Origin of the sequence: Pseudomonas proteolytica, assembly GCF_007858275.1 — a bacterium.
In the GTDB taxonomy this organism is placed as follows: domain Bacteria; phylum Pseudomonadota; class Gammaproteobacteria; order Pseudomonadales; family Pseudomonadaceae; genus Aquipseudomonas; species Aquipseudomonas proteolytica.
This window is the reverse complement of the sequence record NZ_VFEV01000007.1, coordinates 114,074-171,744: the sequence shown is the minus strand read 5'-3', so window position 1 is coordinate 171,744 and position 57,671 is coordinate 114,074. Positions and strand designations below refer to the sequence as shown.

49 protein-coding genes (2 of these 49 running past the window's edge) are annotated in these 57,671 nt (G+C 59.5%); 21 read left to right on the top strand and 28 right to left on the bottom strand.

What is annotated here, in order from left to right:
- Both FIV38_RS07475 and FIV38_RS07470 read right to left on the bottom strand, forming a co-directional pair.
- Positions 1 to 1,563, bottom strand: partial view of a hypothetical protein gene (locus FIV38_RS07475; RefSeq protein ID WP_092231894.1) — the 5' portion only. The gene continues 534 nt to the left of window position 1, outside the view; only the first 1,563 of its 2,097 coding nucleotides appear in the window; the start codon lies at positions 1,561 to 1,563; its stop codon lies off the left edge, out of view.
- Between the two features lie 684 nt (positions 1,564 to 2,247).
- On the bottom strand, positions 2,248 to 2,463 hold the full coding sequence (locus FIV38_RS07470; RefSeq protein WP_038451147.1) for a hypothetical protein: 216 nt from the start codon (positions 2,461 to 2,463) through the stop codon (positions 2,248 to 2,250).
- 1,964 nt (positions 2,464 to 4,427) lie between these two features.
- On the opposite strand from FIV38_RS07470, the gene FIV38_RS07465 reads away from it, so the two are divergent.
- The gene (locus FIV38_RS07465; RefSeq protein WP_092231888.1) at positions 4,428 to 5,066 is read left to right on the top strand and encodes a hypothetical protein; all 639 of its coding nucleotides are present in this window, start codon (positions 4,428 to 4,430) and stop codon (positions 5,064 to 5,066) included.
- A gap of 93 nt (positions 5,067 to 5,159) precedes the next feature.
- Here FIV38_RS07465 and FIV38_RS07460 read toward each other — a convergent pair whose 3' ends face one another.
- Positions 5,160 to 5,534 carry a c-type cytochrome gene (locus tag FIV38_RS07460; protein WP_071610032.1) on the bottom strand — a complete coding sequence of 125 codons (375 nt, stop codon included), beginning with the start codon at positions 5,532 to 5,534 and terminating at the stop codon, positions 5,160 to 5,162.
- 235 nt (positions 5,535 to 5,769) lie between these two features.
- Between FIV38_RS07460 and FIV38_RS07455 the strand changes: the two genes are divergently transcribed.
- The gene (locus FIV38_RS07455; protein WP_092231886.1) at positions 5,770 to 6,816 is read left to right on the top strand and encodes an alpha/beta hydrolase family protein; all 1,047 of its coding nucleotides are present in this window, start codon (positions 5,770 to 5,772) and stop codon (positions 6,814 to 6,816) included.
- A 28-nt stretch (positions 6,817 to 6,844) separates the two neighbouring features.
- On the opposite strand, the gene FIV38_RS07450 is transcribed toward FIV38_RS07455, so the two are convergent.
- A complete protein-coding gene (locus tag FIV38_RS07450) occupies positions 6,845 to 7,201 on the bottom strand; it encodes a DUF2784 domain-containing protein (protein ID WP_029298317.1) in 357 nt (118 codons plus the stop codon).
- Between the two features lie 115 nt (positions 7,202 to 7,316).
- Here FIV38_RS07450 and FIV38_RS07445 point away from each other — a divergent pair, with 115 nt between their 5' ends.
- Positions 7,317 to 8,006 (top strand): HAD-IA family hydrolase, encoded by a 690-nt coding sequence (locus FIV38_RS07445; RefSeq protein ID WP_029298315.1) that lies wholly within the window; start codon positions 7,317 to 7,319, stop codon positions 8,004 to 8,006.
- Positions 8,007 to 8,040: 34 nt separating this feature from the next.
- Here FIV38_RS07445 and FIV38_RS07440 read toward each other — a convergent pair whose 3' ends face one another.
- Entirely contained in the window at positions 8,041 to 8,787 is a 747-nt protein-coding gene (locus tag FIV38_RS07440; protein WP_092231883.1) for a 3-oxoacyl-ACP reductase family protein, read from the bottom strand.
- Between the two features lie 127 nt (positions 8,788 to 8,914).
- On the opposite strand from FIV38_RS07440, the gene FIV38_RS07435 reads away from it, so the two are divergent.
- Both FIV38_RS07435 and FIV38_RS07430 read left to right on the top strand, forming a co-directional pair.
- A complete protein-coding gene (locus FIV38_RS07435) occupies positions 8,915 to 9,838 on the top strand; it encodes a LysR family transcriptional regulator (protein ID WP_029298312.1) in 924 nt (307 codons plus the stop codon).
- Positions 9,839 to 9,914: 76 nt separating this feature from the next.
- Entirely contained in the window at positions 9,915 to 10,397 is a 483-nt protein-coding gene (locus tag FIV38_RS07430) for an anti-virulence regulator CigR family protein (RefSeq protein ID WP_420874890.1), read from the top strand.
- A 14-nt stretch (positions 10,398 to 10,411) separates the two neighbouring features.
- Here the strand turns inward: FIV38_RS07430 and FIV38_RS07425 are convergent, their stop codons facing one another.
- The 3 genes from FIV38_RS07425 to FIV38_RS07415 form a co-directional block, all read right to left on the bottom strand.
- A complete protein-coding gene (locus FIV38_RS07425; protein WP_092231877.1) occupies positions 10,412 to 11,140 on the bottom strand; it encodes an aspartate/glutamate racemase family protein in 729 nt (242 codons plus the stop codon).
- Positions 11,141 to 11,154: 14 nt separating this feature from the next.
- Positions 11,155 to 12,684, bottom strand: coding sequence for an NCS1 family nucleobase:cation symporter-1 (locus tag FIV38_RS07420; protein WP_092231874.1), 1,530 nt, complete (start codon positions 12,682 to 12,684; stop codon positions 11,155 to 11,157).
- Between the two features lie 441 nt (positions 12,685 to 13,125).
- Positions 13,126 to 13,860, bottom strand: a complete 735-nt coding sequence (locus FIV38_RS07415) for a phosphoadenylyl-sulfate reductase (RefSeq protein WP_092231871.1) — start codon at positions 13,858 to 13,860, stop codon at positions 13,126 to 13,128.
- A gap of 154 nt (positions 13,861 to 14,014) precedes the next feature.
- Between FIV38_RS07415 and thrH the strand changes: the two genes are divergently transcribed.
- Positions 14,015 to 14,632 (top strand): bifunctional phosphoserine phosphatase/homoserine phosphotransferase ThrH, encoded by a 618-nt coding sequence (gene thrH / locus FIV38_RS07410; RefSeq protein WP_029298307.1) that lies wholly within the window; start codon positions 14,015 to 14,017, stop codon positions 14,630 to 14,632.
- A gap of 360 nt (positions 14,633 to 14,992) precedes the next feature.
- Here thrH and FIV38_RS07405 read toward each other — a convergent pair whose 3' ends face one another.
- The 6 genes from FIV38_RS07405 to rloA form a co-directional block, all read right to left on the bottom strand.
- A complete protein-coding gene (locus FIV38_RS07405; RefSeq protein WP_029298306.1) occupies positions 14,993 to 15,349 on the bottom strand; it encodes a helix-turn-helix domain-containing protein in 357 nt (118 codons plus the stop codon).
- Complete coding sequence (locus tag FIV38_RS07400; protein ID WP_029298305.1) at positions 15,349 to 15,651, bottom strand: type II toxin-antitoxin system HigB family toxin; 303 nt, start codon at positions 15,649 to 15,651, stop codon at positions 15,349 to 15,351. Before FIV38_RS07400 ends, FIV38_RS07405 begins: the two co-directional genes overlap by 1 nt.
- Positions 15,652 to 15,900: 249 nt before the next feature.
- Entirely contained in the window at positions 15,901 to 17,244 is a 1,344-nt protein-coding gene (pabB, locus tag FIV38_RS07395) for an aminodeoxychorismate synthase component I (RefSeq protein ID WP_070995161.1), read from the bottom strand.
- A 112-nt stretch (positions 17,245 to 17,356) separates the two neighbouring features.
- The gene (locus tag FIV38_RS07390; RefSeq protein ID WP_029298303.1) at positions 17,357 to 18,343 is read right to left on the bottom strand and encodes an alpha-L-glutamate ligase-like protein; all 987 of its coding nucleotides are present in this window, start codon (positions 18,341 to 18,343) and stop codon (positions 17,357 to 17,359) included.
- Positions 18,343 to 19,875, bottom strand: a complete 1,533-nt coding sequence (gene rloB / locus FIV38_RS07385) for an osmotic stress tolerance membrane protein RloB (RefSeq protein ID WP_029298302.1) — start codon at positions 19,873 to 19,875, stop codon at positions 18,343 to 18,345. Before rloB ends, FIV38_RS07390 begins: the two co-directional genes overlap by 1 nt.
- 5 nt (positions 19,876 to 19,880) lie before the next feature.
- The gene (rloA, locus tag FIV38_RS07380; RefSeq protein WP_092231868.1) at positions 19,881 to 20,417 is read right to left on the bottom strand and encodes a retropepsin-like aspartic peptidase RloA; all 537 of its coding nucleotides are present in this window, start codon (positions 20,415 to 20,417) and stop codon (positions 19,881 to 19,883) included.
- Between the two features lie 273 nt (positions 20,418 to 20,690).
- Between rloA and FIV38_RS07375 the strand changes: the two genes are divergently transcribed.
- The 6 genes from FIV38_RS07375 to prpD all read left to right on the top strand — a co-directional run bounded on the left by FIV38_RS07375 (position 20,691) and on the right by prpD (position 29,183).
- On the top strand, positions 20,691 to 21,401 hold the full coding sequence (locus FIV38_RS07375) for a GntR family transcriptional regulator (RefSeq protein WP_092231866.1): 711 nt from the start codon (positions 20,691 to 20,693) through the stop codon (positions 21,399 to 21,401).
- Complete coding sequence (prpB, locus tag FIV38_RS07370; RefSeq protein WP_029298299.1) at positions 21,398 to 22,291, top strand: methylisocitrate lyase; 894 nt, start codon at positions 21,398 to 21,400, stop codon at positions 22,289 to 22,291. Before FIV38_RS07375 ends, prpB begins: the two co-directional genes overlap by 4 nt.
- A 41-nt stretch (positions 22,292 to 22,332) precedes the next feature.
- Positions 22,333 to 23,460, top strand: coding sequence for a bifunctional 2-methylcitrate synthase/citrate synthase (gene prpC / locus FIV38_RS07365; RefSeq protein WP_029298298.1), 1,128 nt, complete (start codon positions 22,333 to 22,335; stop codon positions 23,458 to 23,460).
- Between the two features lie 202 nt (positions 23,461 to 23,662).
- Positions 23,663 to 26,257: a Fe/S-dependent 2-methylisocitrate dehydratase AcnD gene (gene acnD / locus FIV38_RS07355; RefSeq protein WP_070995164.1), complete on the top strand. Its 2,595-nt coding sequence runs from the start codon at positions 23,663 to 23,665 to the stop codon at positions 26,255 to 26,257.
- Between the two features lie 11 nt (positions 26,258 to 26,268).
- Positions 26,269 to 27,459: a 2-methylaconitate cis-trans isomerase PrpF gene (gene prpF, locus FIV38_RS07350; RefSeq protein WP_070995176.1), complete on the top strand. Its 1,191-nt coding sequence runs from the start codon at positions 26,269 to 26,271 to the stop codon at positions 27,457 to 27,459.
- Between the two features lie 239 nt (positions 27,460 to 27,698).
- Entirely contained in the window at positions 27,699 to 29,183 is a 1,485-nt protein-coding gene (gene prpD / locus FIV38_RS07345; RefSeq protein WP_092231863.1) for a 2-methylcitrate dehydratase, read from the top strand.
- A gap of 356 nt (positions 29,184 to 29,539) precedes the next feature.
- Here the strand turns inward: prpD and FIV38_RS07340 are convergent, their stop codons facing one another.
- Genes FIV38_RS07340 through FIV38_RS07320 form a run of 5 tightly spaced genes read right to left on the bottom strand, consistent with a single transcriptional unit; the run spans position 29,540 to position 35,009 of the window.
- Positions 29,540 to 30,271 (bottom strand): alanyl-tRNA editing protein, encoded by a 732-nt coding sequence (locus FIV38_RS07340; protein ID WP_092231859.1) that lies wholly within the window; start codon positions 30,269 to 30,271, stop codon positions 29,540 to 29,542.
- A gap of 2 nt (positions 30,272 to 30,273) precedes the next feature.
- Positions 30,274 to 31,266, bottom strand: a complete 993-nt coding sequence (locus FIV38_RS07335) for a serine O-acetyltransferase (protein ID WP_029298293.1) — start codon at positions 31,264 to 31,266, stop codon at positions 30,274 to 30,276.
- Between the two features lie 23 nt (positions 31,267 to 31,289).
- Positions 31,290 to 32,204, bottom strand: a complete 915-nt coding sequence (locus tag FIV38_RS07330; RefSeq protein ID WP_029298292.1) for a PLP-dependent cysteine synthase family protein — start codon at positions 32,202 to 32,204, stop codon at positions 31,290 to 31,292.
- 25 nt (positions 32,205 to 32,229) lie between these two features.
- Entirely contained in the window at positions 32,230 to 34,089 is a 1,860-nt protein-coding gene (moeB, locus tag FIV38_RS07325) for a molybdopterin-synthase adenylyltransferase MoeB (protein WP_092231856.1), read from the bottom strand.
- A 26-nt stretch (positions 34,090 to 34,115) separates the two neighbouring features.
- The gene (locus FIV38_RS07320; protein WP_166647876.1) at positions 34,116 to 35,009 is read right to left on the bottom strand and encodes a DMT family transporter; all 894 of its coding nucleotides are present in this window, start codon (positions 35,007 to 35,009) and stop codon (positions 34,116 to 34,118) included.
- Positions 35,010 to 35,169: 160 nt separating this feature from the next.
- Between FIV38_RS07320 and FIV38_RS07315 the strand changes: the two genes are divergently transcribed.
- Positions 35,170 to 36,594 carry an aminotransferase-like domain-containing protein gene (locus FIV38_RS07315; protein WP_029298288.1) on the top strand — a complete coding sequence of 475 codons (1,425 nt, stop codon included), beginning with the start codon at positions 35,170 to 35,172 and terminating at the stop codon, positions 36,592 to 36,594.
- Between the two features lie 460 nt (positions 36,595 to 37,054).
- Here the strand turns inward: FIV38_RS07315 and ppsR are convergent, their stop codons facing one another.
- Entirely contained in the window at positions 37,055 to 37,873 is an 819-nt protein-coding gene (gene ppsR / locus FIV38_RS07310; RefSeq protein ID WP_029298286.1) for a posphoenolpyruvate synthetase regulatory kinase/phosphorylase PpsR, read from the bottom strand.
- A 178-nt stretch (positions 37,874 to 38,051) separates the two neighbouring features.
- Here ppsR and ppsA point away from each other — a divergent pair, with 178 nt between their 5' ends.
- From ppsA to FIV38_RS07270, 8 genes are all read left to right on the top strand, one after another.
- The gene (gene ppsA, locus FIV38_RS07305; protein WP_029298284.1) at positions 38,052 to 40,427 is read left to right on the top strand and encodes a phosphoenolpyruvate synthase; all 2,376 of its coding nucleotides are present in this window, start codon (positions 38,052 to 38,054) and stop codon (positions 40,425 to 40,427) included.
- 99 nt (positions 40,428 to 40,526) lie between these two features.
- Positions 40,527 to 41,516: an alpha/beta fold hydrolase gene (locus tag FIV38_RS07300; protein WP_092231846.1), complete on the top strand. Its 990-nt coding sequence runs from the start codon at positions 40,527 to 40,529 to the stop codon at positions 41,514 to 41,516.
- Between the two features lie 229 nt (positions 41,517 to 41,745).
- The gene (gene rraA / locus FIV38_RS07295) at positions 41,746 to 42,237 is read left to right on the top strand and encodes a ribonuclease E activity regulator RraA (protein ID WP_029298280.1); all 492 of its coding nucleotides are present in this window, start codon (positions 41,746 to 41,748) and stop codon (positions 42,235 to 42,237) included.
- A 24-nt stretch (positions 42,238 to 42,261) separates the two neighbouring features.
- A complete protein-coding gene (locus FIV38_RS07290) occupies positions 42,262 to 43,257 on the top strand; it encodes a zinc transporter ZntB (RefSeq protein ID WP_029298277.1) in 996 nt (331 codons plus the stop codon).
- Between the two features lie 85 nt (positions 43,258 to 43,342).
- Complete coding sequence (locus FIV38_RS07285; protein ID WP_038442312.1) at positions 43,343 to 43,588, top strand: hypothetical protein; 246 nt, start codon at positions 43,343 to 43,345, stop codon at positions 43,586 to 43,588.
- A gap of 2 nt (positions 43,589 to 43,590) precedes the next feature.
- Positions 43,591 to 44,415, top strand: a complete 825-nt coding sequence (locus FIV38_RS07280; protein WP_029298273.1) for a mechanosensitive ion channel family protein — start codon at positions 43,591 to 43,593, stop codon at positions 44,413 to 44,415.
- A gap of 87 nt (positions 44,416 to 44,502) precedes the next feature.
- Positions 44,503 to 45,093, top strand: a complete 591-nt coding sequence (gene sigX / locus FIV38_RS07275; RefSeq protein WP_029298270.1) for an RNA polymerase sigma factor SigX — start codon at positions 44,503 to 44,505, stop codon at positions 45,091 to 45,093.
- 107 nt (positions 45,094 to 45,200) lie between these two features.
- Positions 45,201 to 46,181: an OmpA family protein gene (locus FIV38_RS07270; protein WP_029298268.1), complete on the top strand. Its 981-nt coding sequence runs from the start codon at positions 45,201 to 45,203 to the stop codon at positions 46,179 to 46,181.
- Positions 46,182 to 46,243: 62 nt separating this feature from the next.
- Here the strand turns inward: FIV38_RS07270 and cobA are convergent, their stop codons facing one another.
- The 8 genes from cobA to FIV38_RS07230 form a co-directional block, all read right to left on the bottom strand.
- Complete coding sequence (gene cobA / locus FIV38_RS07265) at positions 46,244 to 46,981, bottom strand: uroporphyrinogen-III C-methyltransferase (RefSeq protein WP_092231843.1); 738 nt, start codon at positions 46,979 to 46,981, stop codon at positions 46,244 to 46,246.
- 11 nt (positions 46,982 to 46,992) lie between these two features.
- Entirely contained in the window at positions 46,993 to 49,701 is a 2,709-nt protein-coding gene (locus tag FIV38_RS07260) for a nitrate reductase (RefSeq protein ID WP_092231840.1), read from the bottom strand.
- Complete coding sequence (gene nirD, locus FIV38_RS07255) at positions 49,701 to 50,018, bottom strand: nitrite reductase small subunit NirD (RefSeq protein WP_029298262.1); 318 nt, start codon at positions 50,016 to 50,018, stop codon at positions 49,701 to 49,703. Before nirD ends, FIV38_RS07260 begins: the two co-directional genes overlap by 1 nt.
- Positions 50,015 to 52,468, bottom strand: coding sequence for a nitrite reductase large subunit NirB (gene nirB / locus FIV38_RS07250; protein ID WP_092231837.1), 2,454 nt, complete (start codon positions 52,466 to 52,468; stop codon positions 50,015 to 50,017). The genes nirD and nirB overlap by 4 nt, the downstream gene beginning before the upstream one ends.
- Before the next feature lie 272 nt (positions 52,469 to 52,740).
- Entirely contained in the window at positions 52,741 to 54,408 is a 1,668-nt protein-coding gene (locus FIV38_RS07245; RefSeq protein ID WP_029298258.1) for a bifunctional protein-serine/threonine kinase/phosphatase, read from the bottom strand.
- A complete protein-coding gene (locus tag FIV38_RS07240) occupies positions 54,408 to 55,619 on the bottom strand; it encodes a nitrate/nitrite transporter (RefSeq protein WP_070995172.1) in 1,212 nt (403 codons plus the stop codon). The genes FIV38_RS07245 and FIV38_RS07240 overlap by 1 nt, the downstream gene beginning before the upstream one ends.
- A gap of 423 nt (positions 55,620 to 56,042) precedes the next feature.
- Positions 56,043 to 56,618, bottom strand: coding sequence for an ANTAR domain-containing response regulator (locus FIV38_RS07235; RefSeq protein ID WP_029298254.1), 576 nt, complete (start codon positions 56,616 to 56,618; stop codon positions 56,043 to 56,045).
- 13 nt (positions 56,619 to 56,631) lie between these two features.
- A protein-coding gene (locus FIV38_RS07230; protein ID WP_092231834.1) for a CmpA/NrtA family ABC transporter substrate-binding protein crosses the window boundary here: on the bottom strand, positions 56,632 to 57,671 show its 3' portion. It continues 187 nt past the right edge of the window; the window shows 1,040 of its 1,227 coding nt (coding positions 188-1,227); the start codon falls outside the window, past its right edge — the gene reads right to left on this strand; the stop codon is at positions 56,632 to 56,634.

Here is a 57,671-nt window from a genome sequence, read left to right as displayed (position 1 = left end):
ACCATATTTTTCAGCTATGTTGGATATTGCACGGCATGCTCTATCTCTTAGTTTATAAAAAGTACCATCAGACATCTGATGAGATACGCTTGAAAGCTTCACGCCTAAGGCATCGACGTAGTCAGAAAATGTCAGGCCATTACCTTGTGGGCTTTTGATGTAGTGCGAATAATGACTGACAAATGCATTTCCTGAACGTGTCAAATCTATCTGTTCATCAAGTAGGATGTTTGTGTAGTCACGGCACGCCTCAATGAGGTGTGCACCTACCTCCTCAATATAGTCGGCCGGAATTACAGATGAGAACTCGTGAGACGCCATCAAAGAATATAATGTTTTGCCAGATCGGCTATATCTATCTTCGACCGTATCATACAAAAGACCACAAATAATTGGGATCGCTACCGAGGAGTCAAGATACACATTGATGCTTTGATGTCCGCCTAGCGCACTTATGAGTCGTGAAGAGTCAGCGTTCATCATGCAATCATAAAGTTTTGCTGAAGCTACAAGCTTCGCAAATTCAGAGTTGGCGACTAAAGTTGATAGGTCTGAAAAAGCTTGATTTGTTGCCTTTTCGCCCTCAGTCGACTCAAGCAGGTTACGAATATTAAAATACGCTTCGTTCTCTTTTTTTGAATCTTCACTTAACGTAAAGTTCTTGTCAAGTAAAGCAGCAGATAGTAATAAAAAGTTATCAATCAGCAAGTCAAAACTTTCAAGTTTGGTGAAGTGTTTTTTGTTGGTGAAGTATTCGATAATTTTATCTTTCAAAACGTTTGATTCTACTTCGGCAGCGGCCCTTAGCCCTGCATAAGTATCGTGCTCTGTCTCATGTAGTTTTAGCTTCCCCTGCTCCGATAGGATTTCACTTCGCTGCAACAACCTGTCTACATGGGAGTTTATCAACACACCTTGTGTGTCATCCATTTCGTAAGTGCTAAGAACAGCGGCTATAAGTTCTGCTCGACTGGTTTCAGGGTCTTGTCGTGCGAGTACTGACTTCACTATTGAATCATAAAGGCCTACCCGAAAATCTTGCGCGTCAGTATCGAACATAAGTAATGAAGAAATAGCTTCATTTTTCGCGCCTAAGTATTTCTTTATAGTGTCGGTTGGTGCAGGTATTTCTATATTTAAGGCTTTTAAAAGAATTGATACTTTGTTCGCTTGAATAAACTTGGTCGCTATCGCTTGGCAATCATATTTGATAACGGTTACTCCAAGCTTGCTCAATATGTTAGTGCGCTCTTTTTCGAAACTGCCATCAGGAATTCGTCTGCTTGAAAAAAAGTACATTAAGTTCGTGTTGTAATTGTTTTTTGTCTTGGATGCATCGGCATGAACCTTCTTTTTCCATTTCGTTTCAACGCTCAACTGAATTCCTATTTTAACTCCTTTTATAGGGTCGTCATAGATAGCATAGTCCTTTCCTCCGTCGTAAGGTCCATCGGAAAATACTGCGGAGGGAAGGCCGATCTCTGGTAGAAAGTGAGCGCATAAAGTTCTTAAATCGGTCACGTTTACGCTTTCAATTAACCTGGTTAGTGACTCGATATTCATATTGGCTCCTTGATTTAAAGCTTGTTTTTTTGAAAATCAACTATATCCGTAATTAAGTTTGCGGCGTATTTGAATTTCCTAATTTAAATTTTTTATTCTTTCTTTTTCAGCTAAAGCTTGCAATATCACTCTGTCAGAAGATTTTCTCAAGCTGTTTCAATAGCTATAGTTCATATAGCGCTGGAATGGATCGCAGGACAGCGTTCTGAATTGGACGTTGCGCTCGTGGCGGGTGAACCATTCTCGTCCACGAGCGCTCAGCGAACAATACATGGAAAATTTCTGGCATAAGAAAAAAACGGTGAAAAAAGCACTTATCCCCCTCCCGCCGACGGGGTCTGCGTTCTTTTTTTGTGCAAACCCAGATGTAGTGCAAACGAACCGGCAGCCCAGGCGGGCCGGGCCGCTCTGCGGGCGAGCGGCAATTTCACAGATTGCAAAGTTTCGAAGAGAAATGCAGAGCGGTTGCACAGCGATGTAGCAAGCGATTACGAACAGGGCAGGGCTGTAGGCCTGGATTCATTGCTCAAGAAAGAGAAAAATGTAGGAGTACGGGTATTTTCCGAAACGCGATAGATCTATTTCCTACCCTAACCATTACCTTCGATTTCATCGAAAAGCTGCCCTAGGCCGCCAGGTGTAAGGGGGCAGCGAGGAAAGGGGATTTCAAAACCTGTCTTGACCCTAACTGGTTTCTTGCCGTTTGAGGCGGGCCAAACCTTGCTTGATATGGCCGGCGTTTTCACCAATCGTCTCTAAGGCGCCACGCACGTTTCCACCGGCTTCGACTGAGCCTTGTTCTTCTAGGCGAAGCGTTAGCTCCATCAAGGCCGCTTCAAGGGCCAACTGATTTTCATACATCCTTCCAAGCACATCCGAAAGCGGATATTCATGCGTCATACGAACGTTCCTCTCGTGAAATCTCAGGCTAGCCCAAAGCAGCAGAATTCGCCTAACAGATGGCTATTTTGGAACCAGGGCTGGGAAAAAGGTAATTTTGGTTAGGAAAGGCATTACACCTGCTGAAGCCCTTGTAATCCGTGGGTTTGACGCATTACCTGGAAGGGTAATATTGGGTAATGGCAAAGGTAATATTCGCCGAAGTGCCCGGTTTTGCTGGGGATTGAGCCTGTCGATAATTACCCGATAAAAAGGTAATGACCTAACCTATAAATTACCTAATTATTACCTTTCTGAAAAGCCAGCAATTCATTGAAAATAAAGGGTTTTATTCATTTTTATCAAGCTTATTACCAATATTACCTTTTTCCCATGCCTCAACATAAAACGGCCCGCGTGCCGTTTTTCACCCCATCTCAACTCTAGCGCACCAATGTGGTGCAAAACTCATGGGACCGCCATGGGACTAAACGAGTCGATTTTTTAGAGCGCTCGCACCTCTACAGCCCGCGTAATACGGGCACTTGCATAATGAAAGTTACTTTGCGGGTAGTTTCGAATCTCTCCTTCACCGCCACATTCTACAAACACGAACCCCCGGTTTTCTTCAAGAAAGCCGGGGGTTTGTGGTTTCTGGCGTTCGAAAAATGACCATATGGGACAAGTCTGGGACAGATGGGGAGGCTTCACTACGAACATACCCCTCCGCGCCGGCCGGTCTGCCATTCACTGGGTCAATGATGGGCGTTAGACAGAAAATAAATCTGTCCCCTTACCCTCTTATCATCTTTGGGGGTTGATAATCGCCCTGGGTAAAAAACCATAAATAAAATAGCTTGAAAGGAAGACTATGTAGTATATGTACATTAGGCCGGATGAATAGATGGCGTATAAAAACTTGTATCTCCCAAAAGCTGCTAGCTTTCTAGAGTTCGCAAGATCAGTAGAGTCTATATATAAAATGTAAATAATGAAAAGTATGATGGTGGTTAAGCCGGCAACATAAAAGAAAGCCTTAGATCTGGAGATGTTATCGAAGCTTAAGATTTCCAGCGTCGAGCGATACAAAGTTAAATAGCAGAAAATGATAGCGAAAACAGGTGCAAAAAAACAGATGTAGTTAATGATTAATTTTGAAGTGAAAGGGAAATTGGAAGACCATGTGCCAGCATTGGAAATCATATAGCTGTCGATGAATTTGTCAATGAGTGAATAATAAGTTCCATCTATATCGTCTGGCACAAAAAAAATAATCAAAAATAGTGGAGTCCATGTAAGGAGCATAAAATAATACGGAGTTACCATTTTTTTGAACTTAACACCTTGTCGAATCATGTAGCTCTCCCTATAAAATATAAAGCCTCCACCGCAAGCGACGGAGGGTTAAAAAATTATCTACTAAAAAACGTTGGGGGTAGCCTTAACCTTCTCAAATGTTGCCATCGCTTCTGCATAGCTTTGGATCTTAATTTGAATCGGTTGATCGTAAAAAACGGTCAAGATTACTTATGTTACTCTTTTTTCTTTCCCCCTCTAGATCTTGAATTTCAGGCCCCTCTACATGTGATGCGCACGCGTACAGAGATGCATGCTGATGCGCGTGGGAATGGCGTGGGACTGCTTTCGCGCAACTGGCACCGCTGGAGCCCTTGTATTCTGGAGCCTCGGCTGAGCAATCGAGGGTGCGGTTACTTTCGAATCTCTCCTTCACCGCCACATTCTACAAACACGAACCCCCGGTTTTCCTAGAGAAAGCCGGGGGTTTGTGGTTTCTGGCATCTGGAAAAAGGTGACACGGGGCAGATGACTGGTTTTCCATGTCTGCGAACGGTTCCCCACCCCATTGGCCAGCCGGTCTTTTTGAGCGAAGCAGCATTTCTGCGTGGCCGGGTGGCAAGTGGGCAACTGCGTGTCCTTATAGTATCGTCGCGGCCACCAACCCTCACAGGATATGAAGGTTACCCATGCGTTTACTCTTCCCGCTGGCTATCAGCTTGGCTCTTATTGGCTGCGCCACGACTAAAACCGATGTTCGCAACGAAGTACAGATCAGCCAATATGACCCGGCCAACACTGCTCGTATTCGCCTGATCACGGGTGATACCACCAACGCGGGCTTTATCAGTGGTCAGACCTGCGAGATGTTTTACAACGAGTCTCTGCTGACCAAAACACCTGAAGAAGCTGGGTGGCAACCTGCGCATGTCGACTCGCCGGGTCTGTACCCTTTTCGGGCGACCGACAGCCAGAACAGTGTGATTGGCATGCCTGCCAGCAAGGCGAGCAAAGCCATCAATCAGTCGCCCAAGGTGTTTGATGAGCATGTTATTGCGGCCGGTAAACCCTTTATTGCGGGGTTTGCCATGGGCGGATCGCAAATCTCCTGCTTTCCAGCGCCCGTCACGCTCATCCCCGAGCCTGGCAAAGACTATGAGATGGAACTTCAAGTTATAAAGCTGAGCACGTTCAAGGCCGGCTGCGTAATTGCCGTTCGCCAACTATCCACTCAGGCCAATACCACAGTGGAGACGCCGCTAAGACCGCGGGTGTGTGCCAAGACCCCGTCGGGTTGGTACACCGTCAATGCTGCGCCTTTGCCTTGAAGTGCAGGACGCAGGTGCAGTGTTGATCGCCGCTTAGGTAAACCTTGAAGCCCGGTGCGCAGCCTTTTTGAGGCTGCTCTTTTCTAAGCGTTATCAGCTTTTTGAAATCACCCGGCTCATGTATTGGTTTAAATCGCGTAAGTCCTGAATGCTCCAAGCGTGTGGCGACAACTTCACACCATTCTCTTTTAGGGTTCTTGGAATCAAGTCTCCATTTGGCCTAAGTATTATCGAGGAGACAATAACGCCCGGATAATCATGCAGCCGTTTCTTGAAGGCGGTTGTTGTGAGGTTCGGCGTAGGGGGATTGCTCTTATTTGCCAAGGGCCCTGTTCCCTTGATATCTGTTCCGTGGCACATGGCACATCGTTGCAAAAAGAGGTTTTTTCCATTGGCATTATCCGCAATGGATAGTGAAGTTTGAATGAGCGATAGCAATCCCAGCGAAGCGATGAGCAGTATTTTCATTTTTATAGGGTCTTGTTGTTTGAGCCGGATCTGAGTCGAGGGCACAGCGCATAGGTAATGCGCTCGCGCACGTTATTACCGTGGGATTTCTACAACACAACCCCATGATTCGGCTAGATAAAGTCGGTGGTTTTTGATTTTTCGGCGCCTGAAAGCGCGTGATATGGGCATACGCAGCGAATCTGTTCCGTTATATTCCAACGCTCTCGCAGTTGGCCCAATCAAGGAAGATCCATTGAAAGCATCCCTCGGCGCTCTGCTTCTGATCTGTGCAACCACCCCCGCACTTGCCAGCAATAACTCCATCGGCTTCCAGGCCTCCACGCTGGCAGACCCAAGCAACGACCGCCCATTGGAGATGGTCGTCTGGTACCCCAGCGCCACCACCACCACGCCCGAGTTGATCGCCGATAACGCCGTATTCATCGGCGCCCCAGCCGTGCGCGATGCGCCGCCGTCGATCGGCAAGCATCCACTGGTGGTGCTTTCCCATGGCTTTGGTGGCAATTGGGGCAACCAGGCGTGGTTGGCCAGTGCCCTGGCGCATCAGGGGTTTATCGTGGCGGCGGTCAATCACCCTGGTACGACCAGCAAGGACCGCAGTGCTCAAGCCGCTGCGCAGTTATGGCAGCGGCCGGTGGATATCCGCCGCGCTATCGACGCGGTACTGGCGCAGCCAGATCAATTCGGCAACGTGCAGCCGAGCCGCATAGCGGTAGTGGGTCATTCACTCGGCGGTTGGACGGCGCTGGAAGTCGCCGGCGCACGTTTCGACCCCGCGCGGTTTGCCCAGGACTGCAAGGTTCACTCGCAGCTAGCCCCTTGCGCGGTCTACCAGCAGATGAACCCCGCCAGTACCCCGGCAGCCCAGGCGCAGTTGGCGGCGGATTTGAGCGACAAGCGGGTCAGCGCCATCGTGTCGCTGGACCTGGGCCTGTCCCGTGGGTTTACCGATCAAAGCCTGGCGGCGGTGTCGGTGCCGACGTTGGTGATTGCGGCGGGCGTGCCCTCGACCGAGCTTCCCGCCGAGCTGGAGTCCGCTGATCTGGCCAAGCGCCTGCCACCGGCAGCGACCCGTTATGTCGAAATCAGCGACGCCACTCACTTCAGCTTCATGGCGGTGTGCAAGCCGGGCGGGGAGGCGTTGATCGAAGAGAGTTCGCCGGGCGATGGCATGATCTGCCGGGATGGCGCGGGCGCCCGACCGCGTGAGGTGATCCAGCAGCAGACCACCTCATTGATCGTTGAATTTCTGGCGCGATGGTCAGGCGAAGAGTTGTGACCGGGCTACCCATGCCTGCAACGAATCGCTACCAGCGCCTGACCAGGCGCGTATACACCGCAATGTTAATCACCAGCACCAGCGCGCCCAGGCCCAGTTGGATCTGTGGTGTCAGCCCCGCGGGGTAGATCAGGGCAATGATGTAATGCTCGATAAAACCTGCGCCATACCCCTCCTGCCCGGCGAGGTGGCGCAGCAGGTTTTCCCAGCGGGTCAGGGGGCAGGGCAGGTGGAAGAACTCGACGGCCATGCCCCAGGCTGCGGCGGGCAAATGCAGCCAGATGACCCGGCGCCAGCGCAGGGCGAGCAGGCCTCCGAACAGCACAAACAAGATAAAACACAGGTGAAACAGCACCAGGCTGTCGGCAGCAATGCGCAAAAGCATATCGGGTTCGCTTGAACGGGTAGGCCGCCAGTCTAAGGGATAATGAGTTGCTTGCAGGCTGGCAGGGCCGTTATTGTGCTGAATCCTTTTAGTCCTTTGCCACGGATCTTTTGTGATGAGCGCATCGCGTACTGCTGTCGGCCCGATCAAGGCCGTGATTTTCGATATGGACGGGTTGTTGCTGGACACCGAAGGCATCTACACCGAAGTCACGCAGATTATCGCCGAGCGCTATGGCCGCACCTACGACTGGGGTATCAAGCAGCACATCATCGGCCGTGGCGCCCAGGACCTGGCCGAATATGTGGTCGAGGCCCTGGACTTGCCGATCACGCCTGCAGAATTCCTGCGCATCCGCGAGCCGTTGATGAGCGAGCGTTTTCCCAAGGCGTTGGGCATGCCGGGCGCCGAGGCGTTGGTGCGGCATTTGAAGGCGCATAACATCCCCATCGCCGTGGGCACCAGTTCGTCGCGCAATTCGTTTGGCCACAAGACCACGCTGCACCGGGAGTGGTTTGGCCTGTTCGGCACCATCGTCACCGCTGACGATCCGGAAGTTGGCGCTGCCAAGCCTGCGCCGGACATCTTCCTCACCGCCGCCCGCCGCTTGGGCGTTGCGCCCGAGGATTGCCTGGTGTTTGAAGACTCACCGTTTGGCGTGACCGCTGCCAAGGCCGCGAACATGACTGCCATCGCGGTGCCTGATGAAGCCATGGCCGACAGCAAGTACGCTCACGCCGACCAGATCATCCGCAAACTCGCGGACTTCGATCTGGCTGCCTACGGCCTGCCGCCGCTGCGCTGAAGTGTAGGAGCCGGCTTGCCGGCTCCTACAAGGGTCAGGCGCTGAAGCCACCATCGATGGTCAAGCTGGCACCGGTGATGTATCCGGCCTCTGGCCCTGCCAGGTAAGCCACAAAGCTGGCGATCTCTTCCACCTGGCCATAACGGCCAACCGCCATAAACCCGATCAAGCTCTCGGCAAACTCACTGTTGGCCGGGTTCATGTCGGTGTCCACCGGGCCTGGCTGCACGTTGTTAATGGTAATCCCCCGTGGCCCCAGGTCGCGCGCCAGGCCTTTGGTCAGGCCCACCAGCGCGGCTTTGCTCATGGCATATGGCCCGCCACCGGCGAAGGGCATGCGCTCAGCGTTGGTACTGCCGATATTGATGATGCGACCCCCTTCGCCCATGTGCCGGGCCGCTTCCTGGGTGGCGATAAACACGCTGCGCACGTTGATGGCCAGGGTCTGGTCAAAGTCTTCCAGTGTGAAATCCTCCAGTGGGCCGACCGCCAGCACACCGGCGTTGTTCACCAGGATATCCAGGCGCCCGAACGCTTCGACAGTGGCACTGACTGCATTGCGGATGGCGCTCGCATCGGCACTGTCGGCGTGAATCGCCAGGGCCTTGCCGCCAGCGCGGATGACGCTGTTTTGCAAGTCTTCGGCCTTCGCGGCAGAGCTGACATAGGTAAAGGCAACAGCTGCGCCCTGGGCCGCCAAGCGCTGGACGATGGCGGCACCGATGCCGCGGGAGCCGCCCTGGATCAAGGCAACTTTGCCGCTGAGGTTTTGTGTGGTCATGTCGATCTCCAGATCATTCGAGGCAGGGTTGCCGCGTTGTTGCAGGCGAGTATCGACCGCACTGGCCGGTCCCGGTAGGCCGTGATTGCTATAGTCTGTGTAAACCAAAAGTTTAGAGTGAGGTGGTATGGAGAGCTTCGGCAGTATCGAATGCTTCGTGCGCAGCGCCGAAGGCGGTAGCTTTGCCGAAGCGGCCCGGCACCTGAGCCTGACGCCGGCGGCTGTCGGCAAGAGCGTCGCCAAGCTGGAGGCACGCCTGGGCGTGCGGCTGTTCCAGCGCAGCACCCGGCGCCTGACATTGACCGAAGCCGGCAAGTTGTTCCTGCAAGAGGTCAGCGCCAGTCTCACCACTATCCAGAATGCCGTGGCCAACCTAGCCAGCGCTGAAGGCCGGCCCGTGGGCACGCTCAAAGTCAGTATGGGTACGGTATTCGGCAACCGCTATGTGGTACCGCTGCTGGCAGAGTTCCTGCGGCGGTTTCCCGATATCAGCCCTGACTGGCATTTTGATAATCGCCAGGTCGACCTGATCGGCCAGGGTTTTGACGCGGCCATCGGCGGCGGGTTCGAGCTGCCCCAGGGCGTGGTCGCACGCAAGTTGACCCCCGCTCACCGGATTCTGGTGGCCTCGCCCGATTACCTGGCGCAACGCCTGCCCGTGCGTGCTCCCGAAGACCTGGCGCTGTGCAACGGCATCCTGATCCGTTCGCCGCAAACCGGCCGCGTGCGGACCTGGCAATTGAGCAACCGCGCCCGCGAACAGCGGCCGTTGATGCTCAAGCCACGCATGACCATGGGCGACTCCGAAGCCGCGTGCTGTGCCTGCACCCAAGGCCTGGGCATTGCCCTGGTCAGCATGCCGATGGCCGTGCCGTTTCTGGACAGTGGCGCCGTGGTGCGGGTGTTGCCCGACTGGTACGTGGATGACGGCAACATCTCCCTGTATTACGCCGAGCACAAACTGCTGCCGGGCAAGACCCGAGTGTTTGTTGATTTCATCCTCGAGCAGTTTGCCCAGCAGCAGTTAGCGCAGCGCTTCAGTGCGGTTTAGCGCTCGCCACTGAACGTGTTACCCACTACTGTTCTAAGCTGATACGAGCCAATGGGGCTTGCGACTGTCGAGACGGATCATGTCCATATCACGCGCTTTACTCGTATTTACCAGCTTGGCGATGATTGCAGGCTCCCCGACGCTGTTGGCCGATCCCGATCCCGATCCCGATCCCGGCAACGGCAACGGCAACGGCAAGGACAAAGGCAGTGCCCATGGCAATAAGGGCGGCCAGGGTAATCAGGGCCAGGGTGGAGGCAAGAAGGGCGCGGGAGCCCATTACAATGGCCCGCAAATTGACATCGGGGGCGTGCGGGTAATCCTCGGTGACAACCGCGACTACTGGCGCGGTGGTTCGTCCCTGCCGCCGGGCATCCAGAAAAACCTCGCCCGGGGCAAACCCCTGCCACCGGGGATTGCCAAGAAGCTCGATGGACGCCTGTTGGGGCGGTTGCCCCATTACGACGGCTACGAATGGCAGCAGGCGGGCACCGACCTGATCCTGGTGACGATTGCCACCGGGATCATTTATGAAGTGCTCAATGACGTCTTGAACTGACCGAAATCGGCGATTCAGCGTGCGAACCTGCCCGGCCAACCGATGATGCTCTTTGGCCGGGGGGGCGCATAGGTGCGCACCTTCGAAGTCGACAACCCCAGCCTCACCAGTGCTTCGGCCAGGGTTACGGCGGCGGTCACGCCATCCACCACTGGCACCCCGGTGCGCTGGCGGATCTGTTCATCCAGCCCGGCCATGCCGCCGCAACCCAGGCAGATCACTTCGGCCTTGTCTTCGCTGATGGCCAGCTCGGCCTGGCGCACGATGGCTTCCATGGCTCGCAACGGGTGTTCCTCCAGTTCCAGCACCGCCATACCGCTGGCCCGCACCGAGGCGCAGCGCTCATACAGCCCGGAAAGCTTGAGCCGGTCTTCGATCAACGGCACCGTGCGGTCCAGGGTGGTAACCACTGAGTAAGCATGGCCGAGAAACATGGCGGTGCTGGCGGCGGCATCGGTGATATCTACTACCGGCACGTTCAACAATTCTTGCAGGCCTTCGCGGCCATGTTCGCCATAACCGGCCTGGATGACCGCATCGAATGGCTGATCGTAGGCCATCACCCGGTCCATCACCGCGATGGCCGCCAGGTAGCTTTCGAAATTGCCTTCTACCGATTCGGCGCCGAAAAACGGCGTCAGCCCGACAATTTCGGTGCCCGCCGCCGCCACGCTGCGGGCCTGCTGGGCGATGGCTTCGGTGATGGATTCGGTGGTGTTGACGTTGACGACGAGAATGCGCATGGAATGCTCCTTGATCAATGGCTGACGTTGTCGACAGCGATGCTCTCGCCGCTGATATCGGCATAGAACGGCTGGCGCTTGGCGATCAGCCAATACAGCATCCCGGCAATGCCGGCGCCAAACAGCCACGAGAACGGTGAGACGCTGGCAAAACCCGGTAGCAGGGCCAGCACAATGGCAATCACCGCGGCCGGGACAAACGCAGCCACCGCCCGCAGGTTGACCCCGCGGCTGTAGTAATACGCGCCGTTGGGATCTTCGCTGTGCAACTGCGGCACGTCGATCCGGCCCTTACGGACCAACCAGTAATCCACCATGATCACCCCATACAGCGGGCCCAGCAGGGCGCCCAGGCCGGAGAGGAAGTACACAATCACCAGCGGGCTGTTGTAGAGGTTCCACGGCAGGATGAGCACGGCGAGAAACGCGCTGATCAGCCCGGCGCGGCGGAAGTTCAGGTATTTGGGCGCCAGGTTGCTCAATACAAAGGCCGGGGCAACGAAGTTGGCCATGATGTTCACCGCCACGGTGACGATCAGGAATGCCAGGCATCCCAGCACCAGGAAGAAGGTATTGGGAATGGCCGCGATGATCTGGGTCGGGCTTTCGATCACCTGGCCATTGAGTTGGAACTGCCCGCCGCACAACAGCACGGTGATGATCGCGAACACCAGGATGTTCACCGGCAGGCCCCAGAAGTTGCCGACCTGGATGGTCTTGCGGCAGGGCGATGAACGGGCGAAGTCGCAGAAGTTGAGGATCAGGGTGCCGTATATCGCCAACCACAAGGCGCCACCGGCAAAGATATTGCGCCACATCTCGCCACCGCTCAGGGGCTCGCGGATTGACCAGGCGATATTGCCGCCAGCCTGGAAGTACATCCAACCGGCCAGCGCCGCAACAGTCAGCAGGATCACCGGGCCGGCAAAGCCTTCGTAGCGGCGGACCATTTCCATGCCGTAGGCCAGGATCACCAGTTGCACGAACCAGATGATCACAAAACACGCCCAGCCCAGGGTTGAGAGGCCGAGGATCGCGTTGTGGTCGTAGTCGGCGAATCCTGGATGAATCGCCACCAACAGTACCCGGAATACCACCGAGGCCAGGTAGGTCTGGATACCAAACCAGGCGATGGCAATGACTGCGCGGATCAGCGCGGGAATCTGTGCGCCATGAATGCCGAAACTGATACGGCTGATCACCGGAAACGGCACACCGGTTTTCTGGCCCATGTAACCCGACAAGTTCATGAAGAAATACACCAGCGCCGCGCCGATCCCCAGTGACAACAGAATCTGCCAGCCACCCAGGCCCAGGGCGTACAAGCCGATGGCGAAGGAATAGTTGGCGATGTTGTGCACATCGTTGGTCCACAAGGCAAAGATGCTATAGCCACCCCAGCGCCGGCCTTCGACCTTGGTGGGCGCCAGGTCCTTGTTGTGCAGGCGTGGGCTGAGCACCAGCGGGCCGGGGTTTGCGGCCGTGGGGCTGGCTGTGGAGGAGGGCAGATCCAGTGCGAGATTATTGGAGAGAGTGGTGCGCATTCCGGCAGGCTCCTGGCATCTGCAGCAGGCGCTGGGTTGCAGGGCGCCTGGCATGCGGACACAAAGTGTATGAAGGTTGTTGTTGAAGTTGTATACAAAGACTTCAACTCCCTTAGCCACTTGTGTGCCAGGTTTTTATCTATCAAAAGCTGGGCTAATTTCGTTTTTGCAAGTTCTATTAATAAATAGCTGAATTTAAACAACTATAAATTGACCATTTGAACAGGTATTTATTTTATTGCGGGAATGTAGGTGTGGAGGATGTAGGAAGTTGGCCGAAGTGGGGTGTAACTTTTCGGTGCGAAATAATTGAAGTGCACACAAAAATGGCACTGTTAGTGACAATATTGTGTACGGGATTTTTCGGCGGGGTGAATGAAATGTGCGGCTTGTTGTGGCGAGCGGGCTCGCCACACAGCGCTATATCGGAGGGAGCCGGTTTCAGGCCTTGCTGATGATATTCCCCGCATGCAGCCCGCATTCCTTCTGGGTTGCTTCTTCCCACCACCAACGGCCTTCGCGCTCATGCTGGTTCGGCAACACCGGGCGAGTGCACGGCTCGCAGCCGATGCTGATAAAGCCGCGCTCGTGCAGGCTGTTGTAGGGCAGCTCCAGCATGCGGATATAGCCCCAGATCTCTTCACTGGTCATTTGTGCCAGCGGGTTGAATTTGTAGAGGGGGCGTTCCGGCGTGGAGAACGCCGTGTCGACTTCCAGGGCCGCCACCTGGCTGCGGGTGCCGGGGCTCTGGTCGCGGCGCTGGCCGGTGGCCCAGGCGCTGACGCCGGAGAGTTTGCGGCGCAGCGGTTCGATCTTGCGCACGCCGCAGCATTCGCCATGGCCGTCCTTGTAGAAGCTGAACAGGCCCTTCTCCTTGACGAAGGGTTCCAGCTTGCTCTGGTCCGGCGAGATCAACTCGATATCGATTTTGTAGAAGTCGCGCACCTGCTCGATAAACCGGTAGGTCTCCGGATGCAGGCGGCCGGTGTCGAGGCTGAAGACCTTGACGTTTTTATTCAGCTTCCAGGCCATATCCACCAGCACCACGTCCTCGGCACCGCTGAAGGAAATCCACAGGTCATCGCCGAACTGGCTGAACGCCAGCTTGAGGATGTCCTGGGCGGACTTGTTGGCATAGGTCGCGGCGAGTTCAGCGACGTCGAAGGCTTGGTTCATCAGGACGGTTCCTACAGGTCAGTGGCGCTGAGCGCTCTATAGGAGTGGGATGTTAACAAAATCCGCTCTGCGTTGCGGCGGCCAGCGCGAATCGCTAGAGTTCGGCAGTCCTTTTACTCGCTCAACTGAAAAAAAATCAAAATGGGAGTGTCTTGTGGAAATTGCCTGTCTCGACCTGGAAGGGGTGCTGGTTCCGGAAATCTGGATCGCCTTCGCTGAAAAAACCGGTATTGAATCCTTGCGGGCTACCACCCGGGACATTCCTGACTACGACGTATTGATGAAGCAGCGCCTGCGGATTCTCGACGAGCACGGCTTGAAACTGTCGGATATCCAGGAAGTGATCGCCACCCTCAAGCCGCTGGAAGGTGCCATCGAGTTCGTCGATTGGCTGCGCGAGCGCTTCCAGGTGGTGATCCTGTCGGACACCTTCTATGAGTTCTCCCAGCCGTTGATGCGTCAACTGGGCTTCCCGACCCTGCTTTGCCATCGCTTGATTACCGATGAAAACGATCGGGTGGTGAGCTATCAACTGCGCCAGAAAGACCCCAAGCGCCAGTCGGTGCTGGCCTTCAAGACCCTGTACTACCGGGTCATTGCTGCGGGTGATTCGTACAACGACACCACCATGCTGGGTGAGGCCGATCGTGGGATTCTGTTCCATGCGCCGGAGAATGTGATTCGCGAGTTCCCGCAATTCCCGGCGGTGCATACCTTTGAGGACTTGAAGCGGGAGTTCATCAAGGCGTCGAATCGTTCGTTGAGCCTGTAAGTGATTTAGCGAGGCTCATTGCCTCATCGCGAGCAAGCTCGCTCCCACATTTTCGACTGTGTTTGCAGGGCAAAAATGTGGGAGCGGGCTTGCCCGCGATAAGCATAGGTATCTACACAACTTTGCCGCAACACCTAGATCCAGGCAGATAGCGCAGTTGTGGCGAGCGGGCTTGTCGGAACGCCGCATCGCCGCGCTGGGCTGCGAAGCAGCCCCAAAACCAGCCGCTGCGGTGTATCTGGTACAATGCATTCGGCTTATTGGGGCTGCTTCGCAGCCCAGCGCGGGCAAGCCCGCTCGCCACAGGGAAGATCGCCAGTTTCTGAAAGTTGTGTAGATACCTATGCCGCGATAAGGCCCTCAAGCCCCTTCAAACAACCGCTCATAAGGAATGCGCAAACCTTCATGCAGGCGCTTGATCATGGCCAGGCTCAGCTTGCGCTTGTGGTTCAGCACTTCGGAGACGCGACCGCTGGAGCCGATAAAGGGCTCCAGGTCGCGCGCCGTCAGGCCCATCTGGTCCATGCGAAACTTGATCGCCTCCACCGGATCGGAAGGCGGCATGGGGAAGTGTTCGTCTTCGTATTTTTCGATCAGCAGCGCGAGAATTTCCAGCTCATCACCTGCCGGCGAGCCGATCTCTGCCCCCCACAGCTGATCCACCCGCGCCAGCGCAGCGGCCAGGTCTTCTGGGGTACGAATAGGTTTGATGTTCATCACACAGTCTCCGCGTTGATCTGGTCGTACTGGGCATGGGTGCCGACAAACCGTATGAAACCCAGCTGCCGCAAATAGTCGATCGCCACAACCACCCGATACTTATTGCCACCAATATTGAACACGACCCTTGCTCCTTTGAGCGTGCTTGCGGTTCGAAGCACCCTCTTCAGGTCCTGTGGCGTGTGATAAGTGGATTTCTCTAGATGGCGATACCATTCAACCAGTGGTGTTTTTGAGTCGGTATAAGCCGGGCTGCTTTCCCAGAACTCCCTTAAGGCGGCTCTTGCGATTATTCGCATCTATCGAACCTCCCAATTTGGGAGATGTTAGGCGTCACTTCCGGGGTTTTCAAGTCCTGGTAGGGAGCGCGATGTGTAGGAAATGGGCTTTGTTTCAACGCGGCAAGCGATACAACGACAAAGGCAACAAGCAGTCGATCCATGTGATCCCTCACAGACGGCCAAGTAATATCGAAGCGAGACGCTATCCCTGCGCCCCGATGCTGTCCACGGCCGTTCTGATTCAGGTTTTTTCCCTGGGAGGTGCGCTTACAGTCCTTCCAGCGTCTCCAGCAACACCCGCACCTTGGTCATCGATTCCTGATATTCCGCCTGCCACTCGGAGTCCGCGACGATCCCGCCGCCGCCCCAGCAACAGACCTGGCCATCCTTGACCAGCAGGCTACGAATGGCGATGGAGCTGTCCATCTCGCCGCGCACATCCAGGTAGAGCAACGAGCCGCAGTACAGCCCGCGCCGGGTCGGTTCCAGTTCGTCGATGATCTGCATCGCGCGGATCTTCGGTGCGCCGGTGATCGAGCCGCCCGGGAAACTGCCGGCGATCAGGTCCAGGGCGTCTTTGTCGTCGGCCAGTTCACCGGTGACGCTGCTGACCAGGTGATGCACATTCGGGTAGCTTTCCAGGCTGAACAGCTCCGGCACCTTGACCGATCCGGTGCGGCAGGTGCGGCCCAGGTCATTGCGCAGCAGATCGACGATCATCAGGTTCTCTGCGCGGTCCTTGGGGCTGGCCAGGAGTTCGGCCGCATTGGCGGCATCTTCTTGAGGCGTCAGCCCCCGGGGGCGGGTGCCCTTGATCGGGCGGGTTTCCACCTGGCGCTGGCTGACCCGCACGAAACGCTCCGGTGAAAGGCTCACCACCGCGCCGTCGTCCGGCAGGCTCTGGAAGCCGGAGAACGGCGTTGGGCACGCTGCGCGCAGGGCGCAATAGGCGACCCACGGATCACCGTTGCACGCTGCGCGAAAGCGTTGGGCGAAGTTGACCTGATAGCAGTCACCGGCCTGGATATAGGCCTGGATACGAGCCAGGGCCTGTTCATAGGCTACGGCGCTGAGGTCCGGAGCCATCCGGGTGTGCAGCTTGAAACTGGCAGGGGTGTGCACGGCAGGCTGGCTGAACAGGGTCAGCAGCCGCTGCCGTTCGCTTTCCAGCAGTTTGGGGTGGAACACCAGTTGACTGGTGCGCGCCTGGTGGTCGCTGACCAACGCCCAGGCGTACAGGCCAAAACGGGCATCGGGCAAGCCGATGTCGTCGATAGCCTGATGCGGCAGTCGTTCCAGGTGGCGGCCAAAGTCGTAGCTCAGGTAGCCGATCAACCCGCCGGCAAACGGCAGTTCATAGGGGGCCGGCAGACTGGCCTTGCCCAGCAGCGTCAGATTTTCCCGCAGCCGTTGTAAAAAATCGCTACCGCTTTCGTCCGGCCACACCGCCAGTGTTACTTCTGGCCAGGCGCTGAGCAGGTCATAACGACCACGCTCGGCGGCCGGTCGGCCGCTGTCCAGCAGCACGGCGCCGGGTGCATGGCGGATCGCCGCAAAATACTCGGCGGGGTTGGCGTGGTAGGGCAGTGGGTGTACGGAGCAAGTCGACATGCGGGGGGTGGATCAGCCATGGGCGTGGGGATGGCATTGTAGTCCCCTGTAGGATTTGCTCCTAGAGGGGATGTCGGGGATTGTTGGGTGGAGGGCGGAGCCGGGTTTGGGTTCAGCCTTCCACGGGCGGAATATGCCCAAACATTTGCTGGGCAAATTTCACACGTTCTTCCGCCGTCTCTGTCACTCCGGCCGCTTTCAGCTCTTCGAGGCGCGCTTCCACGGCGTGGGTGCGCAAGGTCAGGCCGCAGTCGTTGGCGATCTGGATATTCAGCCCAGGCCGGGCATTGAGCTCGAGGATCAGCGGGCCTTTTTCCTGGTCCAGCACCATGTCCACGCCGATGTAACCCAGCCCGCACAGCTCATAGCAGCCGGCGGCGAGTTTCATGAAACCGTCCCAGTTGGGCAGTTGCACACCGTCCACCGCGTTGGTGGTGTCGGGGTGCTTGGTGATGATGTTGTTCAGCCAGGTACCGCGCAGGGTCAGGCCGGTCGCCAGGTCCACACCGACGCCAATCGCGCCCTGGTGCAGGTTGGCCTTGCCGCCGGATTGACGGGTCGGCAAGCGCAGCATGGCCATCACCGGGTAGCCCATCAGCACGATGATGCGGATATCCGGCACGCCTTCGTAGCTGATGCTCTTGAAGATCTGGTCAGGCACCACGCGGTATTCGATCAATGCGCGGTCACGGTGACCGCCCAGGGAATACAGGCCGGTAAGGATGCTGGAAATCTGGTGCTCGATTTCCTCATGGCTGATGATCTTGCCGGACACCGTGCGATAGCGTCCTTCAAAGCGGTCGGCGATCACCAGGATGCCGTCGCCGCCGGCGCCCTGGGCCGGCTTGATCACGAAGTCGCTACGGCCACCGATGATTTCGTCGAGCTTGTCGATTTCTTTCTCGGTGGAAATGATCCCGTACATCTGCGGCACGTGGATGCCGGCCTGGATCGCCCGTTCCTTGGTGATGATCTTGTCATCGACAATCGGGTACAGGCTGCGCTTGTTGTACTTGAGCACGTAGTCGGCGTTACGCCGGTTGATGCCCATGATGCCCCGCGCTTCCAGGGCCTTCCAGGTCTTCCAGAACCCGAACATTACGAATCAGCCTTGAGGAAGGCCTTGAAACGCACCAGCTCGGTCAGGCGGTAGCCACGATAGCGACCCATGGCCAGCATGAAGCCCACGAGGATCAACAGGATCGCCGGGAAGGTGAACACGAAGTAGATCAGCTCCGGCACGCTCATGATGATGTGTGCCAGGGACGCGGCGAACAGGGTGCCGATCGCGACTTTCATCGCATGGCCACCGCCGCGTTCTTCCCAGGTAATGGACAGGCGTTCGATGGTCATGGTCAGGATCACCATCGGGAACAGCGCCACCGACAGGCCGCGCTCCAGGCCCAGCTTATGGCTGAACAGGCTGATGGCCGCGATCAGCACTACCACGAAGGTCAACACCACCGACAAGCGCGGCAGCATCTGCAATTTCAAGTGCTCCAGGTATGAACGCAGCGACAGCCCAAGCGCAGTAATCACGGTAAACAGCACGATACCGAAGCCCAACTGCGTCTCGCGGAACGCCAGGGCGATCAGCACCGGTGTGAACGTACCCAGGGTCTGCAAGCCGATCAAGTTGCGCAGGATCAGGATCACCAGCACGCCAATCGGGATCATCACCATGATCATGAAGGTCTGCTGGGTTTGCAGCGGCAAGCCATACAGCGAGTATTCGAGGAAGTTGGCGTCGGTGTTCTCGTCGGTCAGCTTGGCCAGGCGGATCGCGTTCATCTCGCTGTTGTTCAGGCTGAAGGTCACGGCGGCTTTCTTGCCACCATCGACGGTGATCAGGTTTTCATCGCCGGTCCACCACAGCAGGCGGTCGGAGGGCAGGCCCTGTTCGCCGGTTTCCGGGTTGAAGTACAGCCAGTCGTTGCCATTGAAGCTGCGCAGCCACAACTCCGGGGTCTGCGGCTGGTCGGCTACCAGGCGGAGGGTGTGGACCTTTTCCACCGGTACGTGGGCGATGGATAGCAGCAACTCGACGATCTTGGCCTTGTGCGGCGTCGATGGATCGCCCGCCAGCAGCAGCTTGACGTTGTCGTCGTTGAGGTTGTTGGTGCGCTTGATGGCTTCGCTGATAAACGTCTCGACGTCGGCCGAGTGTTGGCGGATCGGCGCCAGCAGGGCCTCGGCGGCGATTTTTTCTGGGCCTTCCACGGCGATGCTGTCGCGGAAGGTCGGGCCCTTGACCTTGACCTTTTCACCGCTGTAGCGCTTGGTCAGCACCAGGCGGTAGTAGAGGGTCTGGTTGCCCTTCGCGCGCCGTGCCGACCAGGTGACCTTGCGGTTGCCGTCGATGCGGTTGACGCTCACCCCGTAGTTATTGGAGATGAAGCTCTCATTGAGGCTGACGAAGTCGCGGCTCAGGGGCGGCACGAACATCTGGACCTTTACCGGGTCCTTGGCGTTGGCGACGAACTCGACCTTGGCGTCGATGTTCCACAGGTCGTCAGTGGCGTCTTCGGTCACCGGGATGCCGAGGACGAAGATCTGATAGGCCGTGACCGAAATGCCCAGTACCACCAGGACGGCGATCAGAATCTTCAGGTGCATAGTAAGAGAGCGCATTGGAATTACTCGGCGGTATGAGCGTCGGTGGCGCAGGCAGGTTTGCCCGCTGCGTATTTAAGACTGGGGTCGACCAGCGCATCAAAGCGTTTCAAGGCTTCGGAGCCGATCAGCAGCGGGTATTGGAAGGCGCTGCGGTCAGTCAAGTTCACTTCGATGCTGCGTAAAGCGGTGCCCATGCAGATGTCCAGGGCAATCACCGGACGGGCGGTGTAGTTCTTGTCCTCATCGGGGTCGTAGTCACCGGCGCGTCGCTTGATCTTGCTGACGCGGGCCAGTGGACGTTCGATGGGGTGCGAATGGGCGGTGTCGATGGCCAGGTAGAAGCGTACCCAGGATTCACCGTTGCGCTTGAAGCGCTTGATATCCCGGGCACTCAGGGACGCAGTCTTGGCGCCGGTGTCGAGCTTGGCGGCGACTTCCAGGTCAATGCCCGCCAGCTTGGCGTATTCATTGAGGCCATAAACGGTCTTCTCGGCAGCGATGCCAAGGCCCGGGAACATCATTAGGCAGAACAATAGGGGGAAGGGCTTGAGTCTCATAGATCCTGAGGCGGTGCAGTGCGATGTTTGATTCAAGGCGACTGGCATTGCTGCGCAAGCTCCCTCGTGCGCCTTTTCATCCGGAGATGTCAGGCAAATGCGGCGGGCATTCTAACATGAAGGTTTTCTGACGCCAGCGCTGGCAGGCGGCCATGCCCCTATAGAGTGCAACAGGGGTTATTAGACGATTGTCGACAATGTGTATTTATTCTTTGACTATCAGGGGCTGATTGGCTAGTTTTTGCGACATTGCTTTTAAAGGTGTCGACAATCATGCTGGATCAGCTGGGAATTCCGGTAGCAGGGCAGGACGATTCCCAGACCATGTCCGAGAACGTCTTCCGCCGCATCCAGGCCGCCATCGTCAAGGGCGAGATAGCTCCCGGCAGCAAGATCTCGGAGCCGGAGCTGGCGCGCACCTACGGCATCAGCCGTGGCCCGCTGCGCGAGGCGATCCACCGCCTGGAAGGCCAGCGCCTGCTGGTGCGCGTGCCCCATGTCGGCGCGCGGGTGGTGTCCCTGAGCCAGGCCGAGCTGGTGGAGCTCTATGAAATCCGCGAGTCCCTCGAAGGCATGGCCTGTCGCCTGGCCGCCGAGCGCATGACCGACGAAGAAATCGAGGAACTGCGCCAGGTCCTGCACACCCACGAGCGCGATGCCGCGTTCCAGGCCGGGGTCGGTTACTACCAGCAGGAAGGCGATTTCGACTTTCACTACCGCATCATCCAGGGCGCGCGTAACCGCACCTTGACCCAAATGCTGTGCGGCGAGTTGTATCAGTTGGTGCGCATGTACCGCATCCAGTTCTCCGCCACCCCCAATCGTCCACGCCAGGCATTTGCCGAGCATCACCGCATTCTTGACGCGATTGCCGATCGCGACGGTGAACTGGCCGAGTTGTTGATGCGCCGCCATATCGGCGCTTCCAAACGCAATATCGCCCGTCACTTCCCCGACGGCGCCCCCTCCAGAGGTGAGTCATGAGTTCCTATAAAAACAGCACCCCAGGCCAGCGTTTCCGTGACGCAGTCGCCAGCGAACACCCCCTGCAAGTCGTCGGCGCGATCAACGCCAACCACGCCCTGCTGGCCAAGCGCGCCGGTTTCAAGGCCATCTACCTGTCCGGTGGCGGTGTGGCCGCGGGCTCCCTGGGCGTGCCGGACCTGGGCATCACCGGCCTGGATGATGTACTGACCGATGTGCGCCGTATCACCGATGTGTGCGACCTGCCGCTGCTGGTGGACGTGGACACCGGTTTCGGTTCCTCCGCGTTCAACGTGGCGCGCACCGTCAAGTCGATGATCAAGTTCGGCGCTGCTGCGATTCATATCGAGGACCAGGTGGGCGCCAAGCGCTGCGGTCATCGCCCTAACAAAGAAATCGTGTCCCAGCAGGAAATGGTCGATCGCATCAAGGCGGCTGTGGATGCCCGCACCGATGACAGCTTCGTGATCATGGCGCGCACCGACGCCCTGGCCGTGGAAGGCCTGGAGTCTGCCCTGGAGCGTGCCGCCGCGTGCATCGAGGCCGGCGCCGACATGGTCTTCCCCGAAGCCATCACAGAACTGGAGATGTACAAGCTGTTCGCCTCCCGTGTGAAGGCGCCGATCCTGGCCAACATCACGGAATTCGGCGCGACGCCGCTGTACACCACCGAACAGTTGAAATCTGCCGATGTTTCCATCGTGCTGTACCCGTTGTCGGCATTCCGCGCCATGAACAAAGCCGCCGAAAACGTCTACACCGCGATCCGTCGCGACGGTACCCAACAGAACGTGATCGACACCATGCAAACGCGCATGGAGCTTTACGATCGCATCGACTACCACACCTTCGAGCAAAAGCTTGACGCGCTGTTCGCCGCCAAGAAATAAGCGCAGCGCCTCCCAGATAACTACAAAATTGGAGAAGAACCATGGCTGAAGCAAAAGTACTGAGTGGCGCCGGCCTGCGTGGCCAGGTGGCCGGGCAGACCGCACTGTCCACCGTGGGCCAGGCCGGTGCCGGCCTGACCTATCGCGGCTACGATGTGCGCGAACTGGCCGCCGATGCGCAGTTCGAAGAAGTTGCCTATCTGCTGCTGTACGGCGAGTTGCCAAGCAAAGCCGAACTCGCGGCCTACACCGCCAAGCTGGCCAAGCTGCGCGACCTGCCCCAAGCGCTTAAAGAAGTGCTGGAGCGCATTCCCGCCGACGCCCACCCGATGGACGTGATGCGCACCGGTTGCTCGTTCCTGGGCAATATCGAGCCAGAAAAAGACTTCAGCGTGCAGCGCGATGTCACCGACCGCCTGCTGGCGGCCTTCCCGGCGATCATGTGCTACTGGTACCGCTTCAGCCATGACGGCAAGCGCATCGATTGTGTGACCGACGAGCCGTCGATTGGCGGCCACTTCCTGCACCTGCTGCACGGCAAAAAGCCGAGCGAGTTGCACGTCAAGGTCATGAACGTGTCGCTGATCCTCTACGCCGAGCACGAATTCAACGCTTCCACCTTTACCGCGCGTGTCTGCGCCTCGACCCTCTCGGACCTGTATTCCTGCGTCACCGCCGCCATCGGCTCGCTGCGCGGCCCGTTGCATGGTGGCGCCAACGAAGCGGCGATGGAAATGATCGAGCGTTTCTCCTCGGCAGAAGAGGCTGTGAAGGGCACTCTCGGCATGCTGGAGCGCAAGGACAAGATCATGGGCTTTGGCCACGCGATCTATAAAGACAACGACCCGCGTAATGAAGTGATCAAGGGCTGGTCGAAAAAACTCGCTGATGAAGTGGGCGACAAGGTGCTGTTCCCGGTCTCCGAAGCCATCGACAAGACCATGTGGGAACAGAAGAAACTGTTCCCCAACGCCGACTTCTACCATGCCTCGGCGTACCACTTCATGGGCATCCCGACCAAGCTGTTCACCCCGATCTTCGTGTGCTCGCGCCTTACCGGCTGGGCCGCGCATGTGTTCGAGCAGCGTGCCAACAACCGCATCATCCGTCCAAGCGCCGAATACACCGGCGTCGAGCAGCGCAAGTTCGTGCCAATCGAACGTCGCTGAGTGAGGAGGCCGCCAGTCCCGAATGGGTAACCGAGTCAAAAATGTGGGAGCGGGCTTGCTCGCGAATACAGGGTAACAGTCTCTGAATGTGTTGAATGACACACCGCATTCGCGAGCAAGCCCGCTCCCACATTTTGACCGCATTCCAATTCTGGGGCGGCGCAGGTCTTCCTTTTGTAACTACCGTGACCGAGTCCTGACGATGAACACTGAATTTCGCAAATCGCTCCCCGGCAGCCGCCTGGATTACTTCGACGCCCGTGCGGCAGTCGAGGCAATCACGCCTGGTGCCTACGCCACCTTGCCCTACACCTCCCGCGTGCTCGCCGAGAACCTGGTGCGCCGTTGCGACCCGGCGACCCTCAACGCTTCCTTGAGCCAACTGATCGAGCGCAAGCGCGACCTTGACTTCCCTTGGTTTCCGGCGCGTGTGGTGTGCCATGACATCCTCGGCCAGACCGCCCTGGTGGACCTCGCCGGCCTGCGTGATGCCATTGCCCTGCAAGGCGGCGACCCGGCCCAGGTCAACCCAGTGGTGCCGACCCAACTGATCGTCGACCACTCCCTGGCCGTCGAGGCCGGTGGTTTCGACCCGGACGCCTTCGAGAAAAACCGCGCCATCGAAGACCGCCGCAACGAAGACCGTTTCCACTTTATCGAGTGGACCAAGAAGGCCTTCAAAAACGTCGACGTGATCCCGCCCGGCAACGGCATCATGCACCAGATCAACCTGGAGAAAATGTCTCCGGTGATCCAGGTGCGTGACGGCGTGGCCTTCCCGGATACCTGCGTCGGCACCGACAGCCATACCCCCCACGTGGACGCCCTGGGCGTGATCGCCATCGGCGTTGGCGGCCTGGAAGCCGAGAGCGTGATGCTCGGCCGCGCGTCGTGGATGCGCTTGCCGGAAAGCGTTGGCGTCGAACTGACGGGCAAGCTGCAACCGGGCATCACCGCCACCGATATGGTGCTGGCGCTGACCGAGTTCCTGCGCCAGCAGAAAGTCGTCGGTGCCTGGCTGGAGTTCTTCGGCGAAGGCGCCTCGGCCCTGACCCTGGGCGACCGCGCGACCATCTCCAACATGGCCCCGGAATATGGCGCCACGGCGGCGATGTTCTACATCGACGCGCAAACCATTGCCTACCTCAAGCTCACCGGGCGTGAAGACGAGCAAGTTGCTCTGGTCGAGCAGTACGCCCGGCACACAGGCCTGTGGGCCGATGACCTCAAGGGCGCGCAGTACGAGCGTGGCTTGAGCTTCGATTTGTCCAGCGTCGTGCGCAACATGGCCGGCCCGAGCAACCCGCACGCTCGCGTGGCCACCAGCGACCTGGCGGCCAAGGGCATTTCCGGGCAATGGGACGACGTACCGGGGCAAATGCCCGATGGCGCGGTGATCATCGCTGCCATCACCAGTTGCACCAACACCAGCAACCCGCGCAACGTGATCGCCGCCGGCCTGCTGGCGCGCAATGCCAACAAGCTAGGGCTGGCCCGTAAACCGTGGGTCAAGTCGTCCCTGGCGCCGGGTTCGAAAACCGTGGCCATGTACCTCGACGAAGCCGGGCTGACCAGCGAGCTGGAGCAGTTGGGTTTTGGCGTCGTAGCCTTTGCCTGCACGACCTGCAACGGCATGTCCGGTGCGCTCGACCCGGTGATCCAGCAAGAAATCATCGACCGCGACCTGTATGCCACCGCCGTGTTGTCGGGCAACCGCAACTTCGACGGGCGCATCCATCCGTACGCCAAGCAAGCGTTCCTGGCGTCGCCGCCGCTGGTGGTGGCCTACGCGATTGCGGGCACCATCCGTTTCGATATCGAGAAAGACGTGCTGGGCTTGGATGCGACCGGCAAGGAAATCCGCCTGAAGGACATCTGGCCGAGCGACGAAGAAATCGACGCGGTGGTCAAGGCTTCGGTCAAGCCGGAGCAGTTCCGCCAGGTTTATATCCCGATGTTTGCGATCCACGAGGACACCGGCCCGAAAGTCACGCCGCTGTACGACTGGCGTGCGCAGAGTACCTACATCCGCCGCCCTCCCTATTGGGAAGGTGCCCTGGCCGGCGCGCGTCCGCTCAAGGGCATGCGCCCGCTGGCGGTGCTGCCGGACAACATCACCACCGATCACCTGTCGCCATCCAACGCGATCATGCTCGACAGCGCCGCCGGCGAATACCTGGCGAAAATGGGCCTGCCGGAAGTCGACTTCAACTCCTATGCAACGCACCGCGGCGACCACTTGACCGCCCAGCGCGCGACCTTTGCCAACCCCAAGCTGTTCAATGAAATGGTCGTGGAAAACGGCAAGGTCAAGCAGGGTTCCCTGGCGCGGATCGAGCCGGAAGGCAAGGTCACGCGCATGTGGGAAGCCATCGAAACCTACATGGAACGCAAGCAGCCGCTGATCATCATTGCCGGGGCCGACTACGGCCAGGGTTCGTCCCGCGACTGGGCGGCCAAGGGCGTACGCCTGGCCGGAGTGGAGGCGATTGCCGCCGAAGGCTTCGAGCGCATCCACCGCACCAACCTGGTGGGCATGGGCGTGTTGCCCCTGGAGTTCCTGGCGGGCACGGATCGCAAGACCCTGCAGATCGATGGCAGCGAAACCTATGACGTGATCGGTGAGCGCACCCCGCGCGCGCAGTTGACCCTGGTGATCAACCGCAAGAATGGCGAGCGTGTCGAAGTGCCGGTGACCTGCCGCCTGGACACCGCCGAAGAAGTGTCGATCTACGAGGCGGGCGGCGTATTGCAACGCTTTGCCCAGGACTTCCTGGAATCGGCGGCGACGGCCTGAAGAGGATGACCATGACACACGTAGCGCAAATCAAGATCGCCGCCACCTACATGCGTGGCGGCACCAGCAAGGGCGTGTTTTTCAACCTCAAGGACCTGCCCGAATCGGCTCAGGTCCCGGGCGCGGCCCGCGATGCCTTGCTGTTGCGGGTGATCGGCAGCCCCGACCCCTATGACAAGCAGATCGACGGCATGGGCGGTGCCACGTCGAGCACTAGCAAGACCGTGATCCTCGCCAAAAGCACCCGCGCCGATCATGACGTGGACTACTTGTTTGGCCAGGTGTCTATCGACAAGCCCTTTGTTGATTGGAGCGGCAACTGCGGCAACCTGTCGGCGGCGGTCGGTTCGTTCGCCATCAGCGCCGGGCTGGTTGACCCCAGCCGCGTGCCCCATAACGGCGTAGCCGTGGTGCGGGTCTGGCAGGCGAATATCGGCAAGACCATCATCGCCCATGTGCCCATCACCGACGGTGCGGTGCAGGAAACCGGCGACTTCGAGCTGGATGGCGTGACCTTCCCGGCGGCCGAAGTGCAACTGGAATTCCTCGACCCGGCAGCGGAAGAAGAGGGCGGCGGTGGTTCGATGTTCCCCACCGGCAACCTGATCGACGACCTGGAAGTGCCGGGCGTCGGCACGTTCAAGGCGACGCTGATCAACGCGGGGATCCCGACGATTTTTATCAACGCCGAAGACCTCGGCTACACCGGCACCGAGCTGCAAGGCGCGATCAATGGCGATCCCAAAGCCCTGGCCATGTTCGAGACCGTGCGTGCCCATGGCGCGTTGCGCATGGGCCTGATCAAACACCTGGACGAAGCCGCCCAGCGCCAGCACACGCCGAAGGTGGCGTTCGTGGCCAAGCCTGCGGATTACCTGGCCTCCAGCGGCAAGGCGATCAAGGCAGGGGATGTGGACCTGCTGGTGCGGGCGTTGTCCATGGGCAAGCTGCATCACGCGATGATGGGCACGGCGGCGGTGGCGATTGGCACGGCGGCGGCGATTTCCGGAACCCTGGTCAACCTCGCGGCCGGCGGCGTGGAGCGTAATGCGGTGCGGTTCGGGCATCCGTCCGGCACCCTGCGCGTGGGCGCCGAGGCCAGCCAGGTCAACGGCGAATGGGTGGTGAAAAAAGCCATCATGAGCCGCAGTGCGCGCGTATTGATGGAAGGCTTCGTGCGCGTTCCCGGCGACGCGTTCTAAACCTTGCACCGACCCCAATGTGGGAGCGGGCTTGCTCGCGAAAGCGGTATTTCAGTCAGCACCTGTATTGACTGATCCACCGCTTTCGCGAGCAAGCCCGCTCCCACACAAACCCGCTTCCACTGGGGATTATCGGTAGCTTCTGAATTTATGTACGAGAGCAGGCACTCAGACCTGCCACAAACAACCAACCCTGAGCCTGAGGAAGGAACACACCCAACCTATTTTGGAGTACTGCCATGAGCGCCAACGTCGACCAGAACAACCGCCCCGACTACGACCAGGTTTTGCAGGACATCGCCGATTACGTCCTCAGCTACCGCGTTGATTCCCGGGACGCCTTGGACACCGCCCGCAACTGCCTGATGGACACCCTCGGCTGCGGACTGCTGGCCCTGCGTTTCCCAGAGTGCACCAAGCATCTGGGGCCGATTGTCGAAGGCACGGTGGTGCCGTTCGGTGCGCGCGTGCCGGGCACGTCCTATCGCCTGGATCCGGTCAAGGCGGCGTGGGACATCGGCTGTATCGTGCGTTGGCTCGATTACAACGACACCTGGCTCGCCGCTGAGTGGGGCCACCCTTCGGACAACCTCGGTGGCATCCTGGCCGTTGCCGATCACCTGTCGCAAAAGCGCGTGGCGCAGGGCGAGGCGCCGTTGACGGTGCGGGCGGTGTTGGAAGCGATGATCATGGCCCACGAAATCCAGGGGGTGATTGCCCTGGAAAACTCCTTCAACCGCGTCGGCCTTGACCATGTGCTGTTGGTCAAGATTGCGTCCACAGCGGTCTGTGCCAAGTTGATGGGCGCCAATCGCGAGCAACTGCTGGCGGCACTGTCCCAGGCATTTGTCGATGGGCAGGCCCTGCGCACTTACCGTCACGCGCCGAATGCCGGTTCACGCAAGTCGTGGGCGGCGGGTGATGCGTCGAGCCGTGGCGTGCGCCTGGCGGATATCGCCATGCGTGGCGAAATGGGCATCCCGGGTGTGCTGAGCGCGCCGCAGTGGGGGTTCTACGATGTACTGTTCAGCCATACCAACAAGGATCTGGCCCTCAAGCCTGAGGACAAGCGCGCATTCAGCCTGCCCCAGCCCTATGGCACTTATGTGATGGAAAACGTGCTGTTCAAGATCAGCTTCCCTGCGGAGTTCCACGCCCAGACCGCGTGTGAAGCGGCCGTCACCTTGCACCCGCAGGTCAAGCAGCGCCTGCATGAAATCGAGCGGATCGTGATCACCACCCACGAGTCGGCCATTCGTATCATTTCCAAGGTCGGCCAACTGGCCAATGCGGCTGACCGCGACCATTGCCTGCAATACATGACGGCCGTGCCCCTGGCGTTTGGCAACCTGGTGGCCGAACAGTACGAAGATGAGTTCCATGCCGCGCACCCGATCATCGATCAATTGCGCGAGAAGATGGTCATCGTCGAAGACCCGCGCTACAGCCGCGAATACCTGGAGGCCGACAAGCGTTCCATTGCCAACGCGGTGCAGGTGTTCTTCACGGATGGCTCAAGCACCGAGCAGGTTGCGGTGGAATACCCGATTGGCCATCGTCGGCGCCGGGCGGATGGCATTCCTTTGCTGGAAGACAAGTTCAAGGCCAACCTGGCGACACGCTTCACCGCGCAGCGTAGCGCCGAGATTTTTGCCCTGTGCAAGGATCAGGCACGGCTTGAAGCAACGCCGGTGAACCGGTTTGTAGATCTGCTCGTCATCTGACACAGGAGGCCCCCGACCCCTGTAGGAACTGGCTTGCCTGCGATAGCATCACCGCGATGCGATTGCGATACCGAGGTGCTCATATCGCAGCATAGGTATCTACACAATTTTGCCGCAACGCCTAAATCCAGGCAGATAGCGCAGTTGTGGCGAGCGGGCTTGCCCCGCGCTGGGCTGCGAAGCAGCCCTAAACCCGGCCATCGCGGTTTATCTGAAGAAACGTGGAGGGCTTTTTGGGCTGCTTCGCACCCCAGCGCGGGGCAAGCCCGCTCGCCACAGGGAAGATCGTCAGTTTCTGAAAGTTGTGTAGATACCTATGCATATCGCAGGCAAGCCAGCGCCTACAGGTGGCCGGTTCAGGTTTCAAAGCGCAGGATCACCCGACGGTTGTGCTTGCTCTTCTTCTCGATTTTCTCGCAGAACACCCGGCCGATTTCCTCGGTGTTGACCACATGGGTGCCGCCACACGGCTGGATATCGATGCTGGCAATCTCGATGACCCGTACCGCTCCCTGGATCACCGGTGGCGCGACGGCCTGGGTGCGGGTGATCTGCAGCAGGGTGGAATACTCGGAGGCCGGCATCGACAGTGACTTGACCGCATGGGCCTGTTCGATCAGGGCATTCAGGTCGCGGGTGATGTGCTCCTTGTCCAGGGTCATTTCCGGCAGGTCGAAGTCCAGGCGGCCTTTGTCGGCGCTGATGCTGCAACCGGTCACCGGTGCGTCGATGATTGCGCACAGCAGATGCAGGCAGGTATGCATCTTCATGTGCTGGTAGCGCCGCTCCCAGTCCAGGCCGGCGTCTACCTGCACGCCTGCTCGCAATGATTCGGGGCAATGCTCCACTTGATGCCAGATGATCGAGCGCAGCACGGGGTCGCGCACCGTCCCGGTCACTTTGACCTGGCTTGCGTCGGGCAGGGTGAAGTAGCCGGTGTCGCCTGGCTGGCCGCCTCCGGTGGGATAGAACAGGGTGTGTTCCAGGGCGACGCCCTGTTCGCTGACGGCGATCACGCGGGCGCTGAAGGCATTCTGGTAAGGCGCGCTGTCGAACAGCGCCAGGGTTTCCATGGTGTGTACGGACATGTTCAACCTCCAACGATCAGTGGGCTGGTTTGCAGCAGGCGCCGCACCATTGCGCTTAGCCCGGGTGGGGAAAGCAGGGTGACCTCGAACTTCGGCCCACACACTTTCAGGTTCAGGGGCAGGCGCGGTGAGCAAGTGGGTGCCTGCAGCGTGCGCAGGCGAAATTGCAGGTGATGACGTTCCTTGACCGTTGGCTCCAGCACCAGGCTGGACAGCGGATGGAAGTCGGCATCCAGCACCGTGACCCGGTGGCTGGTGCTGACTTCGCCCACCACGTGCAGGCGCTCGTCGAGGGCAAACGCCCCGAGGTAATTGCTGGCGTCTGATTCGTCGTTCTTTTGCAGTTGGATCTGGTTGACCACCTTGACCTTGGTGCCTGCAGGCACGTCCTGGGTGATGACGCAGGAAGGGCTGATAAACACGTCGTCGCCGATCAGCACATACCCGAGCACCCTCGCGCCCGAACCGACTTCGACGTTGTTGCCCAGGCGTGGGTGGCGCTTGCCGTCGGGGTTGTTGGCGATGCCCCGGGCGCCCAGGGTCACGCCGCACAGGATGTAGCAGTCATTGCCGATCTCGCAGGTTTCGCCGATCACCGTGCCAAAGCCATGATCCAGCACAAAGCGCCGGCCAATGCGGGCTGCCGGGTGGATTTCGGCCCCGGACAGGATCTTGCCCTGGTTGCTCAAAGTCAGCGCAATGGCGCAGAACTGGCCGTGGGGCTGGTCGGGAAGGTTCCATACCCGATGCGCCAAACGGTAGTACAGCACGGCCTTGAACGAGGCGTAGGACTCCAGGATCAATTCGCCCCGGCCCCTGGACGCCGGGTCGCGCCAGGCATAGGCGATCAGGTCCTCGGCCACTTCCTGCGCCGCTGGCTGGATCAATGCCGCCAAGTGTGGCTGCAGTTGTGAGATCTGTGCCGGCGAGAGGGTCTTGATGAGGTGCGTCAGCAGCTCATCGTGCAACTGTTGCATGTCGATAAAGCCTCCCATGGAAGGCACCCCCGCAATTGTCGTTATTCGAAACAGGGCAGATAGCTGTCGGCGCTGTCGTACACCATGGTCAGGACGACGGTGTCGGTGGGCAGTTCCGGGGCAAGCCTGGCGATGGCCACCATGTTGGCGGCGGACGACAGCCCCAGGCTGATGGCATCGGTACGCATGATGCGCTTCATCATTTCCAGGCAATCGAGGCGCGAAACCTTGAGCATGCCGTCCAGTACATTCAGGTTGAGAATGCTCGGGATCAGGCCGATGGACAGGCCCTGGATATGGTGCGGCGCATGACGGTCGCTGAGCAGGTCGCACTCCTCGGGCTCGACACCCATCACGCGGATCTGCGGCCAGGTGGCCTTGAGGGTTTCACCGATACCGGTGATATGGCCCCCGGTGCCGATGCCGCTGACGAAGTAGTCGACCTGGCGCTGGCCAAAGGCGCGGATGATTTCCGGGGCGGTGGTGTCGCGATGGGTCTGGGGGTTGGCGCCGTTGCGCTGCTGGTTGAGCATGACGAAGCTGGGGTTTTCCAACTGCAGTTCCATGCACTTTTCGCCATGGGAGTTGTTGCCCAGGCGGCTGTCCGAGAGCACCACCTTGGCCCCATACAGGCGCAGCAGTTTTTGCTTTTCGGGGCTGTAGTTATCGGGAATCACCAGCACCACCTTGTAGCCCAGCACATTGCCGGCCATGACCAGGCCGATGCCGGTGTTTCCGCCGCTGGGTTCGATGATGGTCTGCCCCGAGTCGCGAATCAGGACGCCCCGGCGCTCGGCGTCGAGGATCATCCCCAGGGCGATCCGCGCCTTGTGGCTGCCGCCCGGATTCAGGGATTCAAGTTTGGCGAAGACCTCGATGCCGAGGTCTTCGGAGAATTGTTCCAGGCGCACGATGGGCGTTTGGCCAATGGCGTCGAGTATGGAGTTATGCAGCATCAGATAAGTCCCCCAAGGCCTGTGATCAGTACAAAGGCATGTCGGGTTCGACGTCGCGCACCCAGTGTTTCATACCACCTTGCAGCACCCGGGTGTTGGCAAAGCCCGCAGCCAGCAGGGTGCTGGCGGCTTGTTCGGCGCGGCTGCCGGCATAGCAGATCAGGTAGTGGGTGTTTGCACGGCTCAGGCTGTCGAGTTGCGCGTCGAGCTGGGCCAGGGGGATGTGCAGCACGCCCGGTAGTTGGCATACCTCCAGCTCGCTGGCGTCGCGCACATCCAGCAGGATATCGGCGCTGCTGCGCTGCTCCAGCAACTGCTTGAGCACCTGGGGCTTGATGTAGTGCTCTGCGGCCAGGCTGGGCGCGCGGAGGGTATCGGCACACACGGCTGCTGCGGGTTGGTGTTCTTCACGCAGTTCGGAGCAGCACGGGCAGTCGGCGCGGCGCTTGAAACGGATTTCGCTGAACTTCATGGCCAGGGCATCAAAGCGCATCAACCGTCCGGACAAGGAGTCACCCAGGCCGATCAACAACTTGATTGCTTCGGTGGCCTGGATCATCCCGACCACGCCGGGCAGTATGCCGATGACCCCGCCGGCGCTGCAATTGGGCGCCAGTTCCGCAGGTGGCGCGTGGGGGTACAGGCAGCGGTAGCACGGCCCGCCTTGATAATTGAACACGCTGATCTGGCCGTCGAAACGGTAGATCGCGCCATACACCAGCGGCTTGCCCAGCTGTACGCAGGCGTCATTGACCAGGTAGCGGGTCTCGAAGTTGTCGGTGCCGTCGATCACCAGATCGTAGGCACCGACCAGTTCCAGGGCATTGTCGGCGTTCAGTGCGGTGTCGTAGGTGTTGATTTGGATATGCGCGTTGAGGTCCTGCAGCCGGCGCTTGGCGGACTCGACCTTGGGCATGCCCAGGGTGCTGTTGCCGTGCACGACCTGGCGTTGCAGGTTGCTGCTTTCCACCACGTCGAAGTCCACCAGCCCCAGGGTGCCAATGCCGGCGGCGGCCAGGTACAGGCTGATGGGCGAGCCCAGGCCACCAGTGCCGATGATCAGCACCTTGGCCTTCTTCAGGTTCAGTTGCCCTTCGCGGCCAACGCCGGGCAGGGTGATATGGCGCACATAGCGCTGCACTTCCTCGTTGCTCAACGATTCGATGTCCATGCCGCCGGAGGTGGCCAGCAGCACTTCGATTCTGGCCTTTGCGGGCAGTGGCTCGTCGGGGCCGATCAGTTCTTCCCCTGCGGTGAACAGGAAATGCTCCTTGAGCTGGCCGTTGTTTTCGTGGAACAGGTGCGCCCGCAGTTGGGGGTGGCGGGTGCAGGTGTCTTCAATGACTTCGCGCAATGTCGATCCGGCACCCTCGAGGGTCGATTCTGGCAACTTGGCCACCCGGACCAGGATGTCGGGGAAAGAGACAGCGTTCATGTACAACTCCGTTTGCAGGTCGTTGAAGGGGTTGAGGGCGAAGTGCGTGCCATCCCAGGCAAACAGCTTCGACCCAAGGGCCTTGCCCTGGCGGACATCCACCACCAGATAGCTGACGGGGTAGATCGGTTCGCCCATGTACAGGGCCTTGTCCTGATCCTCGTCACTGAAGTACGCACCGACATCCGGGTGGGAGTGGTAGATCACCACCACCGGGTTATCCGTGCGAAAGGCCTTGTTCATCAGCAGCGTGTCGGTCACCGAGAAGGTGTAGCCGTTGGCCGCGCTGCGGGGGTAGGCCTCGGGGTTCTTGCGATGCAGCTCGTTCTGGATATTGCTGCCCAGGTAGACGCTGCCGTCTGCAAAGACAAAGCCGCAGCACTCTTCGGGGTAGGTGCTGCTGGCGTGGGCGTAGATCTGTTCCAGGGCGGTTTGGCGGAGGACGTCCATGTTTCTCTCGCGTGGTGGGGAAAGGGTCAATTGGCTTTTGCCAGCAACTTTTCGATCGGCAACTTGGTGATGGCAAAGCCGGCCAGCAGGATCGCCGAGTACAGCATCAGGTCCCGGGACAACTCCAGGCCTTCGTACCAGGCGCCGATGATTACGGCGAACACCGGGAAAATAATGAAGACGAACGACAGGATGATCGGGCTCAGGCGCTTGAGTAGCATGAAATACACGATAAACCCGCCGACCGAGGCCACCAGGCCCAGGTAGAACAGGGCGCTCCAGGACCGCAGGGTGATGGCCTCGAAGGTCGGCGATTCAAACCACAGCCCGGCGACAAACAGCATCAGCCCGGCAATCCCGATGGGCAGAGTGTTGTAGGTGATCACGCTGATGGCGCTGCCTTTTTGCTTGGTAATGACATAGCACAAGGCATGCAGGATTGCGGCGGTCAGAATTGCCAGTACGCCGAAGAATTCGGCGTGGTCAAGGTGCAGTCCCTGGCTGCGGATGATCATGTACAGGCTGCCGAAGCCGATGCCGATGCCGACGACCTGGGAAAAGTAGATGCGCTCGCGCAGGAACAGTGCCGAGAAGATCAGGATGAACACCGGCATGCAGCTGAACAGCAGCGCGGTGAGCCCGGATGAGACGTGCATCTCGCCGTAGTTGAGCAGGTAGTAGGGCACGCTGAAGTAGCAAAGGGTCACGAACACAAAGAACCAGCGGCTTTCCCGGGGGAACAGGATCGGTTCGCGCCGCAGAAAGGCAAAGCACAGAAACAGTGGGAAGGCGATCAAAAAGCGCAAGCCCGCCGACGTCAGCGGTGGCACGCTTTCCACCGCGATCTTGATCCCCAGCCAGGTGGTGCCCCAGCTCAGGCAGACAATCAGGAACATCACACTGGTAATCAGGCCAGCCAGCCATTGTTTGGGGGATTTGGTTTTTTCGGTATTTTCGAGAACGGCGGACATTGGCATCGTTTATTGCTTCCCTGAGCCGGAATTGAACTCTATATTGAACTTGTAATTAGAGGTTTCACCCGGTGATTGAACCCGTAAAAGCACACTATTAGGGCGAATGATGGCTGTCAAAACAAATATTGACATGGTGTCAATTATGCGAGAGGGGCTGTCCAGCGGGCAGGGCGTGAAGTACAAACGCCTGTCCGACGTCATGGAACGGGGCATCCTCGAAGGTCTGATTGAGCCTGGGCGCAAACTGCCGCCTCACCGGGTGCTTTCTGACAATCTTGGGGTGACCATCGGCACTATCAGCCGCGCCTACGGCGAACTGGAACGCCTGGGCCTGGTGGTGGCGCGAGTGGGTGACGGAACGTTCGTACGCAAGCGTGGGATGGAGCGCCAGCGTGACGAAGGCTTTCGCAATGTCAGCGAGGAGCCGCGCCAGTACTTCGATATGAGCCGCAATATGCATATCCCTGGGCAGGAGACCATGTTCCTGGCCCAGGGCTTTGAAACCCTGGCCAAGAATGCCAAGTTCCTGCAGGACATCAGCGCCTACACCCCGGACGCCGGCCTGCCTCGCTACCGCGCGGCCGGTGCGCAATGGTTGGTGCAGCGTGACTTTCATCCGATTCCAGAGCAGGTCATCTGTGTCAACGGCGGCCAGCACGGGCTGCTGTGCGCGTTGATGGCGTTGGTGCGTGCGGGCGACACGGTAGTCACCGAGCAATTGACCTATCCGGGCCTGATTACCGCCGCGCGGATGCTCGGCATCCGCCTGATCGGTCTGGAAATGGATGAGGAAGGCGTGTTGCCGGGAGCTCTGGAGGAGGTCTGTCGCAATCACCGGGTATCGGCCTTGTATTGCACGCCGACCATCCAGAATCCGACGACCGCGGTGTTGTCGGTGGCCCGCCGTGAGGCGCTGGTGAAGGTCTGTCGTGAGCACAATCTGCTGATCTTGGAGGACGAGGCGCATGGGGTGTTGGTGGCAGATCGCCCGCCGCCCCTGAGCCATTTTGCCCCGGAGCGCACGATTCTGATCAGCAGCCTGAGCAAGGCCGTGTCGGCGGGCTTGCGGGTGGGGTATGTGCATGCACCGCCCGCGCTGGTCAGCCGTATCTCTGCGGCTCTGCGCTCAACCTGCTGGATGGCCACGCCAGTGACCCTGGAACTGGCCACGCAGTGGATTGAAAACGGTACGGCAGAGTACCTGTTGCATCAGCAGATCAATGAAATCAGCCGGCGCAAGGCATTGGTCGCAGGCCTGCTGGCCGGCCTGGAATACCGGACGCACCCCAACAGCCCGCACTTCTGGATTGAAGTCCCTGAGCCTTGGCGAGCGTCGGAAATCGAGGCGGAACTCAAGCAGAATAATTACCTGATCGCCACGGCCGAAGCCTTTGCCGTGGGGCAGACGGCGGTACCGCAGTTTATCCGGGCGAGCATTTGCAATACGTCGGGGGATGATCAATTGCTGAAGGCGGGGTTTGACGCGCTGGCCACGGCGCTGGGGCAGGGTGGGGACCGGTTTCACCTGTGAACCCAGTTGTGGCATACGGGCTTGTTGTGGCAAATGGGCTTGTTGTGGCGAGCGGGCTTGATTGTGGCGAGCGGGCTTGCCCCGCGCTGGGTGGCGAAGCCGCCCCAAAATACCAAGCTATCGCAGCAGTGCCTGACACACCGAGTCAACCTTGTTGGGGCTGCTGCGCAGCCCAGCGCGGGGCAAGCCCGCTCGCCACAATTAGTATGCTGTCCAAAAAAACCTGCTGGGCTGCAGCCGCCCCAAAACCTCCTGGCTGGGTATGGCTAAACCCTTGTGGCGAGCGGGCTTGTCGGAACGCCGCATCGCCCGCGCTGGGTGGCGAAGCCGCCCCAAAATACCAAGCTATCGCAGCAGTGCCTGACACGCCGAGTCATCCTTGTTGGGGCTGCTGCGCAGCCCAGCGCGGGCAAGCCCGCTCGCCACAATCAAGCCCGCTCGCCACACAAGCGGCTACGGGTTATTTGAAGCGCCGCTCAACACCCTTTTCTACAAGGATTTTCGCCGAAATCTCTTCCACCGAAAAATGCGTGGAGTTGATGTGCGCAATGTTTTCCCGGCGGAACAGGTTTTCCACTTCCCGCACTTCGAATTCGCACTGGGCATAGCTCGAATAGCGGCTGTTGGGCTTGCGTTCGTTACGGATGGCCGTGAGTCGGTCCGGGTCGATGGTCAGGCCGAAGAGCTTGTGCTGATGTTTGCGCAGCACCGCCGGCAGTTGCAGGCGTTCCATGTCGTCCTCGGTCAGCGGGTAGTTGGCCGCGCGGATGCCAAACTGCATGGCCATGTACAGGCAGGTCGGGGTCTTGCCGCAGCGCGACACGCCGACCAGGATCAGGTCGGCCTTGTCGTAGTAGTGGGTGCGGGCGCCGTCGTCGTTGTCCAGGGCGAAGTTCACCGCCTCGATCCGCTCCATATAGTTGGAATTGTGGCCAATGGAATGGGACTTGCCCACGGAGTATGAGGAATGCTCACTGAGCTCCTGTTCCAAGGGCGCAAGGAAGGTCGAGAAGATGTCGATCATGAAACCATTGGAAGTCGCGAGGATCTCACGGATGTCCTGGTTGACGATGGTGTCGAAAATGATCGGGCGTACACCGTCTTTTTCGGCGGCCAGATTGATTTGTTGTACCATGGCCCGCGCTTTATCCACGTTATCGATATAAGGCCGGGTGAATTTGGCGAAGGTAATGCTTTCGAACTGCGCCAGCAGGCTCTGACCCAGGGTTTCGGCGGTAATGCCGGTGCCATCGGAGATAAAGAAAGCAGATCGTTTCATTTGAGCCTTGGGCCTTAAGCTGATGACGAATCTTGGATATGATAGGCGCGATTTTGCCGTCCCACAGTGGGCCGCATTCTCACTTATTTTCCAGGTCCAGGCCACAAACGCCGGTAAATGCTCCTATTGAGCCCCCGGCGCCCTGAGCTTTTCCAACACAGTTAGTGGAGAGATCACCTTGGTAGAGTACGTAGTTTCCCTCGATAAGCTCGGCGTCCATGATGTAGAGCATGTGGGGGGCAAGAACGCATCCCTCGGCGAGATGATCAGTAATCTTGCGGGCGCCGGTGTCTCAGTGCCCGGTGGTTTCGCCACCACGGCCCAGGCATATCGCGACTTCCTCGAACTGAGTGGTCTCAACGACCAGATCCACGCTGCCCTGGACGCGTTGGACGTCGATGATGTCAACGCTCTGGCCAAGACCGGCGCGCAGATCCGCCAGTGGATCATGGAAGCCGAGTTCCCCGAGAAGCTCAACGCAGAAATCCGCACCGCCTTCGCCACCCTGTCGGCGGGCAACCCGGACATGGCTGTCGCCGTGCGTTCCTCGGCCACCGCCGAAGATTTGCCCGACGCCTCCTTCGCCGGCCAGCAGGAAACCTTCCTGAACATCCGTGGCGTAGAAAACGTCATCCGCGCAGCGAAGGAAGTGTTCGCCTCGCTGTTCAACGACCGCGCCATTTCCTACCGCGTGCACCAGGGTTTTGACCACAAGCTGGTGGCCCTGTCTGCCGGTGTGCAGCGCATGGTGCGTTCGGAAACCGGTACCGCCGGCGTGATGTTCACCCTGGATACCGAATCGGGCTTCCGTGACGTGGTGTTTATCACCGGCGCCTACGGCCTGGGCGAAACCGTCGTACAAGGCGCGGTCAACCCGGACGAGTTCTACGTGCACAAGCACACCCTTGAGGCCGGTCGCCCGGCGATCCTGCGCCGCAACCTGGGCAGCAAGGCTATCAAGATGATCTACGGCGACGAGGCCAAGGCCGGTCGCTCGGTGAAAACCGTTGATGTCGACAAGGCCGAGCGTGCGCGCTTCTGCCTCAGCGATGCCGAAGTCAGTGAATTGGCCAAGCAGGCGATGATCATCGAGAAGCACTACAAGTGCCCGATGGACATCGAGTGGGCCAAGGACGGCGATGACGGCAAGCTGTACATCGTCCAGGCACGTCCGGAAACCGTGAAAAGCCGCACCTCGGCGAATGTCATGGAACGCTACCTGTTGAAAGAAACCGGTACCGTGCTGGTGGAAGGCCGTGCCATCGGCCAGCGCATCGGCGCTGGCAAGGTGCGGATCATCAAGGACGTGTCCGAGATGGACAAGGTCCAGCCGGGTGACGTGCTGGTCTCCGACATGACCGACCCGGATTGGGAACCCGTGATGAAGCGCGCCAGCGCCATCGTCACCAACCGTGGCGGGCGTACCTGCCACGCGGCGATCATTGCCCGTGAACTGGGGATCCCGGCAGTAGTCGGTTGCGGCAACGCGACCCAACTGCTCAAGGATGGCCAGGGCGTCACCGTATCCTGCGCCGAAGGCGATACCGGCTTCATCTTTGAAGGTGAACTGGGCTTCGACATCAAGCAAAACTCCATCGATGCCATGCCCGACCTGCCGTTCAAGATCATGATGAACGTCGGCAACCCTGACCGCGCCTTCGACTTCGCGCAGTTGCCGAACGCCGGGGTGGGCCTGGCCCGCCTGGAGTTCATCATCAACCGCATGATCGGCGTGCACCCCAAGGCCCTGTTGAACTACGACGGCCTGCCGGTGGAAATCAAGGACAGCGTCGACAAGCGCATCGCCGGCTACAACGACCCGGTTGGCTTCTACGTCGAGAAGCTGGTGGAAGGCATCAGCACCCTGGCGGCGGCCTTCTGGCCGAAGAAAGTCATCGTGCGCCTGTCGGACTTCAAGTCCAACGAATACGCGAACCTGATCGGCGGCAAGCTTTACGAGCCGGAAGAAGAAAACCCGATGCTGGGTTTCCGTGGCGCCTCGCGCTACATCAGCGAAGCGTTTCGTGACTGCTTCGAGCTCGAATGCCGCGCCCTCAAGCGTGTGCGCAACGAGATGGGCCTGACCAACGTCGAGATCATGGTGCCCTTCGTGCGCACCTTGGGCGAAGCGAGCCAGGTGGTCGACCTGCTGGCTGAGAACGGTCTGACCCGTGGCGAAAACGGCCTGCGCGTGATCATGATGTGCGAGCTGCCGTCCAACGCCATCCTCGCCGAGGAGTTCCTGGAGTTCTTCGATGGCTTCTCCATCGGTTCCAATGACCTGACCCAACTGACCCTGGGCCTGGATCGCGACTCCGGGATCATCGCCCACCTGTTTGACGAGCGTAACCCTGCGGTCAAGAAACTGTTGGCCAACGCCATCCAGGCCTGCAACAAGGCTGGCAAGTACATCGGTATCTGTGGCCAAGGCCCTTCCGATCACCCGGACCTGGCCAAATGGCTGATGGAACAGGGCATCGAAAGTGTCTCGCTGAACCCCGATTCCGTGCTGGAAACCTGGTTCTTCCTGGCTGAAGGCCAAGCCTCGGCGTAATTGCCATCTGCCGGTCGGCCTATATGGCTGGCCGGCATTTCTCATTCTGTACAGGGCGGAACTCCTTCCGGACGCCGCCCTTTTTTGTGCAAGAACATTATGCAAAGCAGCAGCAACCTGTTTCCCGTCGCCTTGATCAGCGCTGAGCGTCGTGGCGATCTGAGTGAAGATGTCTACCGCCTCAAGCCTGGCAACAGCCCCGACAGCACCGTAGAACTGGCGGTGACACGCCTGGGGCTGGCCGATGTCGCGCAAAGTCGTGGTGTACCGGTGGTGTTGGTACATGGCAGCTTTTCCAATCGCCGTTTCTGGTATTCGCCCAAAGGGATTGGCCTGGGGGCGTATCTGGCGCGCCAGGGCTTTGATGTATGGATCCCGGAAATGCGTGGTCACGGGCTTTCCCGACGTAACCAGGACTACGCCAAGAATCGTGTCGCCGACTATGCTCGTTACGATTTACCGGCCATCGCCGCCTTTGTGCGTGAGCAAAGTGCGCAGATCCCGCACTGGATCGGTCACTCGTTGGGCGGCACGACCCTGGCGGCAGCGCTGGGCGGCCAGTATCTGGGGGCGCCGGCCGTGGCGTCGGTGGCGCTGTTTGGCTGCCAGGTCAGTCGCACTTACTGGCCGTTGAAAATTCCGCCGGTGGAGTGGGGTGGGCGCTTGATCTTGAAGCGCTTTGCCCAGCTTTCCGGTTCGCGACTCAAGCGTGGCCCGGAAGACGAGCCCATCGGCCTGGCCCTGGAAAGCATGCGCTGGCACGGCTTGTTCGGGCGTTTTGGCGATGCCGAGCGCGACTGGTGGAAAGGCCTGGCCGAGGTCGATGTACCGCTGCTGGCAGTGAGTGCCGCTGGCGATCATCAAGACCCGGACTGGGCCTGCCGCAAGCTTTTTGACCAAGTGGGCAGCGAGCACCGCCAATACCTGTGCCTGGGGCGCAAGCAAGGGTTCAGCGGTGATTTCGGGCATGTCGAGATGCTGGTGAGTAAAGCGGCGCAGGCCGAAGTATGGCCGTTGGTGCAGCGTTGGCTGAAAGATCCCCTGACACCTTTGGCGGGTGCACAGGTGCAGGTGCCGGCGGCTGTCTGAAGAAAGGCTCTAAAGAGGGCGTTTCGCTTGAGGTGGCTTGCGGCTAAGATATGACGCACCGGGCTATTCTGGTCATATTCAGTCGCGCAGTGGCTATTGCGTTACAGCCTGGCGGGTCTGATCATTGTCGCCCTTGCAGCGGCAAGTCTTAAAGAATGCCGGTTGCGATGCGTTTTCTTGATGTAGCTGTGGATGTTCGACACCTTCTTTCACCGACAGGAGTTTTTCGATGAACCATTACGTTACCCCCGACCTGTGTGACGCCTACCCGGACCTGGTACAGGTGCTGGAGCCGATGTTCGCCAACTTTGGGGGGCGGGACTCCTTCGGTGGCCAGATCGTGACCGTCAAGTGCTTTGAGGACAACTCCAGGGTCAAGGAGCAGGCCGAACTCGATGGCACCGGCAAAGTGCTGGTGGTCGACGGTGGTGGTTCATTGCGCTGCGCCTTGCTGGGCGACATGATCGCCGATCGAGCCGCAAAGAACGGCTGGGAAGGCTTGGTGATCTACGGCTGTGTGCGTGATGTGGACGTGCTCGCCCAGACCGACCTGGGCGTGCAGGCCTTGGCCAGCCACCCGAAAAAGAGCCATCGCCAAGGCGTGGGCGACCTGGGCGGGGCCGTGACATTTGCGGGCGTGACATTCCGTCCCGGTGAATATGTCTATGCCGATAACAATGGCGTGATTGTTTCGCCCAGCCCGTTGAAAATGCCTGAATAACTGCAATAGCCGACAGGGGTGAGGATGTTCGAGGAAGAAAACGCGCAGTGGGGGCTGGTACACGCCCTCGTGCTGGACGGTAAAGGCGGTGCGCGTTCGATTGCCCGGACTGAGCTTGACGACCTGCAAATGCAGCCCCAGGAAAGCCTGTGGCTGCATTGGGATCGCAGTCATCCCCAGACCCAGACCTGGTTGCGCAAATCCAGTGGCCTGAGCGAGTTCGCCTGTGACCTGCTGCTGGAGGAGAACACCCGGCCACGTTTGCTGCCGTTGCCGGACGACGAGTTGCTGCTGTTTCTGCGTGGAATCAACCTCAATCCGGGGGCGGAGCCGGAAGACATGGTATCGGTGCGTATCTTTGCTGCGGCTGACCGGGTCATTTCCCTGCGTCTGCGGCCCTTGCGCGCTACCGATGAGTTGCTGGTGCAGTTGGCGGATGGAAAAGGCCCCAGGACTGCTTCCGAGCTGATCCTGTACATGGCGCAGTACCTGACCAATAAAGTGCAGGATCTGGTCAGCGACTTGTCTGAAATCGTCGATATCGAAGAAGAAAAACTGGATACCGACGAACGGTATACCCCGGAGCATGGCAGTGTCCTGCAGATCCGTCGGCGGGCCGCCGCGCTCAAGCGCTTCCTGGCACCCCAGCGCGATATTTTCGCGCAACTGACACGCATAAAACTGCCCTGGTTCGTCGATGACGATGCTGACTATTGGAATGAATTGAATAACAGCCTGACCCGTTACCTGGAAGAGCTGGAATTGAGCCGGGAGCGCGTGGGGCTGGTGCTGGAGGCCGAGGATCGGCGTTTGAGCGTGCGCATGAACCGCACGATGTACCGCTTCGGGATCATCACCGGGATCTTTTTGCCGATGAGTTTCCTGACCGGCTTGCTGGGGATCAACGTAGGGGGGATTCCGTTTTCCGAGAGCCCCTATGGCTTCGCGATTGCCTGCTTGTTGATGGTCTCGGTGGCCCTTGGGCAGTGGTGGCTGTTTCGACGTTTACGCTGGGTTTGACCTGAACGTGACCTGAACGGCAGGAGAGGTCATGTGACCAGACGAATTTTGCCCTCGTCTTTTAAATCACTTGCGAGAGGTCCCTATGCACGATCCGTTTGAACAGTCTTTGCGTGACATGCTTAACGCTTCGCCGTCCAACCGTGACGACGATGCTTGCCTGGGGCGCGTACTGAAAACCGCCAACCGCCAGGTGGGCGCGGGCGACCTGTTTGGTCTGCTCGGCCGCTGGGTGCCGGCACTGATGATGGCGCTGAACAATGGTTCGGCCCACGTATCGCCTGTTTCTCGTCGTAAACCTATTGCTCGCACTGCTGATAAGGCTGATTGAATATGGAACTTGATCTCTGGACGCAGAGTCTGGTCACTGCAATGACTGCGTTGTGGACCAAGGTGGCGAATTTCATTCCCAACCTGTTTGGTGCGCTGGTGCTGGTGCTGCTGGGTTTTGTCGTGGCCAAGCTGCTCGACACCCTGCTCTCCAAATTGCTCGCCAAGCTGGGCCTCGATCGTTTGATGGCCGGCACCGGATTGACCAAGTTGCTGGGGCGCGCCGGGCTGCAAGTGCCGATCTCGACACTGATCGGCAAGATCGTCTACTGGTTTGTTTTGCTGATTTTTCTGGTTTCTGCGGCGCAATCCCTTGGACTTGAGCGAGTTTCAGCTACGCTCGACATGCTGGCGCTGTATTTGCCGAAAGTATTCGGCGGCGCGCTGGTGTTGCTGGTCGGCGTTCTGCTGGCGCAACTGGCCAATGGCCTGGTGCGCGGCGCCGCTGAAGGCGTAGGCCTGGACTATGCAGGTGGCCTGGGGCGAATTGCCCAAGGGCTGGTGATCATCATCAGTATTTCGGTGGCGATCAGCCAGTTGGAGGTCAAGACTGACCTGCTCAACCATGTGATTGTGATCGTTTTGATTACCGTTGGTCTGGCCGTTGCGCTGGCCATGGGTTTGGGAAGCCGGGGAATTGCCGGGCAGATTCTTGCGGGAATCTATGTGCGTGAGTTGTATCAGGTGGGGCAAAGCGTGCGTGTTGGCGAGGTCGAAGGGCAGATTGAAGAGATCGGCACGGTGAAAACCACCCTGCTGACCGATGATGGCGAATTAGTGTCGCTGTCCAATCGGGTTCTGCTGGAACAGCAGGTCAGTAGCCGCTAACCCGGCAAACCCTGCTAATGTACGCCGCCGCGATCCTGGCTATCCAGGATGTGGCGGACATTGACCTGACTGTCGGCACGACTTGTTTTGAATAAAGCCCAAACGCTGTCCACGCGCTATGACCCCCGTGAGCTCTCTGATGAGGAGTTGGTCGCGCGCTCGCACACGGAGCTGTTTCACGTAACACGCGCGTACGAAGAATTGATGCGCAGGTATCAACGCACTCTGTTCAACGTTTGTTCAAGATATTTAGGGAACGATCGTGATGCGGATGATGTCTGTCAGGAAGTGATGCTCAAGGTGTTGTATGGCCTGAAGAACTTCGAGGGTAAATCGAAGTTCAAAACCTGGCTCTACAGCATCACGTACAACGAGTGCATCACGCAGTATCGTAAGGAACGGCGAAAGCGTCGCTTGATGGACGCATTGAGTCTGGACCCCCTTGAGGAAGCGTCTGAAGAAAAGGCGCCGGCACCCGAGGAGAAGGGCGGACTTGATCGCTGGCTGGTGCATGTGAACCCGATTGACCGGGAAATTCTGGTGCTACGATTTGTCGCAGAACTGGAATTTCAGGAAATCGCTGACATTATGCATATGGGTTTGAGTGCTACAAAAATGCGTTACAAACGTGCTCTTGATAAATTACGTGAGAAATTTGCGGACAGTACTGAAACTTAGTTCGGTGCAAATATCTCTTACGTGTAGGCAAGTTCTGTTAGACTTGTCGCCGAGTTGTCCCCCGGTATGTGGGACTGCTTTACAATCACCAGATGGGGATTTAACGGATGAAACTGAAAAACACCTTGGGCTTGGCCATTGGTTCTCTTATTGCCGCTACTTCTTTCGGCGTTCTGGCACAAGGCCAAGGCGCAGTTGAAGGCGAGCTGTTCTACAAGAAGCAGTACAACGATAGCGTCAAGCACATCGAAGACGGCTTCAATCCTGGCGCTCGCATCGGTTACTTCCTGACCGACGACCTGTCCTTGAACTTGTCCTACGACAAGACCAACCACACCCGTTCGACTGACGGTACTGGCAACCAGAAGATCAAAGGTGATACCGGCAGCCTCGTTGCCCAATACCACTTCGGTCAAGCTGGCGTCGACTCCCTGCGTCCATACGTAGAAGGTGGTTTCGGTCACCAGAGCCGTGGCAACGTACGTGCTGATGGCCACACCGGTCGCGACCAGACTACCTTCGCTACCGTTGGTACTGGCGTTAAGTACTACTTCACCAACAACCTGTACGCTCGTGCCGGTGTTGAAGCTGACTACGGTCTGGACAACGGCAAGTGGGATTACTCCGCACTGGTCGGCCTGGGCGTAAACTTCGGCGGTAACGCTGGCGCAGCCGCTCCAGCTCCTACCCCAGCACCAGCTCCAGAGCCAGTTCCAGAGCCAGAAGCTCCGGTTGCTCAGGTTGTTCGTGTTGAGCTGGACGTTAAGTTCGACTTCGACAAGGCCGTTGTTAAGCCTAACAGCTATGGCGACGTCAAAAACCTGGCCGACTTCATGGCTCAGTACCCAGCTACCAACGTAGAAGTTGCTGGTCACACTGACTCCGTCGGTCCAGACGCTTACAACCAGAAGCTGTCCCAGCGTCGTGCTGACGCTGTTAAGCAAGTCCTGGTTAAAGACGGCGTTGACGCTGGCCGTATCACCTCCGTAGGTTACGGCGAATCCCGCCCAGTTGCTGACAACGCAACTGAAGCTGGTCGTGCTGTTAACCGTCGCGTAGAAGCATCGGTTGAAGCTCAAGCTCAGTAATTACTGAGTGGTAGAAAAAAGCCCGGCTCTTGAGCCGGGCTTTTTTTCGCCTGCGATTTGCCTCAGGCGCTGGCGGCCAATACTGCTTCAACCGCCGCTGCCGCCACCGCACCGATCACCAGGATAGCCGGGCTCTTCAAGGCGAATGCCTGGGCATCATCGTGCATGCGTGCCAGGGAGCTGCGGCACTCACGCTGTTGGGGCAGCGAGGCGTTCTCGATCATCGCCACTGGCATATCAGCGGCCATGCCACCTTCCAGCAGTTGCCGGGCAATCTCTGAAAGCTTCGCCACGCCCATGTAGATCACCAGTGTTGTGCCCCCTTCGGCCAGTGCCCGCCAATTCAGGCTGCTGTCGTCCTGGGTATGAGCAGTGACCAGTGTTACGCCGCGACTGATCCCGCGTAGCGTCAGCGGTATATCGCAATTGGTCGCACCTGCCAGCCCGGCGGTGATGCCATTGACCAGCTCCACACTCACGCCTCGCTCCCTGAGCCAGGTCGCTTCTTCGCCGCCACGGCCAAAAATGCACGGATCACCGCCTTTGAGGCGCACCACACATTTACCCTGACGCGCGTAACGCAGCATCAAACGGTGAATGAAATCCTGGGGCGTGGAACGGCAGCCGCCGCGTTTGCCGACGGTAATCACCCGCGCACCTGGGCAATGTTCAAGCACTGCCGGGTTGACCAAGTCATCAATCAACACCACATCGGCCTCGTGCAGGGCCCGCACCGCCTTGAGGGTCAACAACTCCGGATCACCCGGGCCTGCGCCTACCAGCCAGACTTTTGCACTCATATTTATTGCCCTCACACACTGATAGCGATTGGCTGCGAGGTGCTCGCCAAAAGCCGTTTGATTTCGGGGACGCAGGAGCCACATTGCGTGCCGCAGCCCAGTTCTTGCTTCAGCCCAGCGAGGTCCAGGCCGCGCTTGATGCCTGCACATATCGCGTTTTCACTGACGTTCTTGCAGTTGCAGAGAATTTTGTTGCTGCTCGTACCCGCGCCGGGTGGCGCGCTTAGCGGGGCCAGCAACCAGCGCCGCAGTTGTTCATCGGTCCGGCCCTCCAGCCAAAGGCTTTGCAGCCAATGACGGGCCAGGGTTTCGCCGGCCAGACGGATCGCGGTGATCCGGCCTTTCTCGATTTTTACCCGCTTGCCGATGGAGCGCCGTGGGTCGTCATAGGCCATGACCGGGCCGTCATTGAGGCCCAGCAATTGGTCGATGTTCTTGAGCAACTGCAGGTCCGGCGCCTCGGTATGGGCAGCACGCAGCAGCAGCGCCGGCCGCTCACGCCCGGTCAAGCTGAGGCTGACGTAGGCAAAGCGCTCGCAAAGCGGACGCAAGGCCTCGAAGTGTTGCTGCACGTCACCTTCGATCAGCGCAAACAGCTGCCAAGGCAATTGCACGGCTTCCAGGCGTACACCGCTGTGCTTGAGCTCGGGTTGTTTCGACAAGGGGTCGAATGCCGGCTGAGTCAGCATGTTGACGCCGCCCTTGAGGAAGCGATCGCCCCAATGCATGGGCAGGAACGCCTGGCCGGGCCGCACGCTGTCATCACTGGTCACCGCCACAATCACCTGGCCACGGCGGCTTTTCAGGCTCACCAGATCGCCCTCTTTGAAGCGGTGCCGGCGTAGTTCGTCCGGGTGCAGGCTGAGCAATGCTTCGCTGACGTGGCCGAACAGTTGCGCAGCCGTACCGGTGCGGCTCATGCCATGCCATTGGTCACGCAGGCGGCCGGTGATCAGGGTCAGGGGAAAGCGCGCATCACGTTGTTCCTTGGCCGCGCGATAAGGCTCGGCGATAAAGTGCGCACGACCACTGTCGGTCGGGAAGATGCCGTCGGTGTACAGCCGTGGCGTGCCGCTCTGAGCCTCGGCGGGAAACGGCCATTGTTGCGGGCCGATCCGGTCGAGCAGGGCATGGCTGATACCTGACAGGTCCAAGTCCCGATCGCGTGTCAGCAGTTTGAACTCATCAAAAATCTGCGAAGGTTGCGCAAACGCAAACAGGCTCGGTAGGCCCGGTCGCAAACGTTGCTCCAGGCGCTGTGCGAAATCCACGGTAATCGCCCAGTCCGACCGCGCCTCACCCGGTGGGGCAATGGCCTGGCGTACGTGGGAAATGCGCCGCTCGGAATTGGTCACGGTGCCTTCTTTCTCACCCCAACTGGCGGCTGGCAACAACAGGTCGGCAAAGGCAGCGGTTTCTGTGGTGCGGAAGGCTTCCTGCAACACCACGAATGGGCACGCGGCCAGGGCCTGACGCACGCTGCTCTGGTCCGGCAACGATTGCGCGGGGTTGGTGCAGGCGATCCACAGCGCTTTGATCTTGCCGGCCTGTACCTGCTCGAACAATTCGATGGCGGTCAAGCCGGTGCTGGATGGCAGTTGCTCAACCCCCCAGTAGGCGGCCACTTGTGCGCGGTGCTCGGGGTTGTTGGCATCACGATGGCCCGGCAGCAGGTTCGACAGGCTACCGGTTTCCCGGCCGCCCATGGCGTTGGGCTGGCCGGTCAGGGAAAACGGCCCGCAACCTGGGCGGCCAATGGTACCGGTGGCCAGGTGCAGGTTGATCAGGGCGCTGTTTTTCGCACTGCCGGCGGTGGACTGGTTGAGCCCCATGCACCACAGCGAAAGAAAGCTCGTGGAGGTACCGACCCACTGCGCACACTGGCGCAGTTGCTCGACACTGATCCCGCACAATTGCGTGACCATCTGCGGCGTGTAGTCGTGGACCAGGCGTTTGAGTTCGACCAAACCATCGGTATGAGCCTGGATAAAGTCACGATCGATCCAGTCTTCCCACAGCAGCAGATGCAAAATCCCATGGAACAACGCGACATCGGTACCCGGCAGGATTGCCAGGTGCATATCCGCCAAGTCACAGGTATCGGTGCGCCGTGGATCAACGACCAGCACTTTCATATCCGGACGGCGCGCCTTGGCCTCTTCCAGCCGGCGAAACAGTACCGGGTGGGCGTAGGCCATATTACTGCCGACGATCATCACGCAATCGCTGGCCTCCAGGTCCTCATAGCTGCACGGTGGCGCGTCGGCCCCCAGGCTGCGCTTGTAGCCGACCACCGCCGAGGACATACACAGCCGGGAATTGCTGTCGATATTGTTGGTGCCCACCAGCGCCCGGGCGAGTTTGTTGAAACTGTAGTAATCCTCGGTCAGCAGTTGCCCGGAGATATAGAACGCCACACTGTCGGGGCCGTGCTCGGCGATGGTGTCGGCGAACACATGGGCCGCGTGGTCCAGGGCACTGTCCCAATCGGTACGGCCACGGGCCAGGCCTTTGCCCAGGCGCAATTCGGGGTACAACGCCCGCGCTGCCAGATCGCCAGTCAGGTGCAGGCTGGAACCCTTGCTGCACAACTTGCCGAAATTGGCCGGGTGCGACGGGTCGCCGCTGACCCCGAGGATCTGCGCGCCATCATGCTCGATCAGCACGCCGCAGCCGACCCCGCAGTAGCAGCAGGTCGATGCGGTGACCTGGCGGTTCATCAACCAGCGTCCCGCAGGGCCAGCATCACCCGGCCGTTTTCAACCCGGGCGTGGTGGTGGTGGGCGCAACCGATATCCGGGGCCTGGGCTTCGCCGGACGCCAGGTCGATCTGCCAGTTGTGCAATGGGCACGCTACGCGTTTGCCGTAAATCAACCCCTGGGACAATGGCCCACCCTTGTGCGGGCAGCGGTCGTCAAGGGCGAAGACTTCGTCGTCACTGGTCCGAAAAATCGCAATTTCACCTTTCGGGCCGCTGACGATGCGCGAGCCCAGTGCGTTGATTTCGTCGAGGGCACAGATATCCAGCCAGTTCATACCAATACCTCCAGCTGTTTGACGGCGATGGTGTCGAATTCCTTCTTCAGCAACGGCTGCTCCAGGCGTTCTTTCCATGGGTCTTGTTCAAACGACAGGGAGAACTGCAGGCGCTCGTTCAGGGCCTGGCGCCGCGCTGGGTCTTCCAGTACGGCCTTCTTGATATGGTCCATGCCGACCCGCTGCATGTAATGCACGGTGCGCTCCAGGTAGAAGGCTTCTTCGCGGTACAGCTGTAGGAAGGCGCCGTTGTATTCGCGTACCTCCTCGGCGGTCTTGAGCTTGACGAAGAACTCTGCGACCTCGGTCTTGATCCCGCCGTTGCCGCCGATATACATCTCCCAGCCCGAGTCGACGCCGATAATTCCCACGTCCTTGATCCCGGCTTCCGAGCAGTTGCGCGGGCAACCGGAGACCGCCAGCTTGACCTTGTGGGGCGACCACATGTTGAACAGGTCATGCTCCAACTCGATGCCCAGTTGTGTGGAGTTCTGCGTGCCGAAGCGGCAGAACTCGCTGCCTACGCAGGTCTTCACGGTACGGATGGATTTGCCGTAGGCGTGCCCGGACGGCATATCCAGGTCTTTCCAGACACCGGGCAGGTCCTGTTTCTTGATGCCCAGCAAGTCGATGCGCTGGCCGCCGGTGACCTTGACCATCGGCACGTTGTACTTGTCGGCCACATCGGCAATCCGCCGCAGTTCGGAAGGATTGGTCACACCGCCCCACATCCGCGGGACTACCGAGTAAGTGCCGTCTTTCTGAATGTTGGCGTGGGCCCGTTCGTTGATCAGGCGCGATTGCGGATCGTCCTTGGCTTCCCCCGGCCAGGTGGAGATCAGGTAGTAGTTCAACGCCGGGCGGCAAGTGGCGCAGCCGTTGGGAGTGCGCCAGTTCAAGTAGCTCATGGTGTCGGCGATGGTCAGCAGGTGCTGGTCGCGGATCGCCTGGCGGATTTGCCCGTGGTTCAGGTCGCTGCAACCACAGATGGCTTTTTCGCTCTTTGGCTTGACGTCAGCCGCACCGCCCACGGTGTTGATCAGGATCTGCTCCACCAACCCGGCGCAGGAGCCGCAGGAACTGGCGGCCTTGGTGTGTTTCTTCACCTCATCGACGCTGAACAGGCCCTGCTCCTGGATCGCCTTGACGATGGTGCCCTTGCACACGCCGTTGCAGCCGCAGACTTCGGCGCTGTCGGCCATGCTCATGGCTTTGTCCTGGCCTTGGTGGCCGACGTCGCCCAAGGCGTTTTCGCCGAACATCAGGTGGTCGCGGATTTCGCCAATGCCATGGTTCTCACGGATCTGCCGGAAATACCAACCGCCATCGGCGGTGTCGCCGTACAGGCAGGCGCCGACCAAGATGTCGTCCTTGATCACCAGCTTCTTGTAGACGCCGCCGATGGGGTCGGAAAGGGTGATGGTTTCGGTGCCTTCGCCGCCCATGAAGTCGCCAGCGGAAAACAGGTCGATACCGGTGACTTTCAGTTTGGTCGAGGTCACCGAGCCTTTGTAGGTGGCGAACCCCAACTGGGCCAGGTGGTTGGCGCAGACCTTGGCCTGCTCGAACAGCGGCGCCACCAGGCCGTAGGCAATCCCGCGATGGCTGGCGCATTCGCCGATGGCATAGATGCGCGGGTCGTAGGTTTGCATCGTGTCGTTGACCAGGATCCCACGGTTGCACGGGATGCCGGACTTTTCCGCCAGTTCGGTATTGGGGCGGATCCCGGCGGCCATCACCACCAGGTCGGCGGGAATCACGTCGCCGTTTTTAAATTGCACCGAACCCACGCGGCCATTGCCGGCGTCATGCAGGGCCTGGGTCTGTTCGCACAGGCGAAACACCAGGCCACGGCTTTCCAGTTCGGTTTGCAGCAACTGGCCGCTGGTCTTGTCCAGTTGCCGCTCCAGCAGCCATTCGCCGATATGCACCACGGTGACGTGCATGCCGCGCAGCATCAGGCCATTGGCCGCTTCCAGGCCGAGCAGGCCGCCACCGATGACCACGGCATGCTTGTGGGTCTTGGCGGTGTCGATCATGGCTTGGGTGTCGGCAATGTCGCGGTAGCCGATCACGCCCTGCAAGGTATTGCCGGGGATCGGCAGGATGAACGGAGTCGAACCGGTGGCGATCAGCAGGCGATCGTATTCGGCCTCGGTGCCGTCTTCGGCGATGACTTTGCGTTTGACCCGGTCGATCTGCACCACCTTGCGGTTGAGCAGCAACTTGATGTTGTTTTGCAGGTACCAGTCGAGGTCGTTGAGCACGATCTCTTCGAACGTCTGCTCACCGGCCAGCACCGGTGATAGCAGGATGCGGTTGTAGTTGGTGTGGGGCTCGGCGCCAAAGACCGTAATGTCGTACAGCTCGGTGCTCAGTTTCAGCAGTTCTTCAAGGGTGCGAACCCCGGCCATGCCGTTGCCGATCATCACCAGTTTGAGTTTTTTCATGTCGTTCTCCGCAATGGCTCGACAAATCACGCGCAAACAAAAAAAGGCGTCCCGCTAGTTGCCTAGCGAGGACGCCTTTGTCCTGGTCCCGTTCTCTCGGGAAAGCCCCACCTTCGTCGTTGAAGGGTGGGCTGTATGTGGGGTGTTGCAGGAGCTAATGCAGTGGTTGTGCCAAGTCTTGAAAAGCCGGATTTACTGAGGTTCTGGTGGATACCACAAGGTTTTTTCGCACCATTTAAAGGCGTGACGCCCACAACTGGCGCGCCTGCCTCCTACAGGGATAACAGATATAGCAACAGCAGATTGAGCAGCAGCGACACCAGCGCCAGGGTTTGCCAGACCTTGAGAGGCTCGCGCTCCAGCAGTGGCCGAGGGCGCAGGCTCAGCTCGCGGCGGTCGGCCTGTTCCAGTACCAGCAGCCATTCCTCGGCGGTTTCGTAGCGTTGGTCCGGTTGTGCCGCCACCGCGCGTTCCAGGCTTTGCTGCAACCAGTCGGGCAGATCCGGTCGATAGCGGCTGGCGCTGACCGGCGTGTTGAAGCGGGGGCGCTGGAAAGCTTCGATTTCACCGTAGGGATAGTGCCCGGTCAGCAGGTAATACAGGCTCACGCCGACGCTGTACAAATCCTGCCGAGGGGTCGGACGTTCACCACTGAAGGCTTCAGGCGCGATAAAGCTGGGGGTTCCCGGCAGCAGGTGAGCGCGGTCCTCGGATAACCCCGGGCAATAGGCCAGGCCAAAGTCCAGTACCCGCAATTCACCGTCGTCCCCCAGCAGCAGGTTTTCCGGCTTGATGTCGCGGTGCAGAATCTGCCGGCGATGCAACATGCCCACCGCGCGCAGCAAGCGCTCGGCGATGGATTGCCATTGTGCCAGCGGCAAGGGGCCTTGCTGCTGGAACAGGGCGGCCAGGGTCTGCCCGCTGTATTCACGCATCACATAGTACAAATGCTGACGCCCGCCGGCCGGATGGACTTCAGGAAATGCCCGTCCGGCCACCCGGCGCAGAAACCATTCTTCTGAGAGCAGGGCCTGGGCGGCGTCGTGGTCATCGTCGTGGCCAGGGGGCAGGGTTTTCAGCAGCCAGGGTTGCTGCTGGGTATCGCGTACCCGGTACAGCAACGACTGCCGACTTTGTGCCAGCACGCTCTCCACCTGCCAGCCTTCAAAGGATTGCCCGGCCTTCAACGGCGGCGGCAATGGCCACTGCTGCAACTGCACCAGTGCATCGCCCAGGGTGGCTGCGCCGAGCTGGTCGATGCGCACCAGCAGGGCGCTGGCATTGTCCTGGCTACCCGCCAGGTGTGCGGCGTTGACCAGCGTATTCACGGCCAGGTCCAGGTCGGCCTGTTCGCGCAGGATCGCACGGATGCTGTGATCCGCCAGGGTCGACCACACACCATCGCTGAGCAGCAGGAAACATTCACCCTGGCGCAGTTCACCGTCGAGAAAGTCCACCACCAGATGCTGATCCAGGCCCAGGGCGCGCTTGAGCACGTGCTGCATGCCCGGTTGTTCCCAGACATGTTCTTGGCTGATGCGCTGCAACTCGCCGTCGAACCAGCGATACACCCGGCAGTCGCCGACATGGGCCAGGGTAAAGCGCTGGCCGCGAAACACCACGGCGCTGAGGGTGGTCAACAACGGCTGGCCGCCGCCATTGGCCTGCAGCCAGCGATTCTGCGCCAGCAACAGCCGGTCCAGGGCCTGGGCCACGCCCCAGGTTTGTGGCGTGGCGTAGTAGTCCAGGGCCAGGGCCTGCAAGGTCGAACGCGCGGCCAGGCCGCCATCGGCACACTGGCTGACGCCGTCGGCGATGGCACACAGGTAGCCTTTGCTGGCGGCCAGGTCCGGGGCTGGGGTAACCAGGCGCATGGCGTCCTGGTTTTCCTCACGCGGCCCGATGGCGCTGGCCTGGGCAACACTCAGTTGCAGGCTCATCAGACCCGCGCTGCGGTGACGGCAGCCGAACCCCAGGTGGTCCTCCAGCGCCGTTTCACACCATACAGGCCGAACCACGCCAGCACGCCCAGGCTGGCGAACAGCCACAGCGCCAACTGGTAGCTGCCGGTGCTTTGCTTGATCGCGCCCATGCCCGCTGCCAGGGCGAAGCCGCCGATGCCGCCGGCCATGCCGATCAACCCGGTCATCACGCCGATCTCCCGGCGAAAGCGCTGCGGTACCAGTTGAAAGACCGCACCGTTACCGGCGCCCAAGCCCAGCATGGTGCAGACGAACAGGGCCAGTGCCGCGTAGGAACTGGGCAGGTTGAAACCCACAGCGGCGATACAGACGGCTGCCACGGCGTACATGCCCAGTAGTGTGCGGATCCCGCCGAATCGGTCGGCCAGGGCGCCGCCTAGAGGGCGCATCAGGCTACCGCCGAACACGCAGGCGGCGGTGTAGTAGCCGGCGGTGACCGGGCTCAAGCCATATTGGTCATTGAAGTAGCCGGGCAGGGCGCTGGCCAGGCCGATAAAGCCACCGAAGGTCACGCTGTAGAAGAACATGAACCACCAACTGTCGCGATCGCCCAAGGCCTTGAAATAGTCGGCCATGGATTTGGCTTTTGGCCGTTCGGGGGCGTTGCGCGCCAGCCAGGCAAAGACGATCAGGGTCAGGATCAACGGGATCAGGGCAAAGCCGAACACATTGCTCCAGCCAAATGCGGCGGCAATCAACGGCGCCAGCAGCGCGGCAAACACGGTGCCGGAGTTGCCGGCGCCGGCGATGCCCATGGCCTTGCCCTGGTGTTCGGCGGGGTACCACTGGGACGCCAGCGGCAGGGCAACGGCAAACGAGGCCCCGGCCATACCGAGGAAAAGCCCCAGGAGCAGCGCCTGTTCATAACTGTGGATCCCCAGTTTCCAGGCGAAGAACAGCGCCACAATCACGATCACCTGACCAATCAGCCCGGCGGTCTTGGGCGACAATTTGTCCGCCAGCATGCCCATCAAAAAGCGCAGGATCGCCCCCGCCAGGATCGGCGTGGCGACCATCAGCCCGCGTTGCTGAGTGGTCAGTTGCAGGTCGGCAGCGATCTGCACCGCCAGCGGGCCCAATAGGTACCAGACCATGAAACTCAGGTCGAAATACAAGAACGCGGCAAACAAGGTCGGGGTGTGCCCGGATTTCCAGAAGCTTGATTTCATCACGCACCTCACGATTGGGGGTCTTGTAGAAGGCCTGGTGATGGAACGACCCGCGAAGGCCGCCCCACCAAAACGAAAAAACGCCGCCACCGGGTTCGCGTATGCAAACCGGATGTGCGACGTCTTTGTCGTGGAGGGGCAACCGCCGTTGGCTACCTGTGATGTTTACATAGCAAGTCTTGCGCCAATCGTGAGACCGCCATCTACGCAGTTTTGCCGCAGCGCCTAAATCCAGGCAGACACGGCTGTCGTGGCGAGCGGGCTTGCCCCGCGCTGGGCTGCGCAGCAGCCCCAAAATCAGTCACCTCGGACTATCTGATAAAACATTGTGATCTTGTTGGGGCTGCTTCGCAGCCCAGCGCGGGCAAGCCCGCTCGCCACAGGGGGGCGTCAGTGTCTGAAAGGTGTGTCGGTGCCGCTATCTCAGCCCAACAACTCACTCATGGCAATAATCTGCTCCGCTACCTGGATCAGCTTTTGCTGGCGGCTCATGGCCTGGCGGCGCATCAGGGTGTAGGCCTGTTCCTCGTTGCAGTCTTTCATTTTCATCAGTAGGCCCTTGGCCAGCTCGATGCGCTTGCGTTCTGCCAGTTGCTGGTCGCGGGCTATGAGTTGCGCGCGCAAGGCCTGGTCGCTCTCGAAGCGCGCCATGGCGACATCGAGGATCGGTTGCAGGCGCTGGGCCTGGATGCCTTCGACGATATAAGCACTGACCCCGGACTTGATTGCCTGGCGCATCACGCCGGGGTCATGTTCGTCGGTAAACATCACGATGGGCCGGGGCTGGTCGCGGCTGACCAGCACCACCTGCTCCATCACATCGCGGCCGGGTGATTCGGTATCGATCAGAATCACATCCGGGCGCACCGTTTCGACGCGCGCCGGCAGGTCGATGGTCAGGCCCGACTCATCGATCACTTCAAAACCGGCCTCGGTCAGCGCGCTCTTGAGGCGCCCGACTTTGCGCGGTGTGTCATTGATCAGCAGGATTCGCAACATGGGTGGCCTCCCGTCAGCGCAAGGCGTGGCGGACGACATCGTCGGCCAGGGCGTGCAGGCGGAAACTGCGGGCGTAGCCGGCCGGGTCCGAGCCATCCCAGACCTTGCCGTCGATCAACTGGCTGCTGCGCATTTCTTCTGTCTTGGTCGCCACGCCCACGGCGCTTGCGGCTTGGCGATACAGATCCAGTTGCTGCACCTGACGGGCAACGGCGTGGTAATCGGGGTCTTCACGCAACAGGCCCCAGCGGCGGAATTGGGTCATGAACCACATGCCATCGGACAGGTACGGCAAGTTGACCTCGCCCCCGCCATGAAAGCGCAGCGCGTGTACGTCTTGCCAGTGGTTACCCAGGCCGTCGTCATAGATGCCCAGCAGCCGCGGTTCGATGCAGTCGAGTGGCGCGTCCAGGTAATCCCTGGCGCTAAGAAGTTGCGCGGTGGAGCGCCGGTTTTCGGGGCTGTCGTCGATAAAACGGCTGGCTTCCAGAACCGCCATCACCAGCACGCGTGCGGTGTTGGGGTATTGCTCGACAAACGCCTGGGTGCAGCCCAGGACTTTTTCCGGGTGGTCCGGCCAGATCGCCTGGCTGGTGGCAAGGGTGAAGCCCTGGTTCTGCTGCACCGCGCTGGCACACCAGGGTTCGCCGACGCACAGGCCGTCGATCCGTCCGGCTTGCAGGTGCGCGACCATTTGCGGCGGCGGGACCACCACACTCTCGACATCCCGCAGCGGGTGAATGCCCTGGCTGGCCAGCCAGTAATACAACCACATGGCATGGGTACCGGTAGGAAAGGTCTGGGCGAAGGTGAGTTTTGTCCGACTTTGGTGCACCTTGCGCTCCAGTGCCTCAGGACTGGTCACACCTTGTTGTTGCAGGCCCTGGGACAGGTTGATGCCTTGGCCGTTCTGGTTCAGGCCCATCAGCACCGCCATGTCGCTTGCAGCGACGCCGCCGATGCCCAGGTGGACCGCATAGATCAGGCCGTACAGGCTGTGGGCGGCGTCCAGTTCGCCGCTGACCAGCTTGTCCCGCAGCCCGGCCCACGACG

Excerpts from the sequence above, each read along its gene's own strand:
- FIV38_RS07470 (WP_038451147.1), bottom strand. The coding sequence starts at position 2,463 with ATGACGCATGAATATCCGCTTTCGGATGTGCTTGGAAGGATGTATGAA.
- FIV38_RS07465 (WP_092231888.1), top strand. The coding sequence starts at position 4,428 with ATGCGTTTACTCTTCCCGCTGGCTATCAGCTTGGCTCTTATTGGCTGC.
- FIV38_RS07460 (WP_071610032.1), bottom strand. The coding sequence starts at position 5,534 with ATGAAAATACTGCTCATCGCTTCGCTGGGATTGCTATCGCTCATTCAA.
- FIV38_RS07450 (WP_029298317.1), bottom strand. The coding sequence starts at position 7,201 with ATGCTTTTGCGCATTGCTGCCGACAGCCTGGTGCTGTTTCACCTGTGT.
- FIV38_RS07445 (WP_029298315.1), top strand. The coding sequence starts at position 7,317 with ATGAGCGCATCGCGTACTGCTGTCGGCCCGATCAAGGCCGTGATTTTC.
- FIV38_RS07440 (WP_092231883.1), bottom strand. The coding sequence starts at position 8,787 with ATGACCACACAAAACCTCAGCGGCAAAGTTGCCTTGATCCAGGGCGGC.
- FIV38_RS07435 (WP_029298312.1), top strand. The coding sequence starts at position 8,915 with ATGGAGAGCTTCGGCAGTATCGAATGCTTCGTGCGCAGCGCCGAAGGC.
- FIV38_RS07425 (WP_092231877.1), bottom strand. The coding sequence starts at position 11,140 with ATGCGCATTCTCGTCGTCAACGTCAACACCACCGAATCCATCACCGAA.
- FIV38_RS07420 (WP_092231874.1), bottom strand. The coding sequence starts at position 12,684 with ATGCGCACCACTCTCTCCAATAATCTCGCACTGGATCTGCCCTCCTCC.
- FIV38_RS07415 (WP_092231871.1), bottom strand. The coding sequence starts at position 13,860 with ATGAACCAAGCCTTCGACGTCGCTGAACTCGCCGCGACCTATGCCAAC.
- FIV38_RS07405 (WP_029298306.1), bottom strand. The coding sequence starts at position 15,349 with ATGAACATCAAACCTATTCGTACCCCAGAAGACCTGGCCGCTGCGCTG.
- FIV38_RS07400 (WP_029298305.1), bottom strand. The coding sequence starts at position 15,651 with ATGCGAATAATCGCAAGAGCCGCCTTAAGGGAGTTCTGGGAAAGCAGC.
- pabB (WP_070995161.1), bottom strand. The coding sequence starts at position 17,244 with ATGTCGACTTGCTCCGTACACCCACTGCCCTACCACGCCAACCCCGCC.
- FIV38_RS07390 (WP_029298303.1), bottom strand. The coding sequence starts at position 18,343 with ATGTTCGGGTTCTGGAAGACCTGGAAGGCCCTGGAAGCGCGGGGCATC.
- rloB (WP_029298302.1), bottom strand. The coding sequence starts at position 19,875 with ATGCGCTCTCTTACTATGCACCTGAAGATTCTGATCGCCGTCCTGGTG.
- rloA (WP_092231868.1), bottom strand. The coding sequence starts at position 20,417 with ATGAGACTCAAGCCCTTCCCCCTATTGTTCTGCCTAATGATGTTCCCG.
- FIV38_RS07375 (WP_092231866.1), top strand. The coding sequence starts at position 20,691 with ATGCTGGATCAGCTGGGAATTCCGGTAGCAGGGCAGGACGATTCCCAG.
- prpB (WP_029298299.1), top strand. The coding sequence starts at position 21,398 with ATGAGTTCCTATAAAAACAGCACCCCAGGCCAGCGTTTCCGTGACGCA.
- prpC (WP_029298298.1), top strand. The coding sequence starts at position 22,333 with ATGGCTGAAGCAAAAGTACTGAGTGGCGCCGGCCTGCGTGGCCAGGTG.
- acnD (WP_070995164.1), top strand. The coding sequence starts at position 23,663 with ATGAACACTGAATTTCGCAAATCGCTCCCCGGCAGCCGCCTGGATTAC.
- prpF (WP_070995176.1), top strand. The coding sequence starts at position 26,269 with ATGACACACGTAGCGCAAATCAAGATCGCCGCCACCTACATGCGTGGC.
- prpD (WP_092231863.1), top strand. The coding sequence starts at position 27,699 with ATGAGCGCCAACGTCGACCAGAACAACCGCCCCGACTACGACCAGGTT.
- FIV38_RS07340 (WP_092231859.1), bottom strand. The coding sequence starts at position 30,271 with ATGTCCGTACACACCATGGAAACCCTGGCGCTGTTCGACAGCGCGCCT.
- FIV38_RS07335 (WP_029298293.1), bottom strand. The coding sequence starts at position 31,266 with ATGGGAGGCTTTATCGACATGCAACAGTTGCACGATGAGCTGCTGACG.
- FIV38_RS07330 (WP_029298292.1), bottom strand. The coding sequence starts at position 32,204 with ATGCTGCATAACTCCATACTCGACGCCATTGGCCAAACGCCCATCGTG.
- moeB (WP_092231856.1), bottom strand. The coding sequence starts at position 34,089 with ATGGACGTCCTCCGCCAAACCGCCCTGGAACAGATCTACGCCCACGCC.
- FIV38_RS07315 (WP_029298288.1), top strand. The coding sequence starts at position 35,170 with ATGGCTGTCAAAACAAATATTGACATGGTGTCAATTATGCGAGAGGGG.
- ppsR (WP_029298286.1), bottom strand. The coding sequence starts at position 37,873 with ATGAAACGATCTGCTTTCTTTATCTCCGATGGCACCGGCATTACCGCC.
- FIV38_RS07300 (WP_092231846.1), top strand. The coding sequence starts at position 40,527 with ATGCAAAGCAGCAGCAACCTGTTTCCCGTCGCCTTGATCAGCGCTGAG.
- rraA (WP_029298280.1), top strand. The coding sequence starts at position 41,746 with ATGAACCATTACGTTACCCCCGACCTGTGTGACGCCTACCCGGACCTG.
- FIV38_RS07290 (WP_029298277.1), top strand. The coding sequence starts at position 42,262 with ATGTTCGAGGAAGAAAACGCGCAGTGGGGGCTGGTACACGCCCTCGTG.
- FIV38_RS07285 (WP_038442312.1), top strand. The coding sequence starts at position 43,343 with ATGCACGATCCGTTTGAACAGTCTTTGCGTGACATGCTTAACGCTTCG.
- FIV38_RS07280 (WP_029298273.1), top strand. The coding sequence starts at position 43,591 with ATGGAACTTGATCTCTGGACGCAGAGTCTGGTCACTGCAATGACTGCG.
- FIV38_RS07270 (WP_029298268.1), top strand. The coding sequence starts at position 45,201 with ATGAAACTGAAAAACACCTTGGGCTTGGCCATTGGTTCTCTTATTGCC.
- cobA (WP_092231843.1), bottom strand. The coding sequence starts at position 46,981 with ATGAGTGCAAAAGTCTGGCTGGTAGGCGCAGGCCCGGGTGATCCGGAG.
- FIV38_RS07260 (WP_092231840.1), bottom strand. The coding sequence starts at position 49,701 with ATGAACCGCCAGGTCACCGCATCGACCTGCTGCTACTGCGGGGTCGGC.
- nirD (WP_029298262.1), bottom strand. The coding sequence starts at position 50,018 with ATGAACTGGCTGGATATCTGTGCCCTCGACGAAATCAACGCACTGGGC.
- nirB (WP_092231837.1), bottom strand. The coding sequence starts at position 52,468 with ATGAAAAAACTCAAACTGGTGATGATCGGCAACGGCATGGCCGGGGTT.
- FIV38_RS07245 (WP_029298258.1), bottom strand. The coding sequence starts at position 54,408 with ATGAGCCTGCAACTGAGTGTTGCCCAGGCCAGCGCCATCGGGCCGCGT.
- FIV38_RS07240 (WP_070995172.1), bottom strand. The coding sequence starts at position 55,619 with ATGAAATCAAGCTTCTGGAAATCCGGGCACACCCCGACCTTGTTTGCC.
- FIV38_RS07235 (WP_029298254.1), bottom strand. The coding sequence starts at position 56,618 with ATGTTGCGAATCCTGCTGATCAATGACACACCGCGCAAAGTCGGGCGC.